Origin of the sequence: Candidatus Poseidonia alphae, assembly GCF_943787815.1 — an archaeon.
In the GTDB taxonomy this organism is placed as follows: Archaea; Thermoplasmatota; Poseidoniia; order Poseidoniales; family Poseidoniaceae; genus Poseidonia; species Poseidonia alphae.
Genome location: NZ_CALSNW010000001.1, coordinates 634387 through 692057 on the forward strand (window position 1 = coordinate 634387; position 57671 = coordinate 692057).

Here is a 57671-nt window from a genome sequence, read left to right on the forward strand (position 1 = left end):
AGGTCGTGCTTGTCGTCGCAACCGTTGGTGTACCGCTGATGGTGCACGTGCTGCTGTCGATGTTCAAGCCGTTTGGTAGGCTTGGAGAAGCAACACAACTTGTTGCATTGGTGAGGTTGGTCATGCCGCCGCTGCCTGAGCCGCCGCTGCCTGAGCCGCCGCTTGAGCCGCTGCTAGGTCCGGTTGAGGAATCCCAGGTGTTGCTGCCAGAAACAGCTACCGGTGAACCCTGATTGGTGTTGCTTCCTCCATCGCCCAACTGTCCGTAGACGTCATACCCCCAACACTTCGCCTCACCGTTGTCAAGGATGGCGCAGGTGTGGGAATTTCCAGCAGACACAACAACGGCCGTTCGGCCACTGCCGAGGTTGATCGCCGTGGATGATGGTGCATTGGTGTCCGTGGTGGTTCCGCCATCGCCCAACTGTCCATTATTGTCCCGCCCCCAGCACTTCAGGTCGCCGTTGTCGAGGATGGCACAGGTGTGATAATCTCCAGCAGACACCGCAACGGCCGTGCGGCCCGTGCCGAGGTTGATGGCGGTGGATGAAGGTACGTTGGTGTTCGTGTTGCTTCCTCCATCGCCCAACTGTCCGTAATTGTCCCACCCCCAGCACTTCAGGTCGCCGTTGTCAAGGATGGCGCAGGTGTGGTAATTTCCAACAGACACCGCAACGGCCGTGCGGCCCGTGCCGAGGTTGATGGCGGTGGATGAAGGTGCGTTGGTGTTGGTGTTGCTTCCTCCATCGCCCAACTGTCCGTAGCCGTCATACCCCCAACACTTCAGGTCGCCGTTGTCAAGGATGGCACAGGTGTGGTAAGTTCCAGTAGACACCGCAACGGCCGTTCGGCCCGTGCCGAGGTTGATGGCGGTGGATGAAGGTGCGTTGGTGTTCGTGTTGCTTCCTCCATCGCCCAACTGTCCATAGGAGTCATATCCCCAACACTTCAGGTCGCCGTTGTCAAGGATGGCACAGGTGTGGTAAGATCCAGCAGCCACCGCAACGGCCGTGCGGCCCGTGCCGAGGTTGATCTCCGTGGATGAAGGTGCGCCGGTGTCCGTGTTGCTTCCACCATCACCCAACTGTCCGTTGGAGTCATGTCCCCAGCACTTCAGGTCGCCGTTGTCAAGGATGGCACAGGTGTGGTGATATCCAGCAGACACCGCAACGGCCGTGCGGCCCGTGCCGAGGTTGATCGCCGTGGATGAAGGTGCGTTGGTGTCCGTGTTGCTTCCTCCATCGCCCAACTGTCCATTGGTGTCACGTCCCCAACACTTCAAGTCGCCGTTGTCAAGGATGGCACAGGTGTGGTGATATCCAGCAGACACCTTGTTGTTTGCATAAGCAAAGGACGAGGAACTCGAAGAGCCGCCGCTTGAGCCGCTGCCTGAGCCGCTGCCTGAGCCGCTGCTCAGTGAGGTGATTTCACCTGGTTGATGAGCCCACAGTTCTTTGCCGCTGCTTCCATCCTCCGCACTGAAGTAGAGCGTATCACCGACGAGTATCGCCACCAACCATTGTCCGGGGTTACTGTTGCCAGATCCGCTGCGGATATCAGCCACCCGCCAAGTTGAGGCGTTTGAGGTATCATGAGCCCACAGTTCGTGCCGCTGCTTCCATCATCGCACTGAAGTAGAGCGTATCACCGACGAGTATCTCCATGTATTGTCCGGGGTTACTGTTGCCAGCTCCGCTGCGGATATCAGCCACCCGCCAAGTTGAGGCGTTTGAGGTATCATGAGCCCACAGTTCGTGCCGCTGCTTCCATCATGCGCACTGAAGTAGAGCGTATCACCGACGAGTATCGCCATGTATTGTCCGGGGTTACTGCTGCCAGCCCCGCTGGATATCAGCCACCCGCCAAGTTGAGGCGTTTGAGGTATCATGAGCCCACAGTTCTATGCCGCTGCTTCCATCATTCGCACTGAAGTAGAGCGTATCACCGACGAGTATCGACATGTATTGCTCCGGGGTGACTGCTGCCAGTATGCCGCTGTCGATATCAGCCACCCGCCAAGTTGAGGCGTTTGAGGTATCATGAGCCCACAGTTCGTAGCCGCTGCTTCCATCATACGCACTGAAGTAGAGCGTATCACCGACGAGTATCGCCATGTAATTTCCGGGGTAACTGCTCGCCAGATCCGCTGTCGATATCAGCCACCCGCCAAGTTGAGGCGTTTGAGGTATCATGAGCCCACAGTTCTTTGCCGCTGCTTCCATCCTCCGCATCGAAGTAGAGCGTATCACCGACGAGTATCTCCGCCATCCATTGTCCGGGGAGACTGCTGCCAGATCCGCTGTCGATATCAGCCACCCGCCAAGTTGAGGCGTTTGAGGTATCATGAGCCCACAGTTCTGTGCCGCTGCTTCCATCATCTGCACTGAAGTAGAGCGTATCACCGACGAGTATCTCCATGTGTTGTCCGGGGTTACTGCCGCCAGATCCGCTGCGGAATTCAGCCACCCGCCAAGTTGAGGCGTTTGAGGTATCATGGGCCCACAGTTCTGTGCCACTGCTTCCATCATTTGCACTGAAGTAGATCGTATCACCGACTAAGGTCTCCATGAATTGTCCGGGGTTACTGTTGCCAGATCCGCTGTAGATATCAGCCACCCGCCAAGTTGAGGCGTTTGAGGTATCATGAGCCCACAGTTCGTAGCCGCTGCTTCCATCATACGCATCTGAAGTAGAGCGTATCACCGACGAGTATCTCCATGAATGATCCGGAGTTACTGGCGGACGATCCGCTGTTGATATCAGCCACCTGCCATGTTGTTCCGTTGCCGTTGGTTGTGGTGCCTGAGCCGCTACCGGAACCGCTGCCTGAGCCGCTTGCCGCACTGGCGTTGTACTGGAAGGTGATGTTGGTCATGGCCTGCCCAACTGTAAGGTCAGCACCTTCAACGCTCGGTGTAAGTTCAAGGTAAGACGTGGAGAACCACACGGCCGTCTGGAAGGTCGTTCCACCGATGACGGCGGTCACATTGTAGGACGTGTTTGTCGTCGCAACCGTTGGTGTACCGCTGATGGTGCACGTGCTGCTGTCGATGTTCAAACCGTTTGGTAGGCTTGGTGAAGCAACACAACTTGTTGCACCGCTTGCTGCACTGGCGTTGTACTGGAAGGTGATGTTGGTCATGGCCTCATCGAGGATGAGTTCTGCACCTTCGACACTTGGCGTGAGTGGTAGGTAAGCGCTTGAGAGCCATACCGTTGTCTGGTAGGTTACGTTGCTGATGTTGGCGGTGACCGTGTAGGTCATGTTGCTCGTCGCAACCGTTGGTGTACCGCTGATGGTGCACGTGCTGCTGTCGATGTTCAAGCCGTTTGGTAGGCTTGGAGAAGCAACACAACTTGTTGCATTGGTGAGGTTGGTCATGAATGAATTCAAACTCAGGTTGAATGTTCGCGAATAGGAAGTCGTGGAGGAGTTGGCATACACCGTGTATTGGCCTGCGCCTTGGGAGCTAGGAGGTGTTCCAGTGATTGTCCCTGTGATTGTATCCAGCGACAATTCACTCGGAAGAGCGGGCGAAATATCCCACGTGATTTCACCGACATCCATCAGTGTGGCAAAATTCGATGCAGAGAGGAGTCCGTCGTATATGTACAGGTCATCAAGAACACCATCAAAGCCATCATACCAACTATCGGCACTGCTGAGGCCTAAAGTAGTCCCTGACGTTGATGTAAATTGAGTACCTGATGATGTTCGCGTGACATCAGACGACCCATTCACGTAGAAATTCACCACGTAACCGCTGCTGTACGTTGCGGATACGCCAATGTGATACCACACATCATTCTCGAGTTGTATGCTCGAATAATGGTCGTTCCACGCTCCGTTGCCAGTTTGACGTATTCTGAAGCTGAGCGCCCCGTTTGCATCTACTCTAAGGTCGTATTGTGGGTGGTTGTCGATGATGTTTTGCACTGTCCCAACATTGGTTGGCTTTACCCAAAGAGAGAGTGAAATGCTGTTTGAATTGATTGCCAATTCACTGTGATTTGTCCCGTAATGAACTTCATCATCCAGGGCGTGCATTTCTCGGCCGTGTCGGTCGTAGGTGAGGTTCGAAGCGGTTGAGTTTTCCATGGGCGTGGACGATGTGTCGTTGAACGAATGGTCGAACGGGAATGTCACCTTTTCATTGGAACTCAGATTACTCGGCAGGGAGAAATTGTCCCATTCAAGAGAGAATTCAATCGGTGTGATGGCTGTCCCATTGATTATTTGAGTGGCTGAACCCGATGTGGTTCTCAGTCCGATGTTATTGACGAAACTCGATTGATTTGAGCCATTCGCCGCATTGGAATTGTATTGGAAGGTGATGTTGGTCATGGCCTCATCGATGATGAGTTCTGCACCTTCGACGCTGGCGGTGAAGTTGCTTGCGCCCGCGCCGCCCGTTTCGAGAACGTCGGTGCTCTGGTCCAGCGTTTCTTCGCCGTTTGTCCACGGGTTCATGGATTCAAGATAACCAACTTGGGTCATCATCATCATCAAGAGCGAGAGAACGACGGCTCGGTTGAAATTCGCGTGGCGTGCGCTGGACATAGACAAGCCATTGTCTTACGCGCTTAAGGACAAATACCGTTCATGATAGGTGGGCGTCCAAAGTCATCTCACGGCTCGGTTGTGAACGCATGAATGATGGTCGCTTCAGCAGACTGTAGATGCTCACTCACTGTGGCTTGTTTGATGTCGAGAGAATTGGCGATGTCTCGTTGAGTGCAGCGGCGAGGTCGGTCATAATAACCCATTTCAATGGCCTTTTCCAATACCGTTCGTTGACGCTCTGGAAGCAACTCAATAAATTCTGGATTATGCAAGGATTCAGCGCCTAGCTTCATCTTAAATCCGTCTCCAAGAAGGGCATTGAGATCTTCACGCGCTTGACGTAGAGCGTCTCTGGTGCCTCGGAGCGTCAGTGTCATTCCTTGCGGATGGACAAATGTAGGCGTAACCCACCACGCATGATCAAGGGTAGCAAAAACAAGTGATAACGGTCCTGAAGCCAGGACCTCACAAAGGGCGGAATGGGCGTTTTGATCTAAGATTTTTAAAATTTTAAACGCATTTTGTTCTTTTTCAAGAATTGAAGCGTCATCGTAATCGACACGGATAAGCGCATTAATTCCGTCTGAGGAGGCGCTCATTCTTGTTAGAAACTCCACTCTATTGAAATCGCTTGTAAGTACAATTCCTGGTAGGTATCTTCCCGAGTCGAGGGTGATTTCAATTTGCATGTATCGCAAATCCACCGAGTCCATACCTATCATGAACGGGACCCGGTACATTAAGTCACCTCTTCTTCAGCTATCCCCGGCTTCGAACATGCTCAAGACACGGTTCAATTCTCTGAGGGATTCTTCCAAAGTATTGATTTCGCTTCGCTCCAATTCAGGGTCCTTGAGTTTCTCGGTGATGGCTTCAATTTCCCACTTCGCTTGTGCGCGTTCGCGTTCAAGCGCTTTGTCTTCCTTAATCATCTGCAGTCGAGCACGGCGCACGTTCGTTGCTTTGCGTTGCTTGTTGTAGGACTCCTTATTGTCCGATGCGATTTCAACCGCCGTTGGGAACGGTATGCCAATGCCTTCCTCGGCAAAGCTTTCTGCGATATTTTTCAACAACCAATCCTTTGCAACGAATTCATCCGAATAGTCCTCAACCCACCCGTACAGTCGGAAGACCTTGGCGAAGTCTCCAAGTTCATTAAGGAGAACTCGGGGTTCTGGAGCCTCAATGACATAGGGGCATTGTCGCATCAGTTGAAGAACGGTATACTTGACGTGAGAAATGTCTTCGTCGTATTCTACGCCGATGTCCATCACCAAAGAAATTCTCCGACCTTGCCCATCTCCACCGCCACGGGCATGGTTGACGACCGTGGAATTGATCAAATTGTTGTTGGGGATGACAACAAGGTTTTCTTCATTCGTGAGAATCTTAGTTGAGAGAATTCCTACGGAAACAACAGAACCTATTTCGCCGTCCACCTCGATGCGGTCACCGACCTCGAAGGGTTGGTCCAGAGCGAGCATGAAAGAGTTGATGATGTTTCCAAGGGTCTGCTGCATGGCGAGTCCGATGATAAGGGAAAAGACCGCCAGAGACGCAAGAAGTCCCATGAGTTCGAAACCGAGCACATCCATGGCCAGATAGAGCCCCCCAAACCAGACCGCCGCTCTAAGAAGGAAGATGACCAACGAATTACTACCCGATACAGTAACTGAAGAGGGGTTGGAAAATTTATCAAAAATAACGGGAATCATAATCTTCAGTGCAACACTTACGAGAGAGGTTGACAGAAGAATATACACCGCTTGAAAGATTGGGTCTAAAGCTACATTGAGGTCCTCATCTTTGCCCATAACCCAAAGCATGGTGAGTTGCAAGCCGGCGAAAATGATGAAGGAATACATGCGTTGTGTGACCGGACGGTACAACTGGTCATCCCAGTCAAACGAGGTTGCTTTGACGAAGTCAAGTACGATTTTCTTCATCAAAAAGCGGACAATGCCCACTGAAATCAAGGTCAAGAGAAGCCCTGCTGACCATTGCATCCAGGTATCCATGGCATTTGCTTCATCGATAATCTCGTTCACTGTTACCATGTTCAACGCCTCGTGCTCTATGACATGGATATTGACCCGTTCATAATAGGTTTGCCAGCGTTCATACAACAGCGTAAACACCTCTTGTTAACGTCTACTCCTCTTCGCCCATCGGTGTAGAATCTAAAATAACCGTTTGATTGGGCACCTCGCCCTCAATTGAATAATTCAGTTGAGTTAGGTCAAGCAATTGTCTAACCTTTTTAGGAATTGGCCCTTTGGAATTCACTCCAAAGGGGGCCAGGAAATGCGTCCATGTTTGGCCCGAGCGTTTTTGTTCCCCCGAAATGAGACCCCAAAAGACTCCAAAATCTATCGGGGTTCCGCGTTCATGACCTTCAATCACTGCGGACCGCCAAGATTCCAAGAGTTCTTCCGGAGATGGTTGTGTGTTGGCCGGACCCTCTGTGCCTTCTGAAATTTTTGCCACCTCAAACTTTGGAGAGGAGCCCGTGATGATTACCTTTTCAGAAAGATGTTCTTGGATGGCTTTTTTCATCCCTCTTGGAAGGCCAAAGAGTTTCAAAAAGTCGGTCGTTGTTCTTTCTGAGATCCCTTGACCCTCCATGTAGGCGACAATTTTCTTTCCAATTTCAGCGATCTGAATTGGTTCGGTAGTGAGAAAGGAGAGAATGATTGTCCGGAATTCTTCAATAGAACGATGAATTGATTCATTGGCCCGTATACTTGAGGAAATGGTTCGTGCAACTTCGTGCTTAGGGGATACCCCAGAGATCATGACCTCTTCTGCAAGGTGAGTTTCGAGGGCTTTTTTCAGGCCTTTTGGTAAGCCGTATAGATTCAGGAAATCTGTTGTTGTCGAACCTGACATTCCCTGAGTATTCATGTAATCCTTAACGTGATCTCCAAGATGAGAGATCGTGATAGGGGTTGCGGTTAGAAAAGAGAGAACCACAGAACGGAATTCCGTCATTGGGCGCTGGGTCAATTTGGACTTCAAAACATTGTCACTTTGTTCAGCGGCAACAACCTCTTTGTCACGCAGCGTTGTTTTTTGTTCGGTTTGGTTCTGAACGGCGGCGGGCTGAGCAGTCGCAATCGATTTCACTTTCGGGGGCTCTTGATTGACATTGTATCCAAAAAGGCGGTCAAGTACGGAGATGAACATCCCTTTCCTCTTCACTTTTTGGGGAATGTTCTGCTTTCTTTCCATCCTCTGACGAGTACCCTGTTTGTAATTTGGTAAATCTCCCTTCTTCCATGATGAAAACCGTCCGTATGCGTTGATAAGTTGTGCTGGTAGTTGGCGTCCTGAGAAACGGTACATGAGGAACTTTTGATGGATTAAATCCACTTGACTGCCGGCTGATAGTCCATCATCGATGGACAGTTCAGACCAAAGCAAGTATTCTTCCACCATGGCCCAGTTTCCGGGATAATTTTTGAAGTAAGGTGGATGGCCGAGAATGGCTTGCATGACGAGGTTTCTTGCGTTGTTGCAAGCAAGACAAAACTGAATCCTGTTATGATCGGTATTTTCCCCTCCAAGTGCCCTTGGATGGATGTGCTCGGTGTTATGGTTCCCACCCTCAAATTGAATCCCGCAGTGTGGACATTGTGCTCTGTTTTTCAACAATGTGAGCTCTCTGCCATCGTTGATAGAAGTACCGTTTTTTGCTTTCCCTGATACGCTCAAAAACTGCCTCGCTGAAGACAATTGTTCCTTGTAACGCACAGCCAAATCCACAGAACATCACCGTTGGGAACCGTCTACCCTCGCGGGCAGTCATTGAACTCTGTGCAGGATGAGTCTATTTAATGAAAGGAAAGTTTGAAAAAACATCACTTCAAAAGGTGAAGCCTCCGAGTTTCGTCCATGGAACGACGATATGATCGACTGGCAGCATGGTTGCTGCATCGTCGGAAAAGCGTCCACATCGCCATATTTTTACTCACCCTGCTCATGATTCCCGGAGCGATGACGGCCCTGCAACCCATCGACATGGAATCGTATGAAATGGAATCACCCGAACTTACCGCCCAAACCGTAATTGACGATGAATTTCCTAATTCTGAGATCATTTTGGGGTTCCTTGTTTCTGCACGCGATCCCACCCAAGTTCCGCCCATTGAATCGTGGCAGCCGGTACCAAGGATGGAAGACGGGGCTCCCGACTACGCTTCGCTCGTCCCTCCAACCGAAATGCTCGCTGCGGGAGAGCCATGGGGTGGTATTGATGCGCCAACTGGAGGCATCCTCAATCTCACGTTGCTCCAAGAAATTGATAGCAAAGTTGACCTCGTGAATCAACACGCTCTGGCGCCTGCTCTCAAGCCCCTTGTCAACGACGTTACGGGCCACCAAGCCCCAGGAGCAATTTCACTTTCGGACCATTTTCGTGGATTCATGAACGGCACCTCTATCCTCACCCAACCCGGACTCACAGCCTTAGGGGTCGTGACCGAACCACCTGCAAACTGGACGGACTGTTTTCCACTCGATTGCCTTGAGTTTGACGATGAAAACGTGACTCAGGCTCACATCGACATGGCCGCACACCGAATGGCAGAAGCATCGGACAACAACTTCCTGCGCTGGCTCTCGCTTGACCGCGGGTTCAAAGCCGATTACACCGCCTTCCAAGAGGGGCCTATCTCGGGCGTTTTGACGGGCAATGGGACGTGGGAAAATGCACTTTGGGGCAAGGGTCGATGGACAGCGTCATCAACGTGGCTCTTGGTACAACTTGACCGAACCAAACTTGAGGCCATGGGTTGGGAAGTCGTATGGAAAGAGGCACACCAAGAGAAAAAGGTCCAATTCACCGATGAAGGCTTCCGCGTGGGTGGCTACCGCCTCGCGGACGGACAACTCGTCCTTCATCCACCGCAATATACAGAAGCCAAATGTGCTGAATTGCAAAACGAAGGAGCCGGATGTTCAACCGAATGGTCTTTCATGGACCTTGAAGGACATCTACGCAGTCATGACCGAGCAACGGTAACGTTGCTTCTCGGGCAAGGCGTCAACGTCGAAGTCAATCGGGAGTTGCAGTCAAGTGCTGGCCTCATCGTCCTCATGGGTTTCGCCATCGTTGCTCTGCTGTACGTTAGTTTACGACGATGGTCGGATGTTGCGATCGTCATGGTTGCGCTGGGGGCAGCGCTGCTTTGGATGCAAGGACTCATCGGGCACTTTGCTACAGCGACAGGCTGGTTTGGCCTGAGTCTTATCGCACGGTCACAATTCTCGAATTTGTTACCGATTCTCGTCTTGGCTTTGGGCATTGACGATGCCTTGCATGCTCTGCATCGCTACAAGGAAGAACGGGCTGCTGGGAAATCTTCCGAAGAAGCCGGAAACATCACGCTCTCAAGAGTGGGGCGAGCCATCACCCTCACTTCCATCACAACGATGGCGGCCTTTGCAGCCAACCTGTTCAGCGACATCGCAGCACTCCGTTCGTTTGGAATTGAAGCGGCGTTGGGAATCTTCGCTGCCTTTGTGTTGACTGGGATGTGGTCGCCAATCATCCGCGTGAGCGTTGACGACTGGTTGGCAAAGCGAGCCGTGAAGAGCGATGAAAAGGAAATAAAATCGTTGGTGAATCCCGACTGGCTGCGAAGGGTCACTCACGGTTCAGGACAACGGAAGACGGCTCTTCTCATCACTTCAGTGGCTCTATTGCTCACCATCCCAGCTGCCTACGGGATGGCCCAACTCGAAGGGGATTTTGCGGTTGAGGACTTCCTCGACGAACGGTCGGATTTCGCCATTGGAGTTGACCAGATTAGCAAGCGTTTTGCCGATGAAGGTGAACCTGCAAACCTCCTCATCATGGGCGATGTTCTCGACCCCGATGTCTTTGCTGCCATTGACGTATTCCGTCAGGAAATGGATGCTCTTCCAGAAGGCGTCCCAAACAAGATCACCAGGCAACCCGACGGAACCATTGACATCCTCGCTCTTGACGAGATGGTCTTTGCTGCTCAAGGCAGTTTGGTCTTGAACAGTACGCCCTTTGAAGCCGCTGGATGGGAACCGGATACCGAAGGCCACGGGATGAACTGTTCTCTTGCAGGAAATGGCCCACTGGTGGACACAACCGACCGAGATTGCCTCGCATTCTTCTACGGATTCCTCTCCATTTACGGCGTTCCTGGCGTGGGGCCAATCCCTGACATCCCTCCAAGTATCGTTCAACTGTACATCATGCCTGTCACCCAACTGAACAGCAGCCAACCTTGGTTGGACGTCAACGATGAACCCGCCCGCTACGACATGATGCAAATTCGATTCGGTATGACCTCGCCTGAGGACTTCCCTGGAATGAGAGGCGGAGTTGCTGAGGTTTGGAGGGACCTTGAGGTCTTTACCAATCTCTCAAGTGGAACCTATGAAGAACGCGGTGAAACCGAAGAAGACAAACCTCTGACGTGGGTTATGCTCACCGGCAGACCCATTACGCGTTTCACAGCCTCGACCGCCATGCAGGATGAAATGCAATCGTCCCTCATTCTTGGCTCCGTCTTTGTGTTCGGATGCCTCACCGTTGGATTCCGTTCCCCAAAGCAGGCCGCTGTGACCTTTGTTCCGATTCTCTTGGTGGTGGTTTGGCTGTACGGTTTGATGTATGTTGCGGGTTCTTCTCTAAACATTGTCACCGTGACCATTGCTACCATCTCATTGGGAGTTGGCATTGACTACTGCATCCACGTCACAGAACGCTATCGCGAGGGAAGAGAAAACGGTGAATCGCACAACGATGCACTCGCCGCAGTCGGTGGGGCATGCGGATTGGCCTTGCTCGGCTCAGCAAGTTCAGACATCGCCGGCTTTGCCGTCATCGCTCTTTCTCCAATGGGTCTGTTCAGCAACTTCGGAATCTTTTCCGCTGCGATGATCGCCCTCTCCTTATTGGCCAGCCTGATCTTAACGACGGCTGCATTGGGACTCATCGCTCCATCAAAAAACAAATCCGATGAAGAAGAATGAGTTTCATCGGTGCCTTCATCAAGGGTTGAGCCTGCCGACTGTTTGCTGTCCTTGGGGTTGACCCCGGTAGAGTGGTGAGAATTATGACCGATAACGAAGGCACGCGGCCCGATGAGGACGACGAAGAAGATTGGATGAAATACGCGGATGCAGGATTTGGAGAAACCGACTATTCACTGTGGGACGATGAAGACGCAGCACCAGCACAGGATGATGTGAATCCCGAAGTTGGCGACCTTGCGTTTGACGACCAACTCGACTCCCATATGGAAGAAATTCCACGCGCCCCTTCGCCGGCCGGTCACAAGCACCTGGTGCGCCTTGGAACATGTGATGCGTGCCTCGGGCGCGTGGGTGGAAAAAAGCGATTTGGACAATCTCTTGAAGAATCGGGCGAGGAAGTCCGAGCTTCAGTTCTTGAGCGTGACAGCCATCTTTCATCCGCTCGTGAAGAGATACCGCTTTGTCCGTTTTGTGAAAATCTATTCGAGGAAGTGGATTTGCTCGCAGACATCATTTATGATGCGCTCAAACCCTATGAATTGAAGCGATTGCAACTCGGTGCACGTTTCCCCAAGGACCAAACCGAAGGCGAGGACGTGATGAGAAAGCAATACGGCGCTGGTGGTTCAGACCCGCTCAAGAGTTCCTTGGTTGCGCAAATTTGTCGCCGCCTCAATGAACGACTTGGAGGCATTGAATTGGTCAACGATAAGCCCGATGTATTGGCGCTTATCGATGTCCTCACGCTTACTGTAGATTTGGATATTCGTGCGGTCTATGTTTACGGGCGCTACAAGAAATTAGAACGTGGAATCCCGCAAACTCGCTGGCCTTGCCGCGCATGCAAAGGACGCGGATGCAAGCGCTGTGATGAAACTGGATTGCAGTACAAGCGAAGCGTTCAGGACTTGATTGGAAATCCCCTCCTTGAACTGTTTGAAGCCAACGAACATTCGTTTCACGGAATGGGGCGAGAAGACATTGACGTCCGTTGTATGGGGCGTGGCCGACCCTTCGTCATTGAATTCAAAAATCCACGGAAACGCTCCGTTGACCCTCAAGTGATGATGGATCGCATCAACAGTCTTGCAGAAGGCTCGGTTGAAATCACCTCCATGCGCCCTTCAACCCGCAGTGAAGTGGTTCGAATCAAGGATACACCAGCCGAGAAATCCTACACCATCAGATTTCGCGTGGAGCCCATGAACGAAGCAGAATATGAAGTGCTGACGGCTCCCGTGGATTTGACCAAAGAAGACGTCCAAACACGAAGTACGAAGAAGCGACGACGCCAACGAAGAGGGGACCGGAACAGCGACCGTACCAAACCTCTTGAAGCGGTCCTTGAAGTTCCTGCTGCTAGCCCGACTGAGGATGAATTAAAAGCGATGAAAAAGGATGAATTGGTTGCTCTTGCCGTCAAGCATGAACTCAAGAAAACCGGAAAGAAAGCGGAACTCGTTGAACGTATTCTCGCTGCTTTACCGCCTGCCCCGAAGACCTTTGATTTGCCCGATGACGAGACCATCATTCAGGTCATTGAGAATTTGAACGGAGTCAAACTGGCTCAAAGAACGCCGGAGCGTGTTGCCCATCGGCGTGCTGATTTGATCCGTCGGCGCACGGTTTACCAGGCTCACCCCCCTACCATTGAAATTGCCGAAGATGGCGTTCGTGAAGTGGAGGTCACGCTGCGATGTGAATCGGGAACTTACGTCAAGGAAACCGTACACGGCGATAGCGGACGGACCCAACCTTCCATTGCCTCTCTCATCAAAGCCAAGTGCAACGTCGTGTGGTTGGACGTGGGAGATATTCACGCAGACTGAACCAAACCCCATTCGTCGTGCAGAGATATTTCGTCGCGGTGCTTATATGGGGATGGTCGGTCGGCAAAATGCTCCGAAGATGCGCTTATGCTGATTCGGACGGAAGGAGGCGACCAATATGAAGCGATCCAAGGGACAACGCGTAGGAACTCGAAGCATCTTGCGACGACGAAAGAACGAGCGAAGCCGCTTGAACATTCGCCGCGTCATGCACCACTATGAAGAAGGCGACCGAGTTGCTATCGTTCTTGACGGTGGACAACAAGGCGGTATGCCTCATCGCCGTTTCAACGGCCGAACCGGATTCATCCAGAAGCGCCAAGGCGTCGCTTGGATTGTTGCTGTCAAGGACGGCAACATGCAAAAGACGGTCATTGCCCGTGCAGAACACCTACGTCCACTCGAGTGAGGAATTACCATGTCAGAAGAAGATACATTTCTCGATTTCGCAACCGTCCGGGACATGCTCCTGGACGCTCAAGGCCGCCGTGGACAACTCAGTTACGAGCAGAAAGCAGCACTCCAACATGCTGAATGGGCTGCAAGTGACATCCGCAACGGTTACCGAACTGAACCCGCTGTGTTTGAAGAACTGCGCAGTGCTCTCCTCAACGTTGAAACGCTCTCAAAGCACCCAAGCCTCGCTGCAAAGTTGGCCGAACTCATCCCACTTCACCCCGAAGATGTGCGAGCCGTTCTCGGCTCCAAGCGCATCGCCATCGATGACTCGGAAATTTCAGCGATTATCGATATTGTAAAGCAAGTCATTGGCTTTACCGAATGAAGCAAATTTTCCCATTAAGTAGAGGCGATACCTATGACTGACCCTCGGCGAAGACGCCACATTAACGCACCTTCTGCTCCAAAGAAGAAGGAAACAAGTCCTGATTCTTACAAGATGTCGCGCCCGGCTGAAGGACGCAAAGAAGTTCCTAAGCCGAAGCCAGAACCCAGCCGGTCTGAAGGTCGCCAACAACAAGGAAACCGCAGCGGTGGCCAGCGAACCGGACGAAACCAAGGGGGACGTCAAGGGGGCGACCGTCGTGGTGGACGCCAACAACAAGGCGGACGTCCACGCCCGGCAAAGCCTGAACGTCCCAAGGCACTCATCGGTGAAGACTGGGCACGAGTGATCGAACACGATACCAAGGAAGACGTCGTTACCGCAATGAGCGAAAAGACGCTTGGCTTCTGCCGACTCAAGGTCAAGTCTGGAGGAGAACTCCTGATTCCAAGTCAGCGCCTTTACATCGGCCTTGACGGTGCACAACGAAAGGAAGTTGTCAGCATCTTGGGAATGGCTCGCCGCGACCGAATGTCAAACATGGCCAAGATGGACATGCCCCTTGTCGTGCAAATGTTTGTTGAAGAGCATGCTTCGTACTTCGTAGATGAATTTTACAACAAGGCTGGCCCAATCTCACTCAAGGTCCATGGATTTGAGTTGCTTCCTGATGTCGGCAAGAAAAAGGCTGCACAGATGGTTGAGGCTCGCAACTCAGTAGGCGTATTTGCCTCGGTTGAAGAACTCAATACAGCCTGCAACATCGACGCTGCCGAACTCCTCGCCCGTCGGTTTGTGTCAGAGTTGGAAGACCCGGCAATGGCTCCCCGTCTAACGGAACTGCTCTTGCCGGTGGAAGCATGAGAGGCGCCCGTTGGCTGGTGGATTCGCTTCGCGGGAAGCAACCGTTCAACAAGGCGCTCGGTCAACACTTTCTCGTTCACGATGATGTTCTTGAACGCACGGTTGCTTGGGGTGAAGTCACCAAAGACGACCATGTGTTGGAAGTTGGCCCTGGTCCCGGTGTCCTGACAGAGGTTCTGTTGGAAACCGGATGCAAGGTCACTGCTATCGAACTTGACAGCGGGGCTTGTGAACACCTTCGTTCCGTATTCATTCCCGAACTTGAGAGCGGAGCATTGACCCTTGTTGAGGGAGATGCTTTGAAAGCTCGCTGGCCAAAGGACATCACCCGAATCGTCGCCAATATTCCGTACCAAATCTCATCTCCACTCATCGATGCACTCACCCGTCATCACCGTAATCCACACACCCACCCGTTGGAATCCGTAGTCATGCTGGTTCAGGAAGAATTCGCTGAACGAGTGGTGATGGAATACGAAAGCGATGTCGGTTCACTCGGAATGGTTGTCGCATTGGATTTTGAACCCGAAATGGGTGAACGCATCGGACCTCACGTATTTTCGCCCATGCCAAAGGTTCACTCTCGTTTGTTACGGATGAAACCTCACGATGAAGAATGGCCCTGTGACCGCCGGCTGCTTGTGATGATGATCCATGCTGGTTTTTCCCAGCGAAGAAAGAAATTAAAGGCCACGTTACGTTCTGCTCCAAAACGCATTTCTCGTATACCTGGATGGCATGCTGGTCGTTGGAAGAGTGCTTATGCATCCCTCCAAGATGACCCGCGACTTGACCAACGTCCGGAGACCTTTGATATCGATGACTGGGCTGAACTTGGTGCTGATTTTGAAGCCGGCGACCAAGAGGAATGAGACTTCAAAAGGGCTGGATTGAGTGAACACTTGCGGCAGAGGCTTTTCTTAGGAGTGTCTGCTCGCCTAGACTTGTCGGAGGGGATGTTATGGCAAAGAAGGACACATACTTAGCGCTATTACGCAGAGGTATTGACGATACAACTGCAAACCAACTTGCTGATGCAGGATTGAAAATTGGCGATTTGAAAAAGATCGACAAGGAAATGCTCGTTGAAAATTACGGGCTCAAGGAAGAAATCGCACGTGGTGTCATTGACATCATCACCGCTGGACCTCAATCTCACGGAAAAGAACGTTTTCTTTCCAAAGTTCTTGCTCCAGAAAAGAAGCAGGAATCTCGTATTGAGGAAATCAAATTCAAGCGAAAGCAGAAGGACGTCCTGACTGAACTTGCAGAGCAAAAAGAGCGTCTTAAGATCGCAAAGGTCGAAGCGTTCCGTGCTCAGAAACTCATCATGAACCGACTCGGTAAAACCGTTGAACTCATTGTCAAATTGGAGAACAACCTCAACGATGAAGGCAAGGACGATCAGAAGGTCAAGATTCGCGACCAATTGGAAACCCGAGGCCTTGAAGCCGCCCGTGACCACGAAATGCTGGAACTCGAAGGCACGCCTCAGGACATCGTGGATTTCCGACGCAATCACGTTCCTTCACTCATCTTCCACGCTTGCCCCGAATGCGGTGACGAATTGGACCCCCGACAAGCTCGAGACCCGGACCAACCCGAATCTTGGGCGTTCATATGCTGGGAATGTGAAACCAGTTTCACACCACAACTGACCCTGAATGTTGAATCGATCCTTGATGGCGAAAAGCGCATTAGCGTTGACCCCGACAAGGCACCTCGCAACCCCGTTCCGCCCAAGCCAGCAAGCATGGACTTCTCAACGGTGAACGATTTGATTCGTCGTGATTTGGAAGAAACCGGAGCAACCGCCGACCAAATGACTCGTGCGGTTGAAGAAAGCGTCGTAGCAGGTGGGCTCATGGACATCAACGACTGGATTGACCAAACCCTCGCAGCGAAGAATTACATCCAAGCGCAGGAAGACCGTGAAGACTTCATCCTACGAACCGGAGCCGGTGCTACAAAGTTCAACAAGTGGATGAAGAAGGCGGGATTGTTCTTCAACAAACAAACGGGTCGCTGGACGCGTGAAAAGGGACGATGAGGTATCTCCATGTCCGCTGGCACCACGAGCCTCCAACTGGACGATGACGGGGTAAAAATCGCTCCGTCAACAACACCTGTTATTCGTTTTCTAAAGGGAGCGGAATTGCTTGGCCAATGCCCAGTGAACCCCGGTGAAACCATTGTTGACCATGCAGAAGCATGCGGCATCTCACTTCCAACCAACTGCACGTCGGGAACCTGTGGAACCTGTATGGTCAGTTTGATTCTTGGTGAAGTTCCACTGCCCGAAATTCTACCGCCTGGTCTTGATGACTTCCTTGTTGGAGAGGGCGCTCGCTTGGGCTGTATTGGAAAGCCACGTGGCGATGTTGACATCGATATTCGTCCACCCTTGTGAGGGAGCAATATGTTTGACGGATGGGGGCCGACCGATTGGGCCATCGTCATTCTTGATGTCATTGCAATTGTGATCGTTGTCTTGTTTCTCAAAAAGAAAATTCAGAGTAAATTGAAGGAAGTTGAACTGCGTCAAGACTTTCACCTGCAACAAAAAAAATCCGCCCGCAGGGATAAGAAATCGCCCCCATCCCGCGACTGAAACCATTAGGTGAGAGAAACGCGAGGGTCGTTCATGGCCGAACTCCGTTTGTACACGACCGAGTCGGGCCGAATGGCTACCGACTCCTTTACCCTCAAAGGGCTTTTAGAAACCGTTCAGGGACAAGGGATGGCCTGGTTGGACATCGATCAACCCGACGAAGAAGTCAAAGATTTTTTGTCATCGGTTATGAAATTTGATGAATTGGCTGTAGACGACGTTTTTGGTCATGCGGACACAGCATCCCTACGGTTTGAAGACCACCGATTTATCGTCGTCACCGCACGGGATGGAGACCATCGTTTGGACACCGCTCCCGTGGCTGTATTCGTCAAAGATGACGTGCTCATCACCGTGCGCCACACTGAAATCCCTGCTTTAACCACCTTTGCACGCCGGTTCCTGACCAGTGACGAAGAAAACCGTGCGCTTGGAATTGACTACATGCTCTATGAGTTGTTGGATGCTATCGCTGACGATTGGTCTCCAATTTTTGGTCGGATTTCAAGCGACCTTGACCACCTTGAATTTCGAGTCTTTGACCCGTCTCAACGTTACGATGACCTTCTTGAAGGTCTTCACGACCTGAAACGGAAATTGCGTGAGGCCAACAAATCGGTTGAATCCCTTCACGCCGTTACCATGCGACTCCTCAAGCCCTCGGAACGACTCATCAGCGAAAATGTAGAGCGATACATCAACGACTTGCACCAACTGAGTATCGCCTTCATCAAGCGTGTTAACAATTATTCAAGCGGTGCTACTTCAACGCGGGACACCTATCTGAGCAACATTAGCCTCCAACTTTCAGAGTCAAATGCAAAACTCACAGAAGTGATGACGACGCTCACCATCGTCGGTGCAATCATGCTTCCACTCACGTTAATCGCTGGAATTTTCGGGATGAATAACGACGACTTGCCCATAGAGCGCGTTGGCGGGTTTTGGGGCATCATTACCATCATGCTCATGTTTGCTGCAGTCATGCTGACCTATTTTTGGCGTCGCGGTTGGCTCAACAACCTCCGTTGAACTTCGTCCCGAGTCAACCGATGCTTCAAGAACCCTTGACCTCAACATCTTGTTGTGTCATCAGGGCCGCATACCACAACCGGTCCGCTGCCCATTGGGCAATTTGTCAAACTCGTTCAGTCAACGGTCAAGCAAGACCCGTTATTCCAGCACCAAGCCCTGCGCGGAGAGGTTTCTCAATGGAACGTACACAACGGAAACATCTACTTCAAACTCCGCGATAATGACGGCCAATTGGACTGCGTCATATGGCGAAATGCGAGGCTTACCGTCGACCCCTCAATCAAAGAAGGAAGCGATGCAGTCGTCATTGGAAGTTTGGATTTGTGGCCCAAACGAGGGAACCTCCAGTTGGTTGTACAGAGAATAGAACCCGTGCGAACCCTTGGTGCTCTTGAAGAAGCAAAGCGGGCTTTGATTGAATCGCTCAAACAAGAAGGTGCGCTTGATCGCCCTCGAATACCACTTCCAGGCATGCCCAAACACGTGGCCATCGTTACGGGCGCTGGGTCAGCTGCGCTTTCCGACATGAAACGATTGATTTCCAACCGTTGGCCGGGTTTGAGAACAACGGTGATCGGCGTGTTGGTTCAAGGCGACCGAGCCGTCAATGAAATCGTCCGTGGACTTGCGGTGACCCGTGCGTTGAGCCGTGCTGAGGTGGCCGACCGTCTCGGTTTACCGCCCGTTGATGCGGTCATCGTTGGACGAGGTGGTGGCTCGGTTGAGGATTTGTGGGCGTTCAATCTTGAACCGGTTGCCCGTGCGATTCTCGCCAGCCCCGTACCCATCATTTCCGCAGTGGGTCACGAGCAAGATGTTCTCGTATCGGATTTGGTAGCCGATGCTCGTGCCTCTACCCCATCAAATGCTGTTGAGATCTTGGTTCCTGACCGCCACAGTGTCATGATGATGCTTGCCGATGTTGATCTCCGAATTGGCGAAGCCGTGAAGCGAAGATTCGGCGAACTGCGTCAACGTTTGATGTTGCTCACCACGCAACTCAAACATGCTCCTGGCAAAGGTGTTTTCCGGGCCAAGGAACAACTTGCTGGTCTTGCGAACCGAATGAACAGGAGCGCAGAACATTCAATTTCAATGCAACAACAACGCTTGGCCCGTCTTGAGGCAACGCTTGCTGCAGCACACCCTCACCGCGTATTGGAACGCGGATACACCATGGTTCAGAACGCCGATGGTGAAGTCCTCACAACCTTAGCGAGCCTTCAACAAGGGCAAACCGTCAACCTTCAGTTCGCCGACGGTCGTGCCGCAGCCGATGTTCACACCATTGAACCCAAGGAGGAAGACAAATGACCGATGAAAAAATAACCTACGATGAAGCAGTACTGCGCCTGGAATCCATAGTTGCTCAACTTGAGCGCGGTGGAAAAAACCTCGATGAAACCCTCGCCATGTTTGAGGAAGGAACCGAACTTCTACGCCAATGCCAGACCGAACTCGCTGAAGCTGAGGGCCGGTTAGCAGAACTGCGACTGGATGAAGCAGAAACCACGGTTGCCGAAGATGCGTGAGGAATTCTTGTGGCCGGGAGAAAACATGCTGCGCTCCAACGACGGGTGGCTCGCGTTCTGTCCACATGGAAGGACCCCCACAACGACCGACCTTACCCCGAACTTGACATCATTCAACACATCAACATCGCCGAAGACGGTGAGATCAACCTCTCCGTCAAACCCTCACGGCCTCACTGCCCCTGTTGCCTGCTTGACCTCGACGCCCTACGCAAGCGTCTTTGTGAAGTCAAAGGCGTCAGTTTTGTTCATGCAGAAGTTGTCGGAATCCCCGGTGCACCGCGTTGGACCCGCAGCATCAATCGCTGATGGCGGCTCGTTCGTGGACCTTTCTGAGGGCCAAGAACGCAGGAATGGACCATCCCAACACAGAGCCAAACCAAGCGACCAGTGTTCCTAAAACCACTCCATATGCAGGCAGTGACCACATGGCGAGATTCGCATAAATAGCAACACTGACACCACCCAACATCATCGGTCCGGCCGCACCCTGCGGAACAGTTGGCCCTTGTGCGATCCATAAGGCGACCATACTGGTGAGGAAAATGGCAGGGAAAACACTGGCTAAACCAGCCAGCAAGGGGAAGCCCAAACCAGCCAGCCAAACCGCGATGCCAATGGCGACTGCCGCCATCGTACCTCGAGAGACCAGCACCGTTTTGGAAACTGCTTCGCTTCCCTTGGGTGTTGGCTGAGGTCGCCAGTTGAAGGCTGCGGCGATGATCACCAAAAGGATCAGTCCGACTGCAGCAAATTCCTGTTCCGAAAGGAGTATGCCGACGACCGTGTTTTGGAGGAGAAACCACACGCCTATGCCCATAACACACCAAAAGGCAAGGGCGCATATGGAGGTCAAAAGAAGCGGATGGGAGGCGTTAGAAAACCAACGTGGGAGCACCAGCCACGCCCCCAAAAACAGCGCGTTGAGCAACATTCCAAGAGGCACCACCATCATGCTACTGACGATTTCGTCTTCGCCACCGGCGAGGTACATCCCAATACCTGCAGGAACAATGGTAGAAGGAACCGTGCCGAGGAAACCGCCAACAAGGCCGCCCCATTTCTCAATAGCAACGGTGACCGCTGTTGCAACCAGGCCGGCCAGTAGTGCCGAAAGAAGAATGGAAGATGCAAGCATTAAATCAACCCTCATTCTCAATGCACGTCATCAATCGTTCAACTGTGCCACCTGGCCATTGGTCAACCGGTGTACCGTACTGGAACAGTACGTTGAATGGAATGAATGAGATGTGTTCGGTCCACTGGTGATCCCTGCAAAATTGCTGCCCGACCTTTGAATCAAGGTCCAAATGAACAACGTTGAGGAGCGCTTCGATTTTGGATTCCGGAACCCACTGGGTCAACACCTCCCTCCATGCTTTGCAGTCGTCGCAAGAATCGCGACCAATCACGACCAAGAGAAGGGGTTGAGCCGCCAAATCGCTGTAACCGGCTTCTGTAAGTTCATTTTGTTCCATGAGACCACCCGTTTGGCACCCTTACAAGAGTCAAGCGAAGGGGTCGATGTGGACAATGTCTTGAAGGTCAATCACTTTCCCATCGCGTTCTTGTGCCTGCGCGGCTGCTCGTGTGAGCATTGAGCGCATCCATCCCAGGGACATCATGCCTCGCATTTTGTTAATGGATTCAATGAAATGCACTGGATTGCTACCGAGTTGGGCGTGCTTCCTGATGTCTGCTTCCAGTTCTTCAAGCACCATGGTATAGGTGTCCAGGAGTTCTTCAAGAGCGTCTTTTGTAACGGTCATTTTCGCTATGCTGCGAGCCATTGAGAGCAAAGATGACGCCGTGACAATGCCTCCGCTTTGACTGGCGACGAAATCCATTGTTGCGGTTTCTTCTTCTTCCTCAAGCGTACCTTCAGAATCTTCGTCATCAAGGCCAAGTCCGGCTACCGCTTTCTCAAGGTGGCGAGGTTTTATGGTGGCAACTCGGTCTTTTGTAGCCGCATCCTCTGCATGACGGAGGAGTTTGGACAGATGATTTTCAACGTGTTCAATGCCAGCTTGAACGGCTGCTGAGCCTACGGAGTCGATGTTGTTGATTCGGTCGATCATCAATTCCCGAGTTCGGTTGTAATTCAATCGGCTGCGTTGAGGGTCGTCAAGCGTTTTTCGCTCTGGGTCTTGGTTCAGTGTTTCCTCTTCCATTTGTGGAACGACTCGGTCCAATTCCTCACACAGCAATTCAACCAGACGCTGTTTGACGGCTCCAGAAAGTCGCATCTCGGTATAATGAGAAGCAACTGCTGCAATGTGACTTGGCGAGTACGGCTTGGCTACCATGTACCGACTGGGACTCCAGCGAACCTTGAATGATGTGGTCGTCAGCGATGGCTCATTCAGTCAAGCCGTCGTTTCGCCCCATCACTTGGCTAAATTCCCAAGCATGAAGGCATTCATGGCCTCCAAGGAATCCACCAGCTTCACGAGATGGGCCGATGAATTCAGCCGCACACATTTGACAAAACACATTGACAATGAGTTCGTTGAAGTAGGTCCCGTTAGGGGTTTCTCGCTTGACAATCCGCTTACCCACGTCTTCATGCGTCCAACCCTCTGTCTTCTCGCATACATCGTCTTCTGCTTGTTCTTGTGTCATTCTTACCACTCCATCAACCAAGGCAGGCCGCCACCTGCAGTAATCGGGTTCATGCCGTCTTCGTCGCGAACCCACGTATCTTCTGAGCCAACGCTTCCTTCAGCGTAGACGACTTTTGGCTCAATCGCCATCGTTCCTCCGACCGGCAAGGGACGGTCAAAACCTGCTGCGACGACAGGCGATTCGTCCAATTGCAGGCCGATTGAATGCCCAAGAAAGCGACTTTGGTCTGGATTTGTACCCATCAAATGGTCGCTATAACCCAGTTCAACGGCCAAAGCATATCCATCCTCCCACGCATCGCTGCACGGTCGGCCTTGGTCAAGAACATCAACGACGGTTTCTTTCACCGCGACCATGTCTTCCAAACGTTGATTCCATTCCGGTGAAAGCGAACCCGCAACAAAGATTCGGGTGGCATCGACCATGTATCCGCGGTGTGCATGAACAAGGTCAACCAAAACCGGTTCGTTGGGTTTGACCTTGGTAAATCCAGAGCCCATCCCCGAAAGTGGGTGAGCGCCTGTCCCTCCGACTGCTGAATCAAAGAACGATGGAATGCCTCCAGCGCGCCCTGCGACGATGACACCACGGTCGCATTGGAGCGGATAACGACGCATCTGAACGTTGCCGCCAAACCCTTCGCTACGGCTGACGGCTTCAGCCGCTGCTACCATGTCGAGTTCAGTCATTCCTTCTCCTCCAACCGCATGGACTGCCTCAAACATTCTGAACTGGACGGCCGCTGCGGTTTCCATTTGTTCCAATTCCCATGCGGATTTGATTTCACGTTGGGCGTGAACGATTGTAGTGATGTCGGGGGCGTCGCCAAGCGATGATAGAGCCGCTGCAAAGCGAGCAGTGAACGTACCTGGGGCTTCTCCGAATTGAAGACCTGGAACGTCGGTAACGCCTCGCTGCTGCAATGTTTCTGCAAGCAGTGAAAGGCGAGGAAATGGAAGAACTTGGTGTGGGGCATCGTCGCCACCGGCCTCGTGCTGTGCTCGCTTCAGAGAACGACGGACGAAACTAACCGGGCCGTCGCCACCCGCTTGTATGCTGCCGCCAGCACCTGTTGCGGGAACGAAGAAGGAACTGTCTTGCCGCCCTCCGGTATAGTAGTACAAATCAACGGGGTGTTGAATGAGAGCACCAGCAATTCCCGCATCGCGGAGCATGTCTGCAAGGCCTGCTTGCCGGTGAGCAAGTTCGGAGACTGGGACGCGCCAATCCTCACCCTCGGGGCCAACCAAATCGTCGGTTGTCCAAGTCGTCATGCTTCGATGTGGACGGCGACCGTTCAAAACCCAATCGGAGCAATCAAGTAGGCAGAAGTTGTAAAAATACTGAAACACTGAGTATTCTTGAAACGAGTATGGCTGGAAAGTGGGCTGGCTTTCTCACGGCAGGAGGGTCGATTTTCATTCTTGCCTTTTTCCTTTTGGCGGCTACGGGATCATTGGAAGGTCATGATGGATATGAAACGGAGAGCGATGAAAACAATCCCGCAGTCAAAGGTCCTGAAGTTGAACCGGCCCCGGAGCCTTCACAACCGTCAGTACCTTGGGAAAATATTGAGCAACTCAATGAGTGATCTCGTCTAAAACGAACGGTTCTACCTCGTCCAAGCGTCGTTCTGCTGTTGAACAGTATTCCTCTGAAAGGTCAACACCGATGTAGTGCCGACCGTGTTGTTTCGCCGCAACGCATGTAGTTCCCGAGCCGTTAAAGGGGTCGAGGATCACGTCTCCGACAAAACTGTACAGTTCAATGCAACGCTTTGGCAGTTCAATCGGGAACGGCGCAGGGTGGTTGACTCGCGATGCTCGCTCGGTTGGAAACGACCAAATCGATTTGGTATGCTTGATGAAATCATCACGAGGTACGGTATCAACACGTCCATCTGCCCGCTCGCTCTTTGTTCGGGGAAGCTTGTAATTGCCTTTTGAAAAGACAAGAAGGTATTCGTGAACGTCCCTTAGGCATGGATTTGATGCCGATTGGAAGGAACCCCATGCACACGATGAGCCCGCACTTGCAGATTTATCCCAGATGATTTCGCCACGCATCAAAAATCCAATCTCGTGCATCATGATGTTGATGTGTGAGGACAGTGGGATGTACGGTTTGCGACCAAGGTTAGCGACGTTGATGACCATCCGTCCACCTGGAGTGAGCACCCGATAGCATTCGGCAAAGACATCGTGAAGAAGGCCGAGGTATTCTCTTAGGGAAAGGTCCTCATCGTATTCTTTGGAAGCATTGTAGGGTGGAGAAGTGACGACAAGATGGACGCAATTATCCGGAAGAGGGAGCGCTCTTGAATCGCCACAAATCAAGGAGTTGAGATGTTCCTCGGGGCACATCTGGCCGTCTCCTACTTCCCTAGAAGCAACCAAGCCTTCGTTGAGACGGCTGTTGTAATACAACGAAGCGTCGTGGCCTTCACGCTTGGAAACACCGAAGGACGAAGTTGCTGTACCGGCGCGACGACGAGCACCGTCCAACGACGATGATTCTTCGGCTGGTTTTTCGGCCATATCGGGCAGTGCTGTTGGTGGCTATATCACCTTTCGCGCCATTGAGCGGTTCGGGACGCGCGTCTTGGGACCCAATCGACGGGTCCGGAGAACAGAACCTCGTCGGTTGGAGCCGTTGTTCAGTATCGCTGTGTTTAAATCAAAAGCCACAGAGTCCCACCCATGTCAATCATAGAAGCATACAACGAAGCCTGGGACAATGCAGATGCGGACGCTCTTGCGAACATCATTCACGATGATTGTGTGTTCAACCCACACGTTGGTGGCTTCACCATGAGCAAATCCGATATTTTGGGCTTTGTATCAGGCAACAACACACCAACTTCAGAGCACAACCGTATCCTCTTTGAAAACGATGAAGTGGGCGTTGCCCATTCCATCGTTCACTTTGCTAACGATTCCGACTCGGAAGCAGTCCTTTCATTCATGCGCTTCAAAGACGGTCAAATCATCTCCATGGAAACTGGAGCTACGCCTCTTTCTGAAGATTACAAACTCATCGGCACCGATGAGTAAATGGTCGTGTGAGGCCAAAAGTTCGCCTGGTCATCAAGCCATCCGGCCCTTTCGCTTATGCGTCATTTGGCCTTCAAGTGACCTCGGCAACTCAAAAGACAGCGTCAAGGTTTTTACCACGATTCAAAAGCGGATTTTATGAACGGGGGTGAGAAGGGTCTTCAAGCGCTCAGCCTCATCGCGATTGTCATTCTCTCTATCGTGGCCATTGACCTTCTAAACGAACCGGAACAAGACCCTGAAATCGTTTACGTACTCATTGATAACCGAGTCACCATCGATGAAAATTTCACCGCTGAAGAACTGGACCGAAGCGAGGTTGCACGCGTTGCTACATTCAACATCAAGGTTTTTGGTGACACAAAAATGAGCAATGTTACGGTCGTTGCAGAATTGGTAGAACTCTTCCAGGACTACGACATGGTAGCCGTCCAGGAGATCAAAGACATCGACGAGGAAGTTCCGTACTTATTCCTGAATGAATTAAACGGTATTGCAGGTCAAGAAAACCTCACCAACCAATCGAGGGAATGGGAGATGGTGCTCTCTGAGCGCAGCGGCATGCAAGATGATGACAAGAATTCTCAAGAGCAATATGCGTTTTATTACAAGCCTACGGTATTTACGTCGATGGACAACGGAACCTTGTACGATGACAGCACCAACGATTCCTTTCAACGGGAACCGTTCCTTGCGACCTTCATGCTTTTGGACACCAATGGAGAAGAAACCGGCACGGACATCGTTTTTGTCAACATCCACACCAAACCCACCCTTGCGGTTGAGGAACTGGGAGCCCTCGGCGACGTGCTTTCATGGGCACAAACCAATTATTCCGATGATGACGACTACGTTATTCTTGGTGATTTCAATGGCGATTGCTCTTATGCATCTTACAACGAATTGGTGGACCTGTCCATCTCCTCAGAGAATTATACCTGGCTGATTCCAGATGATGCCGATACAACAGTGGGCAACTCACGTTGTGCCTACGACCGGATCGTGACTTCAAGTCAATTGGATGAGCGCCTAACAGGTCAGTGGGGCATTGACGAAACCGTGAGCAGTGGAGCGGTTTCCGACCACAAGCCGGTCTGGTTTGACATCAAGCGAATTTGATCCTGCTCGATGAACCCCTTGCCTCAATAGACGAGTTGGACATCCGCTGCAGTGGCCAAGGCAATGACGCCAGGTGGGCCGCTCCATTCAATTCGGTCGTCAGCAACAAAGAGGGCGCCGTCTCCTTCACTGTGGCCGAGGACGGCTTTCACTGAAGCAAAGGAACAGTAAAGCGTTGCTCCAGAAACAATGACTTCCATGAAGTTCGTAATCATGGATGTGTCGGCTCCCATTTCTGCATCGAGTTCTTTGATGTATGAAGGGTCGAGAAACCGGGTCCCTGCAGCAGCAAAGAAGACGCTCACTTGGTGCCCGTCTTGAATGGCTTGTGCTGCACATGCAAGTCCAACAATGGATTTGATCGTGTCATTTTTCGGCTCGGATACAAAGTTTACAAAGACGCTTTTGCCCATGCTGTATAGAGCAGCCCGCAAAATATCAATGTATCTCATCCTCAAGGAAGTGAAGCCTCATCGATTGAAACGGTGTTTTGTCTCAGCCGTAGAGTTTCCATTCGGTACCGGTCCACCAGTAGGTGTTTCCATTGTCCATGGACCTCCAGGTATATCCACCTTCATCGGTCCATTGCCGAACCACTGTGGGTTCAGCCACGACGGGTTGTACCGCCACCGGGTGGGGAATGACCTCAACCGTCTGAATCGGTTGAACCGCCTGCGCGGGCTGAGCAACGTATGCTGGGGTCGCAACCTGTTGGGCCGGTTGGGCTTGTTGGGCATATTGAGCGCTGTAGTCAACGGTTGCAGCAATGGGTTGAGAGTTGGTAATGATACCAAGTTCGGAGAGATCCTTCTGAACTTCTTCGTCAGAGGCTCGGGACCTCAAGAAAAGAACGGCCCCTAGGGCTCCAATTAGGCCAACTGCAACAAACGAGATGATGGTCATCAAACCGCCTTCATCGTCTTCTGAGGATACACCGTCTCCAGACGCGTCGTCAACGGCTTCTTCGGGCGGCATGAGAACAGCGTCAATCACGTGGATGATTCCGTTTGATGTCATGACGTCCGCTAGTGTGATGTTGGCTCCGTTGATTCCTGTTGTTAAGGAAAGGGTCGTGTTATCGCCGTTCACCATTTGCAGCATCATGCCTTCGCTAATGTTCGAAGCTTGGACTGAGCCAGAATGGACGTGGTACAGGAGGATGTCGGTAAGGGCCGCTTTCCCTTCTGGTGTGTCAAGCGATGTGAGGTCAATGCCTGCGTCAATGAACGCTTGATCGGTAGGTGCAAACAGAGTGAATGGACCGTCGCCCTGAAGCGTTTCAAGCAGTTCTGCTTGAATGACGGCAGCCACAAGCGAGTTGTGAATGCCCGTGCATTGAGCGGTGCGGGGAATGTTGTTTGGCGTGGCGGTTGGTGTCAGCACCTTATCGATGACGTGGATGACGCCGTTGCTGGTGTTCACGTCTGCGAGGGTCACATTCGCACCGTTGACCATAACCCCAGTTCCTACGGTAAAGGCGAGAGGTTGGCCGTTGACGGCGTTCGCCGTCATGCATTCGGTCACAGCGGAAGCCGGCACTGAACTTGGGACCACGTGGTACAACAGGATGTTGGACAGCGCCGTCTTTCCCTTCAGGAGTGTCGAGCGATGTGAGGTCAATGCCTGCATCTGCAAAGGCTTGATCGGTGGGTGCAAACAGAGTAAACGGACCGTCGCCCTGAAGCGTTTCAAGCAGTTCTGCTTGAATGACGGCAGCAACAAGGGAGTTGTGGATGCCGGTGCATTGAGCGGTACGAGGGAGGTCGTTTGGTGTTGAGGTTGGCGTCAAGACCTTGTCAATGACGTGAATGACACCGTTGCTGGTGTTCACGTCTGCAAGAGTTACGTTGGCACCGTTAACCATCACTCCGGTTCCGACGGTGAAGGCAAGAGGTTGGCCGTTGACGGCGTTCGCCGTCATGCATTCGGTCACAGCGGAAGCCGGCACTGCACTTGGGACCACGTGGTACAACAGGATGTTGGACAGCGCAGTCTTTCCCTCAGGAGTGTCGAGCGATGCGAGGTCAATGCCTGCATCTGCAAAGGCTTGATCGGTAGGTGCAAACAGAGTAAACGGACCGTCGCCCTGAAGCGTTTCAAGCAGTTCTGCTTGAATGACTGCAGCCACAAGCGAGTTGTGAATGCCCGTGCATTGTGCGGTACGAGGGAGGTCGTTTGGTGTTGAGGTTGGCGTCAAGACCTTGTCAATGACGTGAATGACACCGTTGCTGGTTGCGATATCAGCGTCGACGACGGTTGCTCCATTGACCATGACGCTGTCGCCAACGGTAAAGGAAAGCGGGTTTCCATTAACCGTTGGAGCAGACATGCAATCGGTCACGTTTGCTGCAGGCACTTCTCCACTCAACACATGGTAGAGGAGAATATCAGACAGTGCAGCCTTTCCTTCAGGTGTGTCAAGGTCGGCAAGAACAATGCCTGCGTCAATGAACGCCTGGTCGGTTGGGGCAAATACCGTGAACGGTCCATCGCCTTGAAGGGTGGGCAGCAATCCAGCCTGGACGACGCTCGCAACGAGTGAGTCGTGAATGCCGGTGCATTCTGCAGTGCGAGGGATGTCTCGGGGGGTTTCAGTCGGGGACAGAACCTTGTCGATGACGTGAATGACACCGTTGCTGGTGTTCACGTCTGCAAGGGTGACCGTTGCGTCGTTAACCATGACGCTGTCACCAACGGTGAAGGAGATCGGGTTGCCGTTAACGGTTGGGGCTGAGAGACATTCGGTCACTGCAGAGGATTGGACTTCTCCAGAAACAACGTGATAGAGAAGGATATCAGTCAGCGCTGCCTTTCCTTCAGGAGTGTCAAGAGCGGCCAAATCGATGCCTGCATCAGCAAACGCTTGGTCGGTGGGTGCGAACAAGGTGAACGGTCCGGTTCCTTGCAGTGTTTCAAGCAGTTCTGCTTGGATGACACCGGCTACAAGCGAGTTGTGAATGCCCGTGCACTGAGCCGTTCGTGGAATGTTGTTGGGGGTGTCGGTGGGCGTGAGAACCTTGTCGATCACGTGAATCACTCCATTGCTGGTGGCCACGTCAGGTAGCGTGACATTGGCCCCGTTAACCATGACTCCGTTGTTCACGGTAAAGGAGAGAGGTTGTCCATTCACAGCAGTTGCTGACATGCATTCGGTAACCGCTGAAGAAGGAACCTCTCCTGAGACTACGTGATAGAGAAGGATGTCGGTAAGGACCTGCTTTCCAGCTGGAGTGTCAAGTGCCGCCAAGTCAATACCAGCATCAGCGAAGGCTTGGTCAGTCGGTGCGAACAAGGTGAACGGCCCGGGTCCTTGCAGTGTTTCAAGCAGTTCTGCTTGGATGACGCCCGCTACAAGTGAGTCGTGAATACCGGTGCACTGCGCAGTCCTTGGAATGTTGTTGGGGGTGCTCGTAGGCGTGAGAACCTTGTCGACGACGTGGATTACTCCGTTGCTGGTGAAGACATCGGGGATCGTGACGTTAGCATCGTTAACCATGACACCGGTTCCTACGGTGAAGGACAGAGGTTGACCGTTTGCTGCATCAGCCACCAAACAATCGGTGACGGCTGAAGCGGGGACTTCAGAAGAGACGACGTGGTAGAGAAGAATATCTGAAAGGGTCTGCTTTCCAGTTGGATTGTCAAGGGCGGCCAAATCGATGCCTGCATCGGCGAAAGCTTGGTCCGTTGGAGCAAAAACCGTGAAGGGTCCTGTCCCCTGTAGAGTGGAGAGAAGGTCCGCTTGAATGACCGCAGCAACAAACGAATCGTGAATCCCTGTTGATTGGGCTGTTGCGGGAATATCAGGGAGGGGTGGCGTCAGTACCTTATCGATGACATGAATCACTCCATTAGAGGCAAAGACGTCTTCGATGGTGATGTTTGCGTCATTGACCATCCGTGAATCGCCGAGGCCGTCCCCATCAATGTCGGTAGCAGGGTCGGCGGTGATGGCCAGTATGTCTCCGTTTTCTGCGGTGAGGTTGTCTCCATCGTTCAGGTCTCCAGACTCATAATCTCCGGCTACCACGTGATACAGAAGAATGTCCGTTAGAGTAGCATTCTCTTCAGGAGTGTCGAAATCCGCCAAATCGATTCCAGCATCAATGAACGCTTGGTCGGTTGGAGCAAAGACGGTAAACGGTCCGGTACCTTGCAGGGTAGCCACGAGGCCAGCATGGGTCAGCGCAGCCACGAGAGAATCGTGCACGCCAGTTCCTGCTGCATTGGTAGGTATATCTTGGGTTGCATCGGCGCTGACGTTAAGCGGGAGGCTTGAGGCAACAAGCAACGTGAGCATCAAATAAACGGCAATTTTCTTCATAACTTTCCAGCGTCAGATTTGTGTATATAATGGGCTGTTTTTTTCAAAGAAACTAACAATTGACCGACCGGGTAGGAGAGAGCGGGAATGAAAACAGTTCACTGCGAGGCATATTCATTCTAAAAAAAGAAGCGAAAAAATGTACTCTACCCGGGAGATCTTTCCGCGCAGAGAACCTAAAGGCCGAGTTATTCATTTGAAACCAACATGCTCGCCAACGAACAGCATGAGGCTGCACGCCATAGAAATGATATACTTAGAATCAAGTCATTCTCAGAATGAGTGAGATGATTGAACAAGATTGCGACCCAGTTTTTGCCCGCGTTGACAAATTGCTCGCTCTGTTAAACAAATCAAAATCTCTTCACATCCTCCTCATTCTCAATCTAAAGGGTCAACCGATGCGGTTTTCTACGATTAAGAGTCAGATAAATTCATCTTCAACTACGATCGCTCGTCGACTCGGTGAACTTGAAAGAAGTGGCCTTGTAGAGCGAAAAATCCACCCCACAGCGCCTTCAGTCGTAACCTACGGCCTTACCGAAGACGCTCGACACCTCGCTCCATCGATTCAATCCATGTACGACTGGATTGTCAAACGCGACATCAATATTGTCATTTGAGCACTCAATATCGCATCAATGGGCCAACCAACGATGGATTGCCGTAGGTGCTAATTGCGTTTGAATGGGTACCCTTTGCCCGTTCCTAAAAGACACCAACTGTAAAGTGCCAGCGACGGGCATGACGTTAGAAAAAAAACCATTTTCCTCATTTGTAACAGAAATGATACCAAAGCATATTTTAAACATACCTCGTGGGTAAATCATGCGTGCATGTGTGGTGATTGGATTGTTGCTGGCGGTTTTTGCGTCACCGCTGCTGACTCAAACCCCATCCCTTGATTCCGTCAATGATGATGTGATGCACTCAAGTCCGATGCAGGCATCAATTTCACCAACTACAGGTTGGACCACTGGTGGGGAAGAAATCACCATCACAGGAAGCGGCTTTTCCAACCTCGCCTTCTCCAATACAACCGACGATGGAATCAACCATCAATGGGCGAAGACGACCATGGACTATTCTGTTCAAGCCGGCACATGGAACGCCGTTGACGTCGATTCAAACGGCCACATCCACGTCGTGCAAATTAAGGATGGAAATTACGAAATCCGGCACAGTGTCAATGATGGAACCGGTTGGAATTCAGGAAAAATCAAGGATTGTGGGAACACATATTGTTGGGACATCCACATGGTCATTGATGATAATGACCACATACACTTGGCCTACACAACATACACTCAATGGGCTGAAACGCTGGTCTACATGAACTACGATGGAACGACCTGGACGGATACCTCGGTTTCATCCTCCGCTCATTTTGGCCCAATCGGTATCGCAGTTGACTCGAGCAACCATCCACACATCTCCTATGCTGCCAACGGAGCAGATCAATGCGGTAACGGACTTCGCATTGCCTCTTACACCGGAACCGCTTGGTCACACAATACTGTTGTGGCGGGAAATAATCGTGGTTGTGATTCCGCCATTGTCATTGATGAAAGCGATAATATCTACATCGCCTATCAAAACCGTGACTCCTCAAAATTGATGATCGCCACGGACAAAAGTGGTTCTTGGGACTCCTATTTGGTAGATACAGGAACATCCCCGAGCAATTTGTATCCAGGGTACATGACATCGATGGCCATGGACGGGCAAGGACAATTCCATATTGCTCATCAAGATAGCAAAGAGGATGACTTGCGATACTCTACGGGCGCTCCGAACAGCGGGTGGACGACCACTGTTGTGGAATCAACTGGGAGTACAGGACGGGACCCTTCAATCGCAGTTGATGCTGCTGACCAACCGCATATTGTCTACCACACATGGTCGGGACAGAATTTGAAATACGCAACAATCGATCCGGTCACCACCAATTGGGCCGTAACCACAATGGCGAGTGGTGCTGATGTTGGCGAGGGGAATTCAATTGTCATCGATGAAAGCGGGGTTATGCACGTTCCTTTTAGTGACGGTACAAGTGAGGTTCTGAAGTACGCTACAAAATCAACAGGTTTGGTTCAAACGAAGGAAATAACGGTTCAATTTGGTCAATACGGCTCCATGACCGGGGCCGTGGTCAACGACACCACAATTCGGGTATCCACGCCTGCCACCAGCGCCGCTGCAACCGTTTCATTGAGCCTTTGGGATAAGGACGGAAATGAACATCCATTGTCCCCCACGTTTCAATCGATCGATCAAAACGACCTTGATGGCGATGGTGTGCTGAACGCCAACGATGACTGTCCGAATGTTGCAGGAACCTCCGACCTTGATGTCAATGGATGCCCAGATGATGATGGCGATGGCTACAGCAATGCTGGCGACGCCTTCCCCAATAATGTTCTCGAGTGGATGGACGCTGATGGCGACGGGGTTGGCGACAATGCCGATGCCTTCCCAAACGATGCCAACGAAACCTTGGACAGCGATGGTGATGGCGCCGGGGACAACAGCGACGCCTTCCCTTTGAATTCCCTTGAGCGATTCGATTCTGATGGCGATGGTGTCGGCGATAATGCCGATGTCTTTCCAAATAACCCCAATGAAACCACGGACAGCGATGGCGATGGCCTCGGAGATAACGGTGACGCCTTTCCAAACAACGCATACGAACAATACGACTCCGATGGCGATGGTGTGGGTGATAATTCCGACGCCTTCCCCAATGATTCAAGTGAATCTCTCGACCATGATGCCGATGGTGTCGGCGACCTGAACGACCTTTGCTCAAACACAGCGCAGAATGCCCAAGTAGATGCAACCGGCTGTTCGCAAGCTCAGTTGGATTCAGATGGCGATGGAATCGTGAATACGCTGGATGCGTTTCCAATACTTTCGACGCAATGGGCAGATACGGATGGCGACGGCTACGGCGATAATTGGGGAGATTCCGAGTGGAACGAGAGCCGAATGCCAGAATGGCCCGGTGTCTTTGTCATCGGGGCCGTACAATCGGATTATTGCCCAGATGTTTCTGGAAATTCAACCGCCGATGGTTTCTATGGCTGTATCGATGAGGACGGCAATGGAATCCCTGATCAGCTCCAGCAAGAAAAAACAAATCAAACCGATGAAGGAAACGAGACACAGACTCCCCTCGACTCCGATAACGATGGCGTTTCTGATGCAGAGGACAATTGTCCGGATTCACCTCCAGAGGATGTCGTTGATTCATACGGTTGCGCAATCAACGAAACACAAGGTGATGGTGAATCATCTTCTCCCCTTGAATCGTTCTTCGCAGGCGATGCTGGTGCAGTGACAACCACTGTGGGGATTGGAGCGATTCTTCTTGCTCTGTTCACGGTCCTCCAAACCAATGCAGTGGCGGCCATACTGCCCGATACGTTCCGTTGGGTTCAGGTATTGCGCACCAATTCCAAATTGTCAAAAGAAGAAGAGAACGAACTAACCTATCTCCAATCCCTGGTGCAAGCATATTATGACAATCCGCAAGAATTGGTGGATGAATTGAATCTGTTGAGGGGCGACCTCACTGGCCGGTACACCAATAATGAGATCAAAAAAGACACCCGCGAAAAGTTGTTTACCCTCATCGATGATTTACTCATCGCCCCTCCGCAGGAATTGTATCGCATTGCTCACAACGACGCTTATTTCGGCTTAGCGGGCACCTTGGATTCTGAAGACCGCAGTAAACTCCTTGAGGAAAAAATCGCAATGAGTGAATTTTCCGAACCGGCTGCAGCAGATTCAACCGATCACTACGCCCCTCAAGGCACAGATGATTCGGAACCACCGGTCAATGCAAGTGGCCTTGTCAGAGATGACGGCTTTGAATGGTTGGAATCCCCCCAAGCCAGCGGCGTTTGGTGGTACCGTGTTGCCCACAGCAATCAATCGTGGCAAAAGTGGCAATCGTGAACATTGTGCATGCGAAGCCAAAAGATGCCTATCCGCAGTTGCATTTGGTCCCGACCATTGACTCTATGAACCAGTAAATCAGCCGGAAAATAAGGGTCCTCGCATGTCAAGCCAAGCCAACGAACCTCTTCTTCTGCTCATCGACCTGCAAAAAGGGTTTGACCATCCGAAATGGGGGGCGCGAAACAATCCTGAGTTTGTCGATAATGCAAAAAGAGTCCTTGCTCATTGGCGAGCGACCAAACAACCCATCGTTCACGTACGACACGCTTCAACCGAACCGGGTAGCCCACTTGCTCCTGCTGAGCAGGGCTACGAATTCTACGATTGGGCAACCCCTGAAGATGGTGAAATGGAGGTGGTCAAGCAGGTCAACAGTTGCTTCATTGGAACAGGTCTGAGCGACCACCTCAAACATCACGGCTTCAATCAATTGGTCGTCCTCGGACTGACGACCAACCACTGCATTTCAACCAGTGTCCGCATGGCTGGTAACCTTGGATTTGATGTGATATTAGTTGGAGATGCTTGCGCTACGTTCCCCCGCCATTCACCCGACGGAACAGAATATTCAGCAGACTTGATTCATGACACGGCTCTTACAAGCTTGCACGGTGAGTTTTGTACCGTTTCCAATACAAACGACCTCATCAACGCTCAGTAAGTTCTTTCCACTCCTTTTTTGGAGATTTCCAATCCTTAATTCAACGGGAGGGATGAAAAGCCCAAGGGCCCTGGGAAGGACAATGGCCAATGTCCTGACTTTGGACGATGTCAACGTAGACGGGAAGACCGTTTTGTTGCGTGTCGACATCAACAGCCCGCTTGACCCGGCCACCAAGTCCTTTCTTGACGATACGCGAATTAAGGCCATTCTGCCAACCATTCAACGACTGGTGAAAGCAAAGGTCATCATTCTCGCCCACCAATCCCGCCCGGGAAAGAACGACTTCACCAGTACCTTGGGTCACGCTCGCGAGTTGGGAAGATTGCTTGGACGGCCGGTCAAGTGGACCGATGATATTCACGGCGACAAAGCCATGGCAGCAATTGAATCCATGGAAAACGGGCAACTGCTGATGCTCAATAACGTACGAATGGATGAAGAGGAACAGTCCGTAAAAAATGACCCCGTCGCATCCGCAGAAACTCAACTCGTGCAAAAATTGGCAAGCGTTGCCGACCTCTATGTCAACGACGCTTTTGCTTGCGCTCACCGCTCAACACCGTCCATCGTTGGGTTTTCTACCCTGATTCCTTGTGTTGCTGGTGAATTGATGGGCAACGAGATCAAAAAGTTGGACATGGCACTTGAAACACCCGTTCGACCTTGTTTAGCAGTGCTCGGAGGCGTCAAGGTTGACGATTCCATACAAGTAGCTGACAACATGTTACGCGGTGGAATTGCCGACGAATTGTGGCCGACTGGAGGTGTTGCAAACTTGCTGCTTGATTTGGCTGGAATCGACATCGGAGACATCAACCGGAAGTTCCTCAAGAATGAACTGGGAGACCAATGGAAAACGACCGTTGCTCAAGCGCGAACCCTCATCGATGATTACGGGTCCAAGATCCACTTGCCTGTTGATGTGGCCGCGAACATTGAAGGGAATCGCGTTGACCTGAAGGTCAAGGACCTCCCCATTGAGGCACCACTCTTTGACCTTGGAATCGAATCCATTCTCTACCTTTCTGCTGCAATAAAGCGTGCAGGAACCATCGTGCTCAACGGACCTGCTGGAGTCTTTGAAATCACTGACTTCGCCTTTGGAACCGTTGAGATGCTCAACGCTTGTGCTGAATCCTCAGGCTATGCTGTCATGGGCGGCGGACATACAGCGACCTTGGTTGCAAAGCGCGGCATCGCACACAAGATGGGGCATGTCTCCACCGGTGGTGGAGCGTGTTTGGATTATATTGCAGGCAGGCCCCTCCCAGGCGTTGTGAGTTTGGAAGAGAGTGCCCTGGCCTTCTCAATGGACATCACAACCACGGTTGACAGTGTTTGAGGAGCCACTGGGGAGATTCGAACTCCCGACCTTCTGATTACGAATCAGATGCTCTACCAGCTAAGCCACAGTGGCGGCGTTTTCACGGCCGAGCCAATCAATCATAAGGGGCTCGGTGAGAACACTAGCGTTCTTGAAGCATGACTCCGAGGAGAGGGCATGACCGATGCAACCACCGTCCGATACCGCAACACGGTATTGTACGACCATGGTGGGGAAAAAGTCACAGGGGACATCTTGCTTCATCACGACGGAACGTGGTCTGCGTCGAACGGAGACGAAGATGTCGTGGACGATATTGACGGTTCCCAACGCTTGATCACTCGAAGCTTCCAAAACTGGCATACGCACCTCGCCATGCAACTCAATGCACGCGATTTCAGCGACGGTTTTCCCCTCCACCGGTGGCTCAATGAAGCCATCTTTCCTACTGAAGCGCGCATTACACCGGATTATGTTCGCATGGGTTCTCGCTGTGCTGCTGCTGAGATGATTCGAACTGGAAGCACCTTTGCTGCAGACATGTACTTCTTTCCTTCAGTGACTGGGGAAGTCCTTACTGAGGCAGGAATCCGAGGCCTCATCGGGGGACCTGTTAGCGACTCTGCATTGCCGAGCCACGACGATGCGGCTTCGGCACTCAGTGAGTTGGACGGCCTTCTTGCCACCAACAACGAGAGCGATTTGGTTCAGTATGCCATCGCAACACACTCTGTGTATTTGTGCACTGAAGACACGTTGCGCCGTGCTTCAGAATTGGCTGAAAAGCGACAATCTCGGCTTCACATCCACGTGAGTGAAACACGAAAAGAAATTGCTGATTGCCACGAAAGTACCGGCAAGTACCCCATCGAGTATCTTGACAGCATTGACTTCTTCCAACCCGGGACCGTATGCGCTCACGCCTCGTGGGTAAAGAAAAACGAAATCCGGTTGCTAAAGCAACACGAGGCAACGGCCGTTCACTGCCCCTCCTCTAACATGAAACTTGCTTGCGGGGGCACACTTTCCCTCCCTGCATACATGGAAGCTGGGGTTGACGTTCGGCTCGGAACCGATGGAGCGGCATCTTCTGGAAACGGACTCAACATGCAAGCTGAAGCTCGACTCGCTTCGCTTGTTCAACGGCATGACCATTGGGACCCAACCATCCTGCCAGCAGTCGACGCCATGGGCCTCGCCACCAAAGGGAGCAAGGACTGGGCAGTTTGGGACTTGAACGACGTCCGAATGCGCCCAAGAGGACGTACTGATAACCGTCACTTGGCCAACCTGATTTTCAATGGAGCGGAATGCCTTGACCTTTGGGTAAACGGACAAGCAGTGCGAAAAGATGGAACGACCCTCACGCTTGACGAACTGTCGATTTTGGACGAGATCGACGGTGCTGTAGCAACCTATTACGAAGGTGTAGAATAATCACTTCATTCGGGAATATGCAAAGCCTGCAATGCCCAGAAGGAAGAAGAGGAAATAGAGACCGAACGACGCATGAAGGTGCACTTCGTAGTCAAACATGACTTCTGAACTCGAGAATGAAGGTGCTCCGGGAAGGGTTCCTAGCCCTGCATAATGAATCCCCGGTGCTACGGTCCATTGCAACCCCTCGGTGCCGTCCATGCCTACAGCGATAACATCGGCATCGTTGGCCGTGCAACTGCTCCCTGTTTCAAATCCACCAAGGACTCCTGATGATTCACATCTTAATTTTTCATCTTCGTCAACAATGACGACGTAAATGTCATCTCGGTCCCAGTTGAGGGTTAAATCGGCCGTAACAATGGCGCCTAAGGAATGTTCAGGAAGGGCTTCGTTAGCAAAAACAGTTTTTCCGCCAGTGGTGACCACATCAATACTCGTTGTCCCTTCAACGGTGAAGCCAACGGTTCCTGCAAGAACAAGAATCAAAGCTGCCCCCATCATTGAGTAGCCAATTCGTTCTTGACGCTCCATGGACTCACCTCATCATGCAAAGAAGAAAGCCATCCCGAGAATAGCATAACACGCCAAGGCCATGGCACCTTCCAACCAGTTGGTCTTTCCGTCGGCAAGAATAGAGATGGTGATGAAGACTGAGCCAAAGGCAGCTACCGTTTCAAGGAGGCCAAATTCAAGAGGAAGGGGGACGCCCAAAACCCAGCCCCACAGGACCATAATCGGTGCTACAAAGAGGGCGATCTGAACACTGCTTCCAATAGCGATGGCGATGGAGAGGTCCATCTTGTCCTTTCCAGCGACCAGGACCGCGGTAAAATGCTCTGCAGCATTGCCGAAGAACGGCACCAAGATGACGCCAATAAAGAGTTCAGGCAAGTGCCATTTCTCAACTGTAGTTTCGAGACTGTGGACCAAAATATGGGCCATCCATCCGACGAGAATAGTGGCGAGGATAAGGAGGACCCACGCATCTTTGATGCTCATTTCTGGGTCTTCATGTCCCTCGCCGTGGCCGCCCGATGAAAATTCATTGACGTGTGTTTTCAATTGGAACAACAACGAACAACCGTAAATGAACAGCAACACGAGCGCCGTAGCATACGAGAGTTTCATGACGGCGTCCGATGAGCCACCGTTGTAGTGGAATGCACTTGGGACTATGAGGGCAACAACCGCCAAGACCAACAGGGCACCGTTCATTTGTCCGCTTTGATTTGAGAAGGTTTGCTCACTGTGCTTAATTCCCCCGTACAACATGGCCAAGCCCAAAACAAGCAAGAGGTTGCCCAAGATTGACCCGATGAGTGAGGCCTGTGTTACGGTAACCATGGTATCGACAACGGCTGGATTCTGAGAGGCTGCATAGAGCGCCATGCCCGCGATGATCATCTCAACAGCATTGCCAAACGTCGCATTCAGGAGACCGCCCACAGCCTCTCCCGTTCGTAGAGCGATTTCTTCTGTGGCCTTGCCCATCAAGAAGGCAAGTGGTGCAATGGCAATCATTGAGAAGACAAACGCCATTTGGAGCGAGTGCTGGAAGTTGAAGTACAGGGTGATGGGGAGCGCTAAAAGCAGCCAGTTCAACGTGTTATTCTTCGGGTTTAAGATATCTACAAGCCGTTTGAACTGTGCTTCGGCAACCTCAGCAAGTTCCTCGATTGATTCTTTTTCTGCTTCAATAATCATTGATTGTGGGGCTTCGGACATGGCGATTCCTCAATTTCAAACGGTTGCACGCGTATGCTGCTCTCAGTCATCAGACTTCTTCACAGCACGGCGCCTAACTGGAGCCTTGCGTGGAGCAGCGCGACGGCCGACTGAACGACGGACTGCCTTCTTCTTGGGCCTCTCGTCCTCATCGTCGTCGTCGTCATCGTCATCGTCATCGTCGTCGTCGTCATCGTCGTCGTCGTCGTCGTCATCCTCGGGTTCAGTCTTCTTTCGACGGCGTTCTTTGCGTTGAATGATATTGATTGCGAACGGATCATCTTCCTCTTCCTCTTCCTCAACCTGCTTTTCTCCATCTTCGGCAGCAGATTCTTCTTTGCCTTGGGTATCGGTCACGGAATCCATGTCAAGGTCTTGTGACGTACCGATGAACTCGGTCATCCAATCATCGTCTTCTTCCTCGTCCCCGGACTTCTTCTTCTTCGGCCCGGCCATACTGGTTCGAATCACAAGCAATGATACGAGAATCGCTAGGATGTTAATGACCGCAATGGCCCAAACAAAAACATACGGAGGGTCGGTAAAGGAGGGTTTGATCACTTCGGGCTCAGGCTCGGCTTGGAGCGCTTCTTCATGAGCACAGAATGTGGTTCCATCCAAACGGTTTCGGCAGAAGTCCACGGTGAACTTGACCTGTTCTTGGAGGTCGTTTCCAGCACCATCCGTCGCCCGAACATACAAGGCGTGGTAGCCCGGCTCAAAGTTGCCTGTGTTGATTTCCATGTCAGCGGTAAGCGAGCTGTTGTCTCCGTTGATGTCGGTAACGCCGGTCAGGTCAGCCCAAGGTGTTGAGAGTGAGGAACCGGTTTGTCCGCCGAAGTGGTAAGTGAAGCGGTATTGGAACGAGGTGACAACAACGTCATCGTCAACTCCTGCAAGAATGTTGATTCGGTTTCCATAGAGGTACTTCGAACCGTCATCGCCAGAAGACGGTGCAAAAATAGTGATTTGAGGGACTTGTGCATCGATGGAGAGATGGTCCCAGAATTGATTGACTTCGTTTTCAGATTCATCCTTCATAGTAACCTGAATGATCATGGCTCCTGCGTCAGTGTTAGAGAGAACTGAGAATTCAAAAGAATACAAGGGTCCGAGGTTATCGTTGTTAGCGTTGTTGTTGAGTTCCGTGAGCGGTTCATCAAAGTCAGTAAGTTGTGCTCCTGCGACCGTTGTAATGTTGATGGATGGTGTCGTACTAAGGTCCTCATTAACTTGTAAGCGCATTGAGTATTGTCCTGCGACCAAAGTGGTACTTTCATAGGGGATTCCGTCGCTGTCAAGGATGCTAAGGGTTGAATTCGGGAGCAGCGTATCTTCTGAAACCTTGAATGCGTTAGCACCAAATCCAGCATAGATTTCACTGTTGAAGTTGCCCCACTCGTCCGTGATGGTAATTGCATACCAAACATCTCGGTCTACGTTGCTTGGAATCAGGAATTGGCGAACGAGTGTTTCGGTGGTGAATTCGTTGGTCCCAATGTCGTCCAAAACAATCTCCCATCCATCGCTTTGAATGTTGGAAATCTCGTTTTCATCGACTCCGAACGGTTCTCCATAGTGCCTCCAAATAGCGTATGACTCATTCTGTTCATCTTCGTTAAACCATTCCAAACTGACGAGATTGTCCGCTCCGATGGTGTAGGCTTGCTTGATCCGAGGAGGATTGGGGGCTCGGGTGTCTTCAAACAAAACTTGAGCGTAGTTTTGAACCAGTTGTGTGTAGTGGTAGGTTCCGTTCACGTTGCCGTAAAGCGCTTCTGAAGTCACAAAGTAGAACTGATTGGTACGAAGTTCGTCATCGGGAATCTCAACGTCAAATGTACCAACACCGTCGGAGACGGTGCCGAGCCATTGCAAGGATTGATTCTCAACAAATTGGGAACCTGAGACGCGGTAGGTGCCGTGCCAGATGTGGTAGATCTCGCCTTCAACGCCCATTTGATCGTTCCATGTCACACGGGTTGTTCGGTCACCAAGGAATTCAGCATAAACATTGGTTGGTTCAGCAACCCAGTTGTAAAATGCATTTTCTTCAATGGACCCCGTACAGGAGTTTCCGTCAGTAGCAGTATTGATGACGCCGTTTTCGTCCACCGTCACGACACAGTAGTATGAATATCCGAGGTAGCCTTGGGGGACTGGGATTTGGTAAGAGCCAATGCCTTCAAGAATGTCTTTGACGATCAATTCCACATCGTTTCGTAGAATCGAAGAAAAGGGTTGGTCGGAACGGTAAACGCGGTATGTCTCACCTTCTTCCAATGGAGAATCTCCCCAAGAGATGTTGGTGTAGCCTGCGCCGCTGAGCGGGTCTGCTTCAAATTCAGCGGTGAAGAGGGTGGGTTGTGCTGGCGGAAGGTTGTCCTCAACCACCGGTTCACTCATGGTATTTTGAGCAAGGAAGCGGACGTCTTCATAATCCACACCAGGGTCTGAGTAATTGGGAAGAAGATAGGTGATGGAGTAGTAACTTGAACGCTGGGTTTCGGCAGGCACGTCCACCACATAGGAGGTGGCCGAAGCATCCAACTCAGCAATCGGTGTTTCAGAAGTCAGCAGCGAAGGCCCAAGCAATCGGGTCACTTCGTAATCGGTTTGCCAGATCCGGATGGTTAGCGCATCGGGGCCGGTTTCCGGAAGTGTTTGAGAGAAGGTGTTGTAGTTCACCCAATTGATGGTCGTTTGACTGCTTGGAGCGTCAAAGGTCACAGCAAGAATGTAAGGCGTGTAGACTGCAGTTGTTGTTTCGACGACAGGGAATTCAACGTGGGCTCCATTGATGATGAATTCTCCCGCTTCAGTTCCGTTTGAGAGGGTTGTGGTGATGGCGTAAAAGAAACTTCCATTGGTGCCCGGCGGGACAAGAAAAGACTTCGAATGGCCTGCATGCACTGATGCTTGACAGTTGAAGGGGTTTTGAGATGCATCGGCGACGTCGCAAACTGGAACGGTTGCAAACGGAGTAAGCGTTCCTACATTCATGGCGTCAATAGCGGAGGTATGGCGGTACAAGTTGTATGTTGCACTGAACATGCCTTGAAGTTCTGACCCGCTTGAATCAATGTTCTGCCAGGTCACGACAGTGGTCTCTGTCGTAGGGTCAAACACAGCCTGAATGCCTTGAGCCTGCAGGTTGTAAGGATCGCCCATATCCACGGCTTGCACGTGGGACAAAGGCAAGGTCGCAAGCAACATGCACAATGTCAAAAAAAAGGCGCGTTGAATGCCGTTTCGTTCAGCCGTTGGACTACCCATCAGTGTCTATGTAGCATTCGTCCGTTATGACTATGTCGCTTCTCGGAAGCAAAAAGTGCACATCAACGGGGCGTTTTGCCACCTCCGCTTTTCCTATTATTCATCCTGCTTTTTGGCAGCGGGTTGGGGGAGTGGGTCGGCCTTATCGATGGCTTGAATGTCGCCTTGAGCTTGTTTAAAACGAACAAAAAACGTCCATATCCCTCCCAGGGCGGAGATGAAGACGACGATGCTGAGCGGATTGACGTTGATGTGGTCAAATGGCCCGGGGAATGCTGTTGATGTTGAGAGACCCATCAAGAGCATTACGCCCATAATTACCAACGAAAGAAGCGTCAATACGGTTCGGTCTGCACGAGAAAAACCACGGTAATTTCGGGTCCCGGCTACGGCTTGAGCCTGAGTCCCCATGTACGAACCCAACAACGTGAGCAACGCTGCTGCAAATCCAAGAGCAAGGTCATTGACAAAGACTGATGCGCTCAAACACACCACCCAAGTCGAATCTAAAATGCGGTCAATGGTGTGGTCGAGATAATCGCCCCATCGTGTGACTTCGCCTTTAGCACGAGCCAATGAGCCGTCCAATCCGTCAAAGATCATGGCGAGTCCAATCATCAAGGCTGCCCCGAGCATCCACCAACCGCCGCTGGTTTGGTCGGGAGCGTACATGGCCAGAAGGCCTCCTGCGACGCCAAAAGGAAGCGCAACCCAGGTGATGGTAATGGGGGAGACGTTTGATGCAATCTTCAACATCGGTCCAAGAGCGGCTTCCCAACGACGACGTAGTTTCTCAAGGGCCATGCTTGTTCCACCTCCTTGAGCCTGTTATGGTTTGTGGAGTTAACAAGGAACAAAAGGGGCATTATGAGAGCCAATCGATGGCTCCACGTATTGCTTCTTCCAACGGAGCGCCTTTGCAACCATCGTTCAACCAATCCATGACCATTGCAGCTGCATCTTCAGCGGATTGAGAGGTCGTGTCGACCTCAAGGATAGGGATGTCCACTTCAAACTCCACCAATTCCGACCAATGGCCGGATGTCATTTCCCATTCGACGTTCGAACGAACTTTTCCCTCACCGTAACCGCGCTCTGAGAGCCGTTGCTGAAGGGTTGAGGGAGCGCAGCGGAGAAGAACGATGCCATCAACATCCATCAAATGGGACAGGTGGCCGTCAAGGACTGTACTTTTGTCCCCGTTGAACTCCCATGCATCAGCCAGCGCGTGTATATCGATGGGTGAGGCGCCGTCATCAGGATCTTCAGCCCCCAAACAATCGAGCGACTGTGCGAGGTCTCGCAAACTCAGAACAGACCATCCAGAGCGCTCCAGAACAGCGCAGAGTTCAGTCTTCCCAACGCCAGGGGTGCCGGAAACAGCGATGGTCCGTATTTCGCTCATGGTCGCTGCTCCTGCTTCATGTATGTAAAGAGAGGAGCGGCTCATTGGATGAAAGGCATCATAGGAGAGAACCGACAGCGGTGCATGTTGCTATGTTTGGTATGCAAGACCCTTCACAAACGCTCCTCCAAATAGAGCGTTACATGCAAGGGGGACGATTGGAACTCTCAGAAGTGATGGCAACCCAGTTTTGCGACATGATGTTGGCCAACAAAAAGCGAGACGTTCAGCAACAGATCTTCCTCCTCAAGGGATTGCGTTTGATGTGCGACGTGTACATGCTCCGGGATAAAGCCAGTCAAAGCATGACGGCCATCAAGAAAATGCATCGTGAACGCAAGAGTCTGGTGAAAATCCTTGAGAAGAACGCCCCTGCAATGCTGGCATCGATGCAACCAGAACATGAAGACCATCTTCGAGCAGGCCGTCTTTACGCCTTGGCTGGAAAGGTTGGTGCAGCCAAGAAATCATTCGCAAGATGTGAAGCCTTGGTCCCCGGCCATTTGCCTGCAGCCATCGCAGCTGTCCACCTGCTTCCCAACAAGAAACACGTTGAGCGGCTACTTGGGTCTGTGGAAAAAGCAGGCGCTGTCATCCTCGCTGGTGGAGTGTTTCAACTCAATCCTGAACATGCCCCCTCAGCGGGATTGGATGACATCAACAAGGCCCTGTCTGTAGCGGCTCAGCAATTGCCGTCTCATGGACCGCAGTGCAACGCGAGCATTCAGAACCTTTCAGACCAACAAACAGCGATATCAAAAGGGGAACAGGCGGCAAACGAGCGCCTCCAATCGGCTCTCGATAATCTCAAGCCAAAGCATGACTATTACCAGTACGGTTGATGGTAGCGAGGGATGGATTTGAACCATCGATCTCCGGGTTATGAGCCCGACGGGATATCCAGACTACCCCACCTCGCTAACCATTGCGCCACAGTTCACTGTTTTGAAACCACCGATAACGATGGCTGACGGAAAGTGTTCATTTTCCACTGATTTGATGAACAAGAAACGTTTACCCTTATTCATGCGCAGGCCAACTCTTCGACCTTGGTTGATGTTTGCGCTGATGGTATCATGTGGCCTTTCGGGGTGCCTCGGGGACAGCGAAGGTCCTGAAAATAAGAATCCCATTTCCATGGAAGTCTACTATGATGCTACTTCCGGTACCATCGAAGAGGTCGTCCAAAATGGAGCGGTGCTGTCTCAAAGTGGAGTGGAACTCAGTTTTGACTTCGCACGGGTCACGTCAAAGGCAGGGAACATGAAATCGTTCAGTTACGACCCTGGAGATGATGATGATGGCTCAAATAGCGTAACAGTCAACGCTAACGACCAGGCTGAAATCTCGTACACTTACCTAACCCACGGGCTGTTTACGGCAATACTAACCGCGGTGGATGAAAGCGACAACACGGCAAACATCACATTGGAAATCCGCATCGATAAGCAAATCCAATGGACGCAGACCAACACGGACAATCCAAGTCCAATGGCCATTGAAACAACGCCCGATTGCGAATGCCCAACCCCTGAGAAGATCGACATTGATTCAACCATTACCAACCCCAATTCGTTCCCTACACCCGCTACCATCACCGTAACCTGGCATCTGAACAACCCGAATGGCGATGAGGAAGCCTTCCATACCGAACAGATCGGGGACGGACAAGACGCTTCATGGACACACGGCCAATACAACGTAGAAGGTGGAGATTGGGCGCTCGAGGTCACCATTGACGCCGGCGATGGAACCATCGACATCGCCCACACGGTAGGTATAGTGTATGAGGCATTGGAGTCCGACCCACGACCCTTCACCTCTGATGTTCCAGAAGCGTGAAGATGTTTACTTTCACATCCACGAAATCAAAACTAAAAGTGAAGGAAACAGGCTACTGACAACCGTTCAGTTAGCAAGAAAACCAACAATCAACCCTCTCACTTCTCGCGCCGTCCATCGTTCATTCATATACGGAAGGCCAGTCCTGTTGCATGGAAGTGAACAGAAATGGCAGCAAAAGGTAAGAAGAAAGTCAGCATTGAAGTTGAAAAGAATGAAAGTCCTAAGGCAACGGTAGAAGAAACAATGCCCGAAGAAGAAGAGGAGAAGATCACCATCGAAGATTTGCCTGGTGTTGGACCCGCAACGGCCGAAAAACTACGTGAAGCAGGATTTGATGAACTCCTTGCACTGGCGGTTATGTCACCTGCAGACCTTGCAGAAGAAGCAGAACTCGGTGAAGCCGTTGCAGGTAAAATCATTGCAGCAGCAAAGAAAATGGCGAACATTGGCGGGTTCGTATCGGGTGACGCACTCCTGGAGCGACGTCGTGAAGTACAGAAACTCACGTCCAAGGTACAATCCATTGATGATTTGCTTGGAGGCGGATTTGAGACGCAAGCCCTCGTTGAAGTCTACGGAGAATTTGGTAGCGGAAAAACTCAAATCGGTCACCAACTCGCTGTGAACTGCACCATGACGCTTGAACAAGGGGGGTTGGATGGAGATGTATTCTACATTGACACAGAAGACACGTTCCGTCCAGAGCGAATCACCCAGATGGCCCGAGGTCACGGCGTGGACCCTGAATACGTGTTGTCACGAATTCACGTTGCACGTGCGTACAATTCAGCTCACCAAATGCTTCTCGCAGATGAGATTAAGCGCATGAGCAAGGGACTCAACGTGAAGATGATCATTGTTGATTCATTGACCAGCCACTTCCGTGCAGAATTTATTGGAAGGGGAATGCTTGCTCGACGCCAACAGAAACTCAACAGTCATCTGAAGGATTTGAAGCAGCTTGCTGACATCAACAACGCCATGGTACTCGTGACCAACCAGGTCCATGCAAAACCGGATGCAATGTGGGGTGACCCCACCAAGCCAATCGGTGGCCACATTCTTGCGCACGCAAGCACCTTCCGCCTCTACCTACGAAAGGCAAAGGGCGGCCGTCGTATTGCACGATTGGTCGATTCTCCAAACCTTCCTGACGGTGAATGCGTCTATCAGGTAACAGAAGAAGGTCTACGTGACTGACGGTGGAATTCAAAAGGCCATCAAACTGCATTAAGACCCCTCCTTTAGGGCGGCACATTCAAGTTCTCTTCAACGAGAATCAGCCTTATGCGCCATTTGATTGAACGTGTGCTCGAATTGTCGGACGACGAACAACGGGTGGTAACTCACCAACAAGTTCCTGACCAAGGGTCCGAGGAAGAATTGCGAGCATTGCTTGAGTCATTGCAACCTCGAATTCGAGTCTATGGTGCCGGTGGTGCTGGATGCAATGCCATAAATCGTCTCTTCGAAGAGGGTTTGTTTGAATCTTCTTACGTGACCGGGTACGCCATCAATACCGATGCTCAAGCCCTGTTGCAATCACCTCTCCAAGAGAAGGTTCTCATCGGGAGAACCGCCCGCGGCCGTGGTGCAGGTGGCGATCCCACCAAAGGGGAAGCTGCTGCATTGGAATCTGAGATGGTCTTGCGAAGAATCACCAACGACACTCAACTCGCCATCATTACCGCGGGAATGGGTGGCGGTTCTGGAACAGGTGCTGCAGGGCATATCGCCCGACTTGCTAAAGCTCAAGGAGCCATGACCATTGCCGTAGTCACCTATCCGTTCAAATCCGAAGGCTCTCTACGAAAGCAAAATGCTGAATGGGGCCTTGAACGACTTCGAGAACATTGCGATACCATTCTTGTCATTCCCAACGAACGCTTGTTGGAAATTGAAGGTGTCAAGGACTTGCCGATTGCAAGCGCTTTCCGTGTCGGAGATGAGTTGCTGGTCCGGTCAATAACCGGTGTCACGGAGTTGTTAACTACCGATGGAATGGTAAATCTCGATTTCGAGGACCTCAAAGCCGTCATCAATTCAGGCGGAGGCGTCGCCATGATCGGGCTTGGTGCTGCAAAGGGCGCCGGTCGAGCGGAGGCAGCCACCATGGAAGCCTTGCACTCACCCTTGCTTGAACTTGACATGAGCGACGCCCGTGGAGCACTCATCAACGTGGTAGGAGGCAACAACCTCACGCTTGGAGAAGCCGAGCGATGTGCCCAGTTAATCCAAGAACAAATCTCCCCCAATGCCAAGATCATCTGGGGAGCAGCGGTTGATGAATCGTTAACCGATGAAATCAGGGTCATGCTTGTGCTCACTGGAGTAAAGAGTGACCAAATTCACGGGGCTACTGAAAACCGTCAATTGAGAGCGCTAAGAAACCGACAAATTGAATTTGTCAATTGATTACGAACGCCCTGCCGACCAGAGCATTCCAACAAGTGCACAAAGCCCAACGGCCAAAAGTACCTTATCGAACGGATCCAATCCATCAATGGATGGAGATTGGTCAAGATCGCCTTCATATTCAGTTCCTGGCAAGACAACTGAATATTCATTCCAACCGTCTCCTGTTTGCTGACCGTTCCCGTTCACTGCGTTGCCGTAAACCGAAAACTCACTCCGGCTTGTATTGTCCGTCGGAGAAGTCCACGTGAAATTCCAGACCCGCTGATAGGTTCCGTTTTCTGTATGAGTCCATCCATTGTCGAGGTATTGGGCTTCGCTTTGGTTGAACATCATTGACCCGTTGGAAACAGTGATTCGAAATCCTCCTTGCGAATGCTCTTCATCAACTGCAATAGAACTGCTGAGGTGAAGTTGAACGTTGTAGGTGATGTTCGCTTCGTACTCCGATGGGAGCCCTACCAAACTGACATCGGTGGAATCCGCCCGGGAATGACACAGACACCCTTCATTGCCCCCTTCACCAACCCCACTTGGTACGCTGCTTACCGATGGGAGCATGAGGAGAATCGCTAACATCACGAACAGGCCCATGCTGCGTATGATGTCACCCATGATTTTCCCTGTTCGCCGTTCTCCTTGATGCTTTCCACCGGATTTCTCGATGGTGTTTCGCTGATGATGCATGAGCGTTCGTGGAAAACCATGTTTTAACTATGATGAGAACGGGAGATGGTAATATGTTTAACGAAGAACCGATGATTGGATCTGATGAAGACGAAGAGGAAATGGATATTTATGCCGCTCTTGGGCTCAACACTCCCGTTGAACCAAGTGTGTCTGCAAATACATCACAATCCGGATTCCACATTGACCCCACGGATCCTCTCGCTGCCTTCATGGACGATGACGACGATGACGGTGCCGAAGAGCCCCTCATGTTTGGACAAACCAGCCCCGCAAATGTACCGGTTGAAGAACTGCTTGCCGTTCTCGTGAAAGATACGCTCAACGATGGCGCCATCCAACAAACCCTCCCCTCCGATTCAATTCGTGTAGATCTTGATTCAACACTCGTCAAAAAGGACCGTGACGCCTACCATTTGTCCCTCATCATCGACATGGGAGGAGAACAGATCAAGCCCTTCGCAACCGTTCGAGCATCCGGTGACACGTGGGCTCCAATGCAACCTCCAAAGGGATTGCATCAGGGCTGGCTTCCGTTGTACCATTCACTAGCAAAGGCGCTGACCAATGCACTGATGCAGCAAGGTCGACCATCAAGCCTCTGAAAGAGGATGAAGAACTGACCCATGTGTTATGGTGATCTTCTCGTTGAACATGTGAGATACACTGCAATACTTATCATGGCTCATTTTGACAATTCGTTCGACGAGTTTGAGGGGAACGTCACCACGGACATGGTATTCCAGATGAATCGCTGTAAAAACCCGAGGAGTACCCGTAGCCCGCTCTGCGCTCATTTCTACCCAAACCTTGTCAAAGACACGTTCCTTCAATCCAAGGACAACGTCGGCCATTGAACACAAACCAATCATTTGCAGGGTGACCTGCATTGGTGTTGGCCCGTCATCCCAGTCAAAATCCAAGCGATCTCCTGTATCATTAACACCGAATGCCTTCGACCCTTTCACCCATTCTACTCTCCCGTGCATGCAAATGCTACGGGCGGTTGATTCTTGAAGGAGATGCATCTCGCTTCTGCTGAGAGACATGTCAGGAACACCAGTAACCATGGAAAGCGGTCAACTTAACGTACCCAACGACCCTGTAATTCATTACATCGAAGGCGACGGAATCGGTGTTGACATCACCCCGGTCATGATGAGCGTTGTCGACGCTGCCGTGAACAAAGCTTACAATGGCGAAAAAGCCATCGTTTGGAAGGAAGTGCTGGCTGGCGAAAAGGCATTCAATGCAACGGGCGAATGGCTCCCACAAGCAACCTTGGATGCTATGCAAAATGGATTGGTATCCATCAAAGGACCGCTCACTACGCCTGTTGGCGGAGGCATACGCTCACTCAACGTCGCTCTTCGACAAAAACTGGACCTCTATGCTTGCGTTCGCCCTGTTCGCTGGTACGAAGGAACACCTTCACCCGTAAAGGCCCCTGGTGATGTCGACATGATCATTTTCCGAGAAAACAGCGAAGACGTTTACGCTGGAATTGAATGGGAAGCAGGCAGTGACGACGTGAAGAAGGTTATCGATTTCTTGCAAAATGAAATGGGAGTTGACAAAATCCGCTTCCCCGAAACATCAGGAATTGGAATCAAGCCGGTCTCTCAAGAAGGAACCGCTCGTATTGTTCGTGCTGCCATGAAGTATGCTATTGAGAACGATAAGCCAAGCGTGACATTGGTTCACAAAGGGAACATCATGAAGTTCACCGAAGGTGGTTTCCGCGATTGGGGATACGCTTTGGCCAAAGAAGAATTTGGAGCCACTGAACTCGATGGAGGTCCATGGTGCACCCTCAAGAATCCAATCACTGGAAACACCATCCTCATCAAAGATGTCATCGCTGATGCTATGCTTCAACAAATCATCACCCGCCCTGCTGAGTACAGTGTGCTAACCACCATGAACCTCAACGGAGATTACATTTCGGATGCTCTCGCTGCTCAAGTTGGTGGTATCGGTATTGCACCAGGCGCTAACATCAACTACGACTCTGGAATTTCAATCTTCGAAGCCACTCACGGAACGGCTCCAAAGTACGCGGGTCAAAACAAGGTAAACCCCGGTTCGTTGATTCTTTCCGCCGAAATGATGCTACGCCACATGGGATGGAAAGATGCTGCTGACCTCATCGTCAAAGGAATGGAAGGGGCCATCTCAAACAAGACCGTGACCTATGACTTCGAACGATTGATGGACGATGCAACCCTGCTTTCATGCAGTGCCTTCGGTGAAACAATGATTGCTCATATGTGATCGTTCAATCATCGGCCAAAGATAATGAATACCTCGCAGAGGTTGAACAATTGATTCGTAAAAGCCTCAGTTGGCTTTGAGTTTCAACCACGGCTTCAGCGTACGATGGTTCTTAGCCACGCTGAATCCGAATTTCTCTTCGATGGCGCGGTCAAGAAGGGTAAAGTCGCCGTCCATTGTCGCGACCAAAACTGCACCAATCTCAGGAAGCGGCTGAGTGGCAAGGTGTGTGGCCAATCGGTAAATGTCCAAATCTGTTGTTTCGGGGTAAATATGCCGGTTGTCCATTGTGGTTCGGTAGGTTGGGCCTCGTGCTTGCTTCAATTCGGTCAGGTCGGCAAATACATCGTCGTGCTTGCGCAAGAATTCAGTTAATTCTTCGGATTCTTCAGGCAATTGTTCCAACATTTCAGAAGTGGGGGACCACGTATTAAATTCTACAAGAATTTCGTCAACGAGTCCAAGAAGAACCGATTCACTGAGTGCATTCTCAAGTTTATCGGAAGCGATCATGGCGCTTCTAAATCGGTAGCTGATGCGGTTGTCCTTCGCAAACTGTTTCAATTCACCGCGAACATCGTCGGGTATCATGAGGTGAAGTCGTTTTGCACTTGCATGGTGGCGCAGCACATCGTGGAAGCGGTTGCTTCCAATCGTGTTGAGGTTCGCTCCAAAGACCAATTCCATATGCTCATACACCTTTTCCACCAGGGCATCAACGAGAATGTTGGTATCGAGGATCACGAGTGGAGCCAGTTTCAAATTGTGCAAAAAGCGACGCTTTGAGGTCGGGATGCTCTCCTTGTACTGAGAGAAGAGCGTCTGTTCAACCCCGGCCAAACGCTTGCGGTCTGTAATGGTGAATTTCGTAGAATTCTGGGCTCGTTCAAGGTACATGAGTCCCTCAAAGGCCCCGTCTTCAGCGGCAGATTTTGCGATGTCATACACTTCGGTCATCGAAGGGGAACTTGTCATCATGGCTTGACGGAATTGTTGCTCGGATTGGTTGCGTGAGCGACGGTTGTCCTTGCTGATGCGAGTGGAAGCTGCAGTAACCCGACCGAGGAACGGGTCCGGGGGAAGAACGTGTGCCTTTTCATACGGGTAGTTTCGCAACAGGTCCAGTTCTTCTTCGAGGTAAATTGTTCGCGTTTTCTGGATGATGTTTCCTTCAACATCTTCCTCTTCGTAAGCCTGCTTGCGCTGGACAAAGCGACGAATCAAACGGGTTGCACCATCCGTATCGGTGAGCGCAGTATGGCAGACATTGAGGTAGAGTTTGAAACGCTCGGTGATGGCTGCTTTCAGTGCTGGAACCTTGTTCAGCAGGGCGATGGCTTCATCCCATTGTTTTGCATGAGCATAGTGAATCAAGGATTTCCTGTAAAGCGTGATGGGAAGGGCCAGAACCGAGTCATCGTCTTCGCCGTTTGTATCGCCATCAGTTCCTTTGCTTGCAACGCCCGTAAACAATTCAGCGGCCCTGGAATATTCACGGGCGGAGTTTAATTCATCGCCATTAGACGCAAATAAGGCTGCGCGAGCAAGAGGTGCCCAAGGCGACCTTGGATTGGCCTGTTGATACCAATCAACAAACTGAGGAAGGCCGAGGTCGTGGTCCAGAGCGAGATAAGAAAACGAAGGTATCAGGCGAACAGGAAGCGCCTCTTCGGTAATCAATGCGTCAACCGAAGCTGAATCGTCGGGGCGTGCAAGGCCAATGTGATAGGTTTGCAGGAAGCCGTTCATCGTCAGGGTCAGCAGAATGACTTCAAACAGACGATGCTCAAGAGGTGAAAGTTCCAATTCCCCAAGACTGTTCCGCATCTTGTTGATGTTGGTCAGACTTACAACGCCGCCACTACCGTTCTGAGAAAGGGCAGCTTTGATTGGGGAATAGGCTTTCAGTGCTGTTTTGTTGAGAACTTCAACAACTTCTGGGGTCTCTTTGTAGATGCCTTCAAGCAACAGGAGCAGGTGCTCAGCAACTGGACTGAAGACATGGGGTACTTCGGCCCCATGAATGGCTTGAAGAGCTTGTTGTCGACATTGTTTGAGCTTCTCACCAATTGTAACCGACTGGTGGGCAGTTGTCACGTGCGACACAAAGAGAGCCTCATAGGGGTGGGTGAGGGGGAGCATCTCATCTTCAGAGAAGACAAGGCAAAGACGCTCAAGGTCAAGGGCGCCCATCAACAATTCAATGATGGCTGATTTTGCTTCCTCCCAGAAGGCCCCTTGTTGGTCGCAGAGGCGCTGTGCTACGGCGGTTCGAACTTCGTTGGAAAGCCCCTCGGAGATGACCATGGTGTACCAAGACCCATCGTCCAAATTATCAACATGGCTCATCAACCACGAATCTGCATCTTGGCTCCCCAGAGAAACGATAAGCGGGAGGAGTTCTGATACATCGGATGATGCATCAAGACTGAGCCCTTGCAGGACTTCGATGGCTTGCTTGTCTTTCTTTTCGTTATGGAGCGCCTTCAGTTGCCACCACGTCAATCGATCAACAGAATCAGTAATCCCGACGTCACTCAACAAACTCAATCCTTCAGACAGTTGCTTGGAACTCAGTTCCTCCGCCGAGGCAGGTGCTTGTGACCAAGCTAGGCGACGACGAGAGAGCGTCAAGGCGTCATCATCGGAGAGTGCGAGGATGCCTGCCCAATCTGAAACGGTCCCTTCACGCAGCATCTGTAAGTCTTGAAGTGCTTCCGTGAGGTCCTTATTGGCGGTTGTGCATTCTTTGAGAGTGGCTTTACCTAATGATGTCCCTGAATGGATGGAGAGGTGAAGGCTAACAAAAGCCATGCTTCCCTTGAGGTTCATCAGGTGGGCATCGGGCTGAATTGGGCGCCCTCCTGAAAGTTGGTTGATCACTTTCTGCAAAGCGACTTTGGTTTCTGCATCGGCTGCTGCCTTCATCGCCAACTGAAGCACCGCTGCGAGAGATTGAGTATCCAAGGGGTCAATCCGGAACACTTCTGAATCCATTGATTTCTTGGCCGACTTCTTGGACGCCTTGCCTTTGGGAAAGGCCAAAAATTGTGCTAGGAGCGTTGTTTTCTCGGCCACCGTATGCCAAACGGGGTGTACGCCTTTGGTCATGCAAACTTCTCGCAACTTGGTTTCTTCACCGTCCCATGCCTCGTCCCAAGAATCGGCGTCCAGTTGCTTGTGAATGAGGAGCGCTGCGAGTTGAAACGCCGTCGAATAAGGCTGGTCTGCAATGATTTCAGCGGGCTTGGGAAGCCAATCCATGTGAGATGAGCCGCTGCTACGACCACTGCGACGCATGCGTCCTCGTTGTCGGGGCATGGAAGGTCGGCGGGTGGGTGAATCGTCATCGTCATCGTCTGCCGCAGGAGGTTCTGCTTCATGGGCTGCGAAGACGAGAATTGAACGAAGAGGTTTGTCAAGCATCTGCCAGGCCGCTTCTTTGTTCATTGTGGCGACTTTGACGTTGTTGGACATCGGTTTGGAGAATGCCGCTTTGAGGCAGGTTTCCATGTACGATTCCTCCAACAGCGAGCCCCCTTACGGTTTGGGGCCTATACGCGCCGCTTTGAATGCACCGATGCTGATGTTTGGTTTCACGACCTAGGGGGAACACATAGTTCAATGAACAAAAGCCTCTACGGTGTTGCGAGGAGCCTCATGGAACTTGTCCCAATGATTGCACTTTTACTTCATCCATTGCTAGCCAGTGGCTTGGTTGTGTGGATATGGTGGCAGTATTCATGGCGCAAAAAGTCCTATGAATTGAAGGGCGAAACCAGGGCAGCCTACCTTGAACGTCACGAACGCAACGGTGAACGGTTGCTCTGGGCGACGGGAGTCGTTATTCTCGTCGCATTCACAGGCAGGGCCGTAAGTGGGTGGTATTCAAACGGAGATTTCACATCCAATTTGCTCCCCCAAAGCCTTCATGGTTTTATGGGGCCAGTGGGCTTTGTTCTCATGGTCATTCTAACCCGAATGGGTAAGGAAGCAAGAGACAAACGAAAGGCGGGGGAATCCTTTGCCACGTCCAAACTCAAGCACGGGCGTGCAGCCGACATCATCATCTATCTCGTGTTCATTCATGCATTCTTAGGATTCATTTACACCTTTGATGTTCTTTCCGGCTTGTAGTCCCAAAACGCCGATTCATATACACCTTGCATAACGCCGAAACATGGAAGGAGCAACCGACCCCAAAATGCTGGAAGACCGGCTGTTTTACAAAATGGGATTGCTCATCCATGACCGCCGCAAGATGATGATGGCCTTTGGACTCATTTCATGCATACTCATGGGCAGCCTCATCGCTATTGGGCCCGATTGGTCTGAAGGATTCGGCGAGGACGACGTTGAATCCGTCAACGCAGGACGCTTGATCTCTGAGCGCTTTGGTTCGGAATCCGATGAAAGCGGGCCATCATTCCGATATGTGGTATTCCACCCCTCGCTCAACGACACGTCATCTGAATGGAAGCAGGCCGTCATGGATGCTCTTAGCAAATTTGAGCAACACCCAAATGCAACCGTTGATTATTCCTGGGACACCACTGAAGTGGACCGAGGTGATGTTGTCATCACCGATGAAAACGGAACGTACGCCATCAACAAAATTGTCTTCAATACGAATCGAAAAGAGGCCAAAGTCCTGATTACGGATTTGGAGACGACGGTGAAGATTGACAGTGATTTTTCAGGATGGATGACCGATGGTATCTTCCTCGACTGGACTTTTGACGACCGCATCAAAAAGGACCTCATCAAGGCAGAAGTTGTCGCCGGCCCCCTCACCCTCCTCATACTGGGGTTAATCTTCGGCTCGTTCATTGCTGCAATCTTACCGATGGGTGTCGGTGGAGGAACCTTGGTGGCTGCGGTTGGGATGACAATTTGGTTGTCCAATGTTACAGATGTTACCGTCTACGCTACAAACATTGTCTCCCTGATCGGAATCGGTGTTTCCATCGATTACTCTCTGTTCTTGGTCAATCGTTTCAGAGAAGAATTGGACCGAGGGCACGATGTACGAACTGCAACTGCCATGAGTTGCGCAACCGCTGGAAAAGCGATCTTTTACTCCGGAATTACCGTCGCAATCGGCTTGATGGGGATGCTGTTCTTCACCAACACCTCGCTTCCTTCCTTGGGCATAGGTGGAACAATTGCCGTGACCATCGCCATGATTTACTCCACCATCGTACTGCCTGCGGTCATGGCGGCTTTAGGGCCACGAATCAACAATCTCAAAATTCCCTACGCCTTCGACATGCGAGCAAAAGACGACGGATTG

The 57671-nt window shown here is 51.5% G+C and carries 53 protein-coding genes, 2 tRNA genes and 1 pseudogene (2 of these 56 only partly in view); 29 read left to right on the forward strand and 27 right to left on the reverse strand.

All coding sequences use genetic code 11. The features are described from left to right. The 8 genes from AAA857_RS02750 to AAA857_RS02785 all read right to left on the reverse strand — a co-directional run. A protein-coding gene (locus AAA857_RS02750) for a putative Ig domain-containing protein (RefSeq protein WP_338172866.1) crosses the window boundary here: on the reverse strand, nucleotides 1-1564 show its beginning. Its footprint begins 6923 nt before the window's first position; only the first 1564 of its 8487 coding nucleotides appear in the window; the start codon lies at nucleotides 1562-1564; its stop codon lies off the left edge, out of view. A 25-nt stretch (nucleotides 1565-1589) separates the two neighbouring features. Next, complete coding sequence (locus tag AAA857_RS02755; RefSeq protein WP_338172868.1) at nucleotides 1590-1712, reverse strand: hypothetical protein; 123 nt, start codon at nucleotides 1710-1712, stop codon at nucleotides 1590-1592. A gap of 114 nt (nucleotides 1713-1826) precedes the next feature. Further along, entirely contained in the window at nucleotides 1827-2114 is a 288-nt protein-coding gene (locus AAA857_RS02760) for a hypothetical protein (RefSeq protein ID WP_338172870.1), read from the reverse strand. Further along, complete coding sequence (locus AAA857_RS02765; RefSeq protein ID WP_338172872.1) at nucleotides 2095-2703, reverse strand: hypothetical protein; 609 nt, start codon at nucleotides 2701-2703, stop codon at nucleotides 2095-2097. The genes AAA857_RS02760 and AAA857_RS02765 overlap by 20 nt, the downstream gene beginning before the upstream one ends. After that, nucleotides 2675-4561, reverse strand: coding sequence for a LamG-like jellyroll fold domain-containing protein (locus tag AAA857_RS02770; protein ID WP_338172875.1), 1887 nt, complete (start codon nucleotides 4559-4561; stop codon nucleotides 2675-2677). The genes AAA857_RS02765 and AAA857_RS02770 overlap by 29 nt, the downstream gene beginning before the upstream one ends. 68 nt (nucleotides 4562-4629) lie before the next feature. Beyond that, the gene (locus AAA857_RS02775) at nucleotides 4630-5277 is read right to left on the reverse strand and encodes a helix-turn-helix domain-containing protein (protein ID WP_338172877.1); all 648 of its coding nucleotides are present in this window, start codon (nucleotides 5275-5277) and stop codon (nucleotides 4630-4632) included. Nucleotides 5278-5319: 42 nt separating this feature from the next. Continuing rightward, on the reverse strand, nucleotides 5320-6621 hold the full coding sequence (locus AAA857_RS02780; RefSeq protein WP_338172879.1) for a mechanosensitive ion channel family protein: 1302 nt from the start codon (nucleotides 6619-6621) through the stop codon (nucleotides 5320-5322). A gap of 94 nt (nucleotides 6622-6715) precedes the next feature. Then, on the reverse strand, nucleotides 6716-8329 hold the full coding sequence (locus AAA857_RS02785) for an HNH endonuclease signature motif containing protein (protein WP_338172881.1): 1614 nt from the start codon (nucleotides 8327-8329) through the stop codon (nucleotides 6716-6718). 129 nt (nucleotides 8330-8458) lie between these two features. Here AAA857_RS02785 and AAA857_RS02790 point away from each other — a divergent pair, with 129 nt between their 5' ends. From AAA857_RS02790 to AAA857_RS02850, 13 genes are all read left to right on the forward strand, one after another. Further along, nucleotides 8459-11578 carry an MMPL family transporter gene (locus AAA857_RS02790; RefSeq protein WP_338172885.1) on the forward strand — a complete coding sequence of 1040 codons (3120 nt, stop codon included), beginning with the start codon at nucleotides 8459-8461 and terminating at the stop codon, nucleotides 11576-11578. 83 nt (nucleotides 11579-11661) lie between these two features. Next, entirely contained in the window at nucleotides 11662-13410 is a 1749-nt protein-coding gene (locus AAA857_RS02795) for a tRNA pseudouridine(54/55) synthase Pus10 (RefSeq protein ID WP_338172887.1), read from the forward strand. Between the two features lie 118 nt (nucleotides 13411-13528). Further along, complete coding sequence (locus AAA857_RS02800) at nucleotides 13529-13819, forward strand: 50S ribosomal protein L21e (RefSeq protein ID WP_338172890.1); 291 nt, start codon at nucleotides 13529-13531, stop codon at nucleotides 13817-13819. Between the two features lie 9 nt (nucleotides 13820-13828). Further along, nucleotides 13829-14194, forward strand: a complete 366-nt coding sequence (locus AAA857_RS02805) for a hypothetical protein (protein WP_338172892.1) — start codon at nucleotides 13829-13831, stop codon at nucleotides 14192-14194. Between the two features lie 33 nt (nucleotides 14195-14227). Further along, entirely contained in the window at nucleotides 14228-15058 is an 831-nt protein-coding gene (locus AAA857_RS02810; protein ID WP_338172893.1) for a DUF655 domain-containing protein, read from the forward strand. Then, nucleotides 15055-15930: a 16S rRNA (adenine(1518)-N(6)/adenine(1519)-N(6))-dimethyltransferase RsmA gene (gene rsmA, locus AAA857_RS02815; RefSeq protein WP_338172896.1), complete on the forward strand. Its 876-nt coding sequence runs from the start codon at nucleotides 15055-15057 to the stop codon at nucleotides 15928-15930. The genes AAA857_RS02810 and rsmA overlap by 4 nt, the downstream gene beginning before the upstream one ends. An 89-nt stretch (nucleotides 15931-16019) precedes the next feature. Further along, entirely contained in the window at nucleotides 16020-17108 is a 1089-nt protein-coding gene (locus tag AAA857_RS02820; RefSeq protein WP_338172899.1) for a hypothetical protein, read from the forward strand. A gap of 9 nt (nucleotides 17109-17117) precedes the next feature. Further along, complete coding sequence (locus AAA857_RS02825) at nucleotides 17118-17468, forward strand: 2Fe-2S iron-sulfur cluster-binding protein (protein ID WP_338172901.1); 351 nt, start codon at nucleotides 17118-17120, stop codon at nucleotides 17466-17468. A gap of 9 nt (nucleotides 17469-17477) precedes the next feature. Next, nucleotides 17478-17669, forward strand: a complete 192-nt coding sequence (locus AAA857_RS02830) for a hypothetical protein (protein ID WP_338172904.1) — start codon at nucleotides 17478-17480, stop codon at nucleotides 17667-17669. A gap of 33 nt (nucleotides 17670-17702) precedes the next feature. Further along, on the forward strand, nucleotides 17703-18701 hold the full coding sequence (locus AAA857_RS02835) for a magnesium transporter CorA family protein (protein ID WP_338172907.1): 999 nt from the start codon (nucleotides 17703-17705) through the stop codon (nucleotides 18699-18701). Between the two features lie 54 nt (nucleotides 18702-18755). Then, on the forward strand, nucleotides 18756-20018 hold the full coding sequence (gene xseA / locus AAA857_RS02840; protein ID WP_338172910.1) for an exodeoxyribonuclease VII large subunit: 1263 nt from the start codon (nucleotides 18756-18758) through the stop codon (nucleotides 20016-20018). Next, entirely contained in the window at nucleotides 20015-20236 is a 222-nt protein-coding gene (gene xseB / locus AAA857_RS02845; RefSeq protein ID WP_338172912.1) for an exodeoxyribonuclease VII small subunit, read from the forward strand. The genes xseA and xseB overlap by 4 nt, the downstream gene beginning before the upstream one ends. Nucleotides 20237-20245: 9 nt before the next feature. Beyond that, nucleotides 20246-20545 carry an iron-sulfur cluster assembly protein gene (locus tag AAA857_RS02850; RefSeq protein WP_338172914.1) on the forward strand — a complete coding sequence of 100 codons (300 nt, stop codon included), beginning with the start codon at nucleotides 20246-20248 and terminating at the stop codon, nucleotides 20543-20545. Here AAA857_RS02850 and AAA857_RS02855 read toward each other — a convergent pair. From AAA857_RS02855 to AAA857_RS02875, 5 genes are read right to left on the reverse strand one after another with little or no spacing between them, the layout of a single operon-like run. Beyond that, nucleotides 20535-21389 (reverse strand): hypothetical protein, encoded by an 855-nt coding sequence (locus AAA857_RS02855; protein WP_338172917.1) that lies wholly within the window; start codon nucleotides 21387-21389, stop codon nucleotides 20535-20537. The two genes, AAA857_RS02850 and AAA857_RS02855, sit on opposite strands and share 11 nt — an antisense overlap. Next, a complete protein-coding gene (locus AAA857_RS02860) occupies nucleotides 21379-21714 on the reverse strand; it encodes a hypothetical protein (RefSeq protein ID WP_338172920.1) in 336 nt (111 codons plus the stop codon). The genes AAA857_RS02855 and AAA857_RS02860 overlap by 11 nt, the downstream gene beginning before the upstream one ends. Nucleotides 21715-21744: 30 nt before the next feature. Then, entirely contained in the window at nucleotides 21745-22542 is a 798-nt protein-coding gene (locus AAA857_RS02865) for a hypothetical protein (protein WP_338172922.1), read from the reverse strand. Between the two features lie 52 nt (nucleotides 22543-22594). Beyond that, nucleotides 22595-22858: a hypothetical protein gene (locus AAA857_RS02870; protein ID WP_338172925.1), complete on the reverse strand. Its 264-nt coding sequence runs from the start codon at nucleotides 22856-22858 to the stop codon at nucleotides 22595-22597. A gap of 2 nt (nucleotides 22859-22860) precedes the next feature. Then, a complete protein-coding gene (locus AAA857_RS02875) occupies nucleotides 22861-24135 on the reverse strand; it encodes a M24 family metallopeptidase (protein WP_338172927.1) in 1275 nt (424 codons plus the stop codon). 98 nt (nucleotides 24136-24233) lie between these two features. On the opposite strand from AAA857_RS02875, the gene AAA857_RS02880 reads away from it, so the two are divergent. Then, entirely contained in the window at nucleotides 24234-24452 is a 219-nt protein-coding gene (locus AAA857_RS02880; RefSeq protein ID WP_338172929.1) for a hypothetical protein, read from the forward strand. On the opposite strand, the gene AAA857_RS02885 is transcribed toward AAA857_RS02880, so the two are convergent. Further along, the gene (locus tag AAA857_RS02885) at nucleotides 24442-25398 is read right to left on the reverse strand and encodes a DNA methyltransferase (RefSeq protein ID WP_338172932.1); all 957 of its coding nucleotides are present in this window, start codon (nucleotides 25396-25398) and stop codon (nucleotides 24442-24444) included. The two genes, AAA857_RS02880 and AAA857_RS02885, sit on opposite strands and share 11 nt — an antisense overlap. Nucleotides 25399-25560: 162 nt before the next feature. On the opposite strand from AAA857_RS02885, the gene AAA857_RS02890 reads away from it, so the two are divergent. Both AAA857_RS02890 and AAA857_RS02895 read left to right on the forward strand, forming a co-directional pair. Beyond that, on the forward strand, nucleotides 25561-25914 hold the full coding sequence (locus AAA857_RS02890; RefSeq protein ID WP_338172934.1) for a nuclear transport factor 2 family protein: 354 nt from the start codon (nucleotides 25561-25563) through the stop codon (nucleotides 25912-25914). A 138-nt stretch (nucleotides 25915-26052) separates the two neighbouring features. Next, a complete protein-coding gene (locus AAA857_RS02895; RefSeq protein ID WP_338172936.1) occupies nucleotides 26053-27033 on the forward strand; it encodes an endonuclease/exonuclease/phosphatase family protein in 981 nt (326 codons plus the stop codon). Nucleotides 27034-27056: 23 nt separating this feature from the next. Here AAA857_RS02895 and AAA857_RS02900 read toward each other — a convergent pair whose 3' ends face one another. The 3 genes and pseudogenes from AAA857_RS02900 to AAA857_RS02910 all read right to left on the reverse strand — a co-directional run. Continuing rightward, entirely contained in the window at nucleotides 27057-27446 is a 390-nt protein-coding gene (locus AAA857_RS02900; RefSeq protein WP_338172939.1) for a hypothetical protein, read from the reverse strand. Between the two features lie 82 nt (nucleotides 27447-27528). Then, nucleotides 27529-28662: a fasciclin domain-containing protein gene (locus tag AAA857_RS02905; RefSeq protein WP_338172941.1), complete on the reverse strand. Its 1134-nt coding sequence runs from the start codon at nucleotides 28660-28662 to the stop codon at nucleotides 27529-27531. Nucleotides 28663-28669: 7 nt separating this feature from the next. Beyond that, nucleotides 28670-31357: pseudogene (locus tag AAA857_RS02910) on the reverse strand (fasciclin domain-containing protein); the annotation flags it as partial. Between the two features lie 278 nt (nucleotides 31358-31635). On the opposite strand from AAA857_RS02910, the gene AAA857_RS02915 reads away from it, so the two are divergent. The 4 genes from AAA857_RS02915 (at nucleotide 31636) to pgk (ending at nucleotide 37329) form a co-directional block, all read left to right on the forward strand. Continuing rightward, complete coding sequence (locus AAA857_RS02915; RefSeq protein WP_338172943.1) at nucleotides 31636-31980, forward strand: helix-turn-helix domain-containing protein; 345 nt, start codon at nucleotides 31636-31638, stop codon at nucleotides 31978-31980. Between the two features lie 205 nt (nucleotides 31981-32185). Then, entirely contained in the window at nucleotides 32186-35320 is a 3135-nt protein-coding gene (locus AAA857_RS02920) for a thrombospondin type 3 repeat-containing protein (protein WP_338172945.1), read from the forward strand. A gap of 103 nt (nucleotides 35321-35423) precedes the next feature. Further along, nucleotides 35424-35984, forward strand: coding sequence for a cysteine hydrolase family protein (locus AAA857_RS02925; RefSeq protein WP_338172947.1), 561 nt, complete (start codon nucleotides 35424-35426; stop codon nucleotides 35982-35984). An 82-nt stretch (nucleotides 35985-36066) separates the two neighbouring features. Further along, a complete protein-coding gene (gene pgk, locus AAA857_RS02930) occupies nucleotides 36067-37329 on the forward strand; it encodes a phosphoglycerate kinase (RefSeq protein ID WP_338172949.1) in 1263 nt (420 codons plus the stop codon). A 2-nt stretch (nucleotides 37330-37331) separates the two neighbouring features. Here pgk and AAA857_RS02935 read toward each other — a convergent pair. Then, nucleotides 37332-37404, reverse strand: a tRNA-Thr gene (locus AAA857_RS02935). An 84-nt stretch (nucleotides 37405-37488) separates the two neighbouring features. Between AAA857_RS02935 and AAA857_RS02940 the strand changes: the two genes are divergently transcribed. Beyond that, nucleotides 37489-38748, forward strand: a complete 1260-nt coding sequence (locus AAA857_RS02940; protein ID WP_338172951.1) for an amidohydrolase family protein — start codon at nucleotides 37489-37491, stop codon at nucleotides 38746-38748. Here the strand turns inward: AAA857_RS02940 and AAA857_RS02945 are convergent, their stop codons facing one another. The 5 genes from AAA857_RS02945 to AAA857_RS02965 all read right to left on the reverse strand — a co-directional run bounded on the left by AAA857_RS02945 (nucleotide 38749) and on the right by AAA857_RS02965 (nucleotide 45157). Next, entirely contained in the window at nucleotides 38749-39282 is a 534-nt protein-coding gene (locus AAA857_RS02945; protein ID WP_338172953.1) for a hypothetical protein, read from the reverse strand. A gap of 12 nt (nucleotides 39283-39294) precedes the next feature. Then, nucleotides 39295-40476 (reverse strand): calcium/proton exchanger, encoded by a 1182-nt coding sequence (gene cax / locus AAA857_RS02950; RefSeq protein WP_338172955.1) that lies wholly within the window; start codon nucleotides 40474-40476, stop codon nucleotides 39295-39297. Nucleotides 40477-40518: 42 nt separating this feature from the next. After that, complete coding sequence (locus AAA857_RS02955; RefSeq protein WP_338172957.1) at nucleotides 40519-43752, reverse strand: hypothetical protein; 3234 nt, start codon at nucleotides 43750-43752, stop codon at nucleotides 40519-40521. Between the two features lie 96 nt (nucleotides 43753-43848). Next, entirely contained in the window at nucleotides 43849-44556 is a 708-nt protein-coding gene (locus tag AAA857_RS02960; protein WP_338172958.1) for a CDP-alcohol phosphatidyltransferase family protein, read from the reverse strand. 61 nt (nucleotides 44557-44617) lie between these two features. Further along, nucleotides 44618-45157 carry an adenylate kinase family protein gene (locus AAA857_RS02965; RefSeq protein WP_338172960.1) on the reverse strand — a complete coding sequence of 180 codons (540 nt, stop codon included), beginning with the start codon at nucleotides 45155-45157 and terminating at the stop codon, nucleotides 44618-44620. A gap of 92 nt (nucleotides 45158-45249) precedes the next feature. Here AAA857_RS02965 and AAA857_RS02970 point away from each other — a divergent pair, with 92 nt between their 5' ends. Next, complete coding sequence (locus AAA857_RS02970) at nucleotides 45250-45999, forward strand: hypothetical protein (RefSeq protein WP_338172962.1); 750 nt, start codon at nucleotides 45250-45252, stop codon at nucleotides 45997-45999. Here AAA857_RS02970 and AAA857_RS02975 read toward each other — a convergent pair. Then, nucleotides 46000-46077: transfer RNA gene (locus tag AAA857_RS02975), tRNA-Met, on the reverse strand. Between the two features lie 106 nt (nucleotides 46078-46183). On the opposite strand from AAA857_RS02975, the gene AAA857_RS02980 reads away from it, so the two are divergent. From AAA857_RS02980 to ftsZ, 3 genes are all read left to right on the forward strand, one after another. Beyond that, the gene (locus AAA857_RS02980) at nucleotides 46184-46999 is read left to right on the forward strand and encodes a hypothetical protein (protein ID WP_338172964.1); all 816 of its coding nucleotides are present in this window, start codon (nucleotides 46184-46186) and stop codon (nucleotides 46997-46999) included. A 168-nt stretch (nucleotides 47000-47167) separates the two neighbouring features. Beyond that, nucleotides 47168-48202, forward strand: a complete 1035-nt coding sequence (gene radA, locus AAA857_RS02985) for a DNA repair and recombination protein RadA (protein ID WP_338172966.1) — start codon at nucleotides 47168-47170, stop codon at nucleotides 48200-48202. A gap of 87 nt (nucleotides 48203-48289) precedes the next feature. Continuing rightward, nucleotides 48290-49417 (forward strand): cell division protein FtsZ, encoded by a 1128-nt coding sequence (gene ftsZ, locus AAA857_RS02990; protein ID WP_338172968.1) that lies wholly within the window; start codon nucleotides 48290-48292, stop codon nucleotides 49415-49417. On the opposite strand, the gene AAA857_RS02995 is transcribed toward ftsZ, so the two are convergent. Further along, on the reverse strand, nucleotides 49418-50104 hold the full coding sequence (locus tag AAA857_RS02995; RefSeq protein WP_338172970.1) for a choice-of-anchor V domain-containing protein: 687 nt from the start codon (nucleotides 50102-50104) through the stop codon (nucleotides 49418-49420). 53 nt (nucleotides 50105-50157) lie between these two features. Here AAA857_RS02995 and AAA857_RS03000 point away from each other — a divergent pair, with 53 nt between their 5' ends. Next, nucleotides 50158-50709, forward strand: a complete 552-nt coding sequence (locus AAA857_RS03000) for a hypothetical protein (RefSeq protein WP_338172972.1) — start codon at nucleotides 50158-50160, stop codon at nucleotides 50707-50709. Here AAA857_RS03000 and AAA857_RS03005 read toward each other — a convergent pair. Continuing rightward, nucleotides 50698-51093: an OsmC family protein gene (locus AAA857_RS03005; RefSeq protein ID WP_338172974.1), complete on the reverse strand. Its 396-nt coding sequence runs from the start codon at nucleotides 51091-51093 to the stop codon at nucleotides 50698-50700. The genes AAA857_RS03000 and AAA857_RS03005 overlap by 12 nt on opposite strands. Nucleotides 51094-51151: 58 nt before the next feature. On the opposite strand from AAA857_RS03005, the gene icd reads away from it, so the two are divergent. Beyond that, on the forward strand, nucleotides 51152-52378 hold the full coding sequence (gene icd, locus AAA857_RS03010) for an NADP-dependent isocitrate dehydrogenase (protein ID WP_338172976.1): 1227 nt from the start codon (nucleotides 51152-51154) through the stop codon (nucleotides 52376-52378). 66 nt (nucleotides 52379-52444) lie between these two features. Here icd and AAA857_RS03015 read toward each other — a convergent pair whose 3' ends face one another. Beyond that, on the reverse strand, nucleotides 52445-55891 hold the full coding sequence (locus tag AAA857_RS03015) for a hypothetical protein (protein WP_338172978.1): 3447 nt from the start codon (nucleotides 55889-55891) through the stop codon (nucleotides 52445-52447). 111 nt (nucleotides 55892-56002) lie between these two features. On the opposite strand from AAA857_RS03015, the gene AAA857_RS03020 reads away from it, so the two are divergent. Together AAA857_RS03020 and AAA857_RS03025 are read left to right on the forward strand one after the other, a co-directional pair. Further along, a complete protein-coding gene (locus tag AAA857_RS03020) occupies nucleotides 56003-56515 on the forward strand; it encodes a hypothetical protein (protein ID WP_338172980.1) in 513 nt (170 codons plus the stop codon). Nucleotides 56516-56558: 43 nt separating this feature from the next. Then, a protein-coding gene (locus tag AAA857_RS03025; protein WP_338172982.1) for an MMPL family transporter crosses the window boundary here: on the forward strand, nucleotides 56559-57671 show its 5' portion. It continues 1215 nt past the right edge of the window; only the first 1113 of its 2328 coding nucleotides appear in the window; its start codon is at nucleotides 56559-56561; its stop codon lies off the right edge, out of view.

Excerpts from the sequence above, each read along its gene's own strand:
- AAA857_RS02760 (WP_338172870.1), bottom strand. The coding sequence starts at position 2,114 with ATGGCGATACTCGTCGGTGATACGCTCTACTTCAGTGCGTATGATGGA.
- AAA857_RS02770 (WP_338172875.1), bottom strand. The coding sequence starts at position 4,561 with ATGTCCAGCGCACGCCACGCGAATTTCAACCGAGCCGTCGTTCTCTCG.
- AAA857_RS02775 (WP_338172877.1), bottom strand. The coding sequence starts at position 5,277 with ATGGACTCGGTGGATTTGCGATACATGCAAATTGAAATCACCCTCGAC.
- AAA857_RS02780 (WP_338172879.1), bottom strand. The coding sequence starts at position 6,621 with ATGGTAACAGTGAACGAGATTATCGATGAAGCAAATGCCATGGATACC.
- AAA857_RS02790 (WP_338172885.1), top strand. The coding sequence starts at position 8,459 with ATGGAACGACGATATGATCGACTGGCAGCATGGTTGCTGCATCGTCGG.
- AAA857_RS02795 (WP_338172887.1), top strand. The coding sequence starts at position 11,662 with ATGACCGATAACGAAGGCACGCGGCCCGATGAGGACGACGAAGAAGAT.
- AAA857_RS02800 (WP_338172890.1), top strand. The coding sequence starts at position 13,529 with ATGAAGCGATCCAAGGGACAACGCGTAGGAACTCGAAGCATCTTGCGA.
- AAA857_RS02805 (WP_338172892.1), top strand. The coding sequence starts at position 13,829 with ATGTCAGAAGAAGATACATTTCTCGATTTCGCAACCGTCCGGGACATG.
- AAA857_RS02810 (WP_338172893.1), top strand. The coding sequence starts at position 14,228 with ATGACTGACCCTCGGCGAAGACGCCACATTAACGCACCTTCTGCTCCA.
- rsmA (WP_338172896.1), top strand. The coding sequence starts at position 15,055 with ATGAGAGGCGCCCGTTGGCTGGTGGATTCGCTTCGCGGGAAGCAACCG.
- AAA857_RS02820 (WP_338172899.1), top strand. The coding sequence starts at position 16,020 with ATGGCAAAGAAGGACACATACTTAGCGCTATTACGCAGAGGTATTGAC.
- AAA857_RS02825 (WP_338172901.1), top strand. The coding sequence starts at position 17,118 with ATGTCCGCTGGCACCACGAGCCTCCAACTGGACGATGACGGGGTAAAA.
- AAA857_RS02830 (WP_338172904.1), top strand. The coding sequence starts at position 17,478 with ATGTTTGACGGATGGGGGCCGACCGATTGGGCCATCGTCATTCTTGAT.
- AAA857_RS02835 (WP_338172907.1), top strand. The coding sequence starts at position 17,703 with ATGGCCGAACTCCGTTTGTACACGACCGAGTCGGGCCGAATGGCTACC.
- xseB (WP_338172912.1), top strand. The coding sequence starts at position 20,015 with ATGACCGATGAAAAAATAACCTACGATGAAGCAGTACTGCGCCTGGAA.
- AAA857_RS02855 (WP_338172917.1), bottom strand. The coding sequence starts at position 21,389 with ATGAGGGTTGATTTAATGCTTGCATCTTCCATTCTTCTTTCGGCACTA.
- AAA857_RS02860 (WP_338172920.1), bottom strand. The coding sequence starts at position 21,714 with ATGGAACAAAATGAACTTACAGAAGCCGGTTACAGCGATTTGGCGGCT.
- AAA857_RS02865 (WP_338172922.1), bottom strand. The coding sequence starts at position 22,542 with ATGGTAGCCAAGCCGTACTCGCCAAGTCACATTGCAGCAGTTGCTTCT.
- AAA857_RS02870 (WP_338172925.1), bottom strand. The coding sequence starts at position 22,858 with ATGACACAAGAACAAGCAGAAGACGATGTATGCGAGAAGACAGAGGGT.
- AAA857_RS02875 (WP_338172927.1), bottom strand. The coding sequence starts at position 24,135 with ATGACGACTTGGACAACCGACGATTTGGTTGGCCCCGAGGGTGAGGAT.
- AAA857_RS02880 (WP_338172929.1), top strand. The coding sequence starts at position 24,234 with ATGGCTGGAAAGTGGGCTGGCTTTCTCACGGCAGGAGGGTCGATTTTC.
- AAA857_RS02885 (WP_338172932.1), bottom strand. The coding sequence starts at position 25,398 with ATGGCCGAAAAACCAGCCGAAGAATCATCGTCGTTGGACGGTGCTCGT.
- AAA857_RS02890 (WP_338172934.1), top strand. The coding sequence starts at position 25,561 with ATGTCAATCATAGAAGCATACAACGAAGCCTGGGACAATGCAGATGCG.
- AAA857_RS02895 (WP_338172936.1), top strand. The coding sequence starts at position 26,053 with ATGAACGGGGGTGAGAAGGGTCTTCAAGCGCTCAGCCTCATCGCGATT.
- AAA857_RS02900 (WP_338172939.1), bottom strand. The coding sequence starts at position 27,446 with ATGGGCAAAAGCGTCTTTGTAAACTTTGTATCCGAGCCGAAAAATGAC.
- AAA857_RS02905 (WP_338172941.1), bottom strand. The coding sequence starts at position 28,662 with ATGCAGGCATTGACCTCACATCGCTCGACACTCCTGAAGGGAAAGACG.
- AAA857_RS02915 (WP_338172943.1), top strand. The coding sequence starts at position 31,636 with ATGAGTGAGATGATTGAACAAGATTGCGACCCAGTTTTTGCCCGCGTT.
- AAA857_RS02920 (WP_338172945.1), top strand. The coding sequence starts at position 32,186 with ATGCGTGCATGTGTGGTGATTGGATTGTTGCTGGCGGTTTTTGCGTCA.
- AAA857_RS02925 (WP_338172947.1), top strand. The coding sequence starts at position 35,424 with ATGTCAAGCCAAGCCAACGAACCTCTTCTTCTGCTCATCGACCTGCAA.
- pgk (WP_338172949.1), top strand. The coding sequence starts at position 36,067 with ATGGCCAATGTCCTGACTTTGGACGATGTCAACGTAGACGGGAAGACC.
- AAA857_RS02940 (WP_338172951.1), top strand. The coding sequence starts at position 37,489 with ATGACCGATGCAACCACCGTCCGATACCGCAACACGGTATTGTACGAC.
- AAA857_RS02945 (WP_338172953.1), bottom strand. The coding sequence starts at position 39,282 with ATGGAGCGTCAAGAACGAATTGGCTACTCAATGATGGGGGCAGCTTTG.
- cax (WP_338172955.1), bottom strand. The coding sequence starts at position 40,476 with ATGTCCGAAGCCCCACAATCAATGATTATTGAAGCAGAAAAAGAATCA.
- AAA857_RS02955 (WP_338172957.1), bottom strand. The coding sequence starts at position 43,752 with ATGGGTAGTCCAACGGCTGAACGAAACGGCATTCAACGCGCCTTTTTT.
- AAA857_RS02960 (WP_338172958.1), bottom strand. The coding sequence starts at position 44,556 with ATGGCCCTTGAGAAACTACGTCGTCGTTGGGAAGCCGCTCTTGGACCG.
- AAA857_RS02965 (WP_338172960.1), bottom strand. The coding sequence starts at position 45,157 with ATGAGCGAAATACGGACCATCGCTGTTTCCGGCACCCCTGGCGTTGGG.
- AAA857_RS02970 (WP_338172962.1), top strand. The coding sequence starts at position 45,250 with ATGTTTGGTATGCAAGACCCTTCACAAACGCTCCTCCAAATAGAGCGT.
- AAA857_RS02980 (WP_338172964.1), top strand. The coding sequence starts at position 46,184 with ATGCGCAGGCCAACTCTTCGACCTTGGTTGATGTTTGCGCTGATGGTA.
- radA (WP_338172966.1), top strand. The coding sequence starts at position 47,168 with ATGGCAGCAAAAGGTAAGAAGAAAGTCAGCATTGAAGTTGAAAAGAAT.
- ftsZ (WP_338172968.1), top strand. The coding sequence starts at position 48,290 with ATGCGCCATTTGATTGAACGTGTGCTCGAATTGTCGGACGACGAACAA.
- AAA857_RS02995 (WP_338172970.1), bottom strand. The coding sequence starts at position 50,104 with ATGCATCATCAGCGAAACACCATCGAGAAATCCGGTGGAAAGCATCAA.
- AAA857_RS03000 (WP_338172972.1), top strand. The coding sequence starts at position 50,158 with ATGTTTAACGAAGAACCGATGATTGGATCTGATGAAGACGAAGAGGAA.
- AAA857_RS03005 (WP_338172974.1), bottom strand. The coding sequence starts at position 51,093 with ATGCACGGGAGAGTAGAATGGGTGAAAGGGTCGAAGGCATTCGGTGTT.
- icd (WP_338172976.1), top strand. The coding sequence starts at position 51,152 with ATGTCAGGAACACCAGTAACCATGGAAAGCGGTCAACTTAACGTACCC.
- AAA857_RS03015 (WP_338172978.1), bottom strand. The coding sequence starts at position 55,891 with ATGGAAACCTGCCTCAAAGCGGCATTCTCCAAACCGATGTCCAACAAC.
- AAA857_RS03020 (WP_338172980.1), top strand. The coding sequence starts at position 56,003 with ATGAACAAAAGCCTCTACGGTGTTGCGAGGAGCCTCATGGAACTTGTC.